The sequence below is a fragment of the Nesterenkonia sp. LB17 genome, from assembly GCF_022565915.1.
GTDB lineage: Bacteria > Actinomycetota > Actinomycetes > Actinomycetales > Micrococcaceae > Nesterenkonia.
Window position 1 is genome coordinate 1 of sequence record NZ_JAJOYX010000006.1, and the last position, 57,213, is coordinate 57,213.

General features: G+C 67.7%; 50 protein-coding genes and 1 tRNA gene (1 of these 51 only partly in view). 33 read left to right on the top strand and 18 right to left on the bottom strand.

The window, feature by feature from the left end; translation table 11 throughout:
- Nucleotides 1–281: 281 nt before the first annotated feature.
- Nucleotides 282–926, bottom strand: a complete 645-nt coding sequence (locus tag LTH96_RS11785) for a VOC family protein (RefSeq protein WP_241466057.1) — start codon at nt 924–926, stop codon at nt 282–284.
- Nucleotides 927–1,063: 137 nt separating this feature from the next.
- Between LTH96_RS11785 and LTH96_RS11790 the strand changes: the two genes are divergently transcribed.
- Entirely contained in the window at nt 1,064–1,909 is an 846-nt protein-coding gene (locus LTH96_RS11790) for an SURF1 family protein (RefSeq protein ID WP_241466059.1), read from the top strand.
- 6 nt (nt 1,910–1,915) lie between these two features.
- Nucleotides 1,916–2,437 carry a DUF3817 domain-containing protein gene (locus LTH96_RS11795; RefSeq protein WP_241466061.1) on the top strand — a complete coding sequence of 174 codons (522 nt, stop codon included), beginning with the start codon at nt 1,916–1,918 and terminating at the stop codon, nt 2,435–2,437.
- 45 nt (nt 2,438–2,482) lie between these two features.
- Here LTH96_RS11795 and LTH96_RS11800 read toward each other — a convergent pair whose 3' ends face one another.
- Nucleotides 2,483–3,796: an MFS transporter gene (locus LTH96_RS11800; protein ID WP_241466063.1), complete on the bottom strand. Its 1,314-nt coding sequence runs from the start codon at nt 3,794–3,796 to the stop codon at nt 2,483–2,485.
- Between the two features lie 274 nt (nt 3,797–4,070).
- Between LTH96_RS11800 and LTH96_RS11805 the strand changes: the two genes are divergently transcribed.
- From LTH96_RS11805 to LTH96_RS11820, 5 genes are all read left to right on the top strand, one after another.
- A complete protein-coding gene (locus LTH96_RS11805; protein WP_241466065.1) occupies nt 4,071–4,703 on the top strand; it encodes an AmiS/UreI family transporter in 633 nt (210 codons plus the stop codon).
- 52 nt (nt 4,704–4,755) lie between these two features.
- A complete protein-coding gene (locus LTH96_RS13365; protein ID WP_370644444.1) occupies nt 4,756–5,040 on the top strand; it encodes an FmdB family zinc ribbon protein in 285 nt (94 codons plus the stop codon).
- A 68-nt stretch (nt 5,041–5,108) separates the two neighbouring features.
- Entirely contained in the window at nt 5,109–6,368 is a 1,260-nt protein-coding gene (gene fmdA / locus LTH96_RS11810; protein WP_241466067.1) for a formamidase, read from the top strand.
- Nucleotides 6,369–6,724: 356 nt separating this feature from the next.
- Nucleotides 6,725–8,275: a glutamine-hydrolyzing GMP synthase gene (guaA, locus tag LTH96_RS11815; RefSeq protein ID WP_241466294.1), complete on the top strand. Its 1,551-nt coding sequence runs from the start codon at nt 6,725–6,727 to the stop codon at nt 8,273–8,275.
- Between the two features lie 12 nt (nt 8,276–8,287).
- On the top strand, nt 8,288–8,800 hold the full coding sequence (locus tag LTH96_RS11820) for a DUF456 domain-containing protein (protein ID WP_241466069.1): 513 nt from the start codon (nt 8,288–8,290) through the stop codon (nt 8,798–8,800).
- Between the two features lie 247 nt (nt 8,801–9,047).
- Here LTH96_RS11820 and LTH96_RS11825 read toward each other — a convergent pair whose 3' ends face one another.
- Nucleotides 9,048–9,359 carry a hypothetical protein gene (locus LTH96_RS11825; RefSeq protein ID WP_241466071.1) on the bottom strand — a complete coding sequence of 104 codons (312 nt, stop codon included), beginning with the start codon at nt 9,357–9,359 and terminating at the stop codon, nt 9,048–9,050.
- On the opposite strand from LTH96_RS11825, the gene LTH96_RS11830 reads away from it, so the two are divergent.
- From LTH96_RS11830 to cpaB, 3 genes are all read left to right on the top strand, one after another.
- Nucleotides 9,346–13,152, top strand: coding sequence for a DUF4011 domain-containing protein (locus LTH96_RS11830; protein WP_241466072.1), 3,807 nt, complete (start codon nt 9,346–9,348; stop codon nt 13,150–13,152). The two genes, LTH96_RS11825 and LTH96_RS11830, sit on opposite strands and share 14 nt — an antisense overlap.
- A 65-nt stretch (nt 13,153–13,217) precedes the next feature.
- Nucleotides 13,218–13,469: a hypothetical protein gene (locus LTH96_RS11835; protein WP_241466074.1), complete on the top strand. Its 252-nt coding sequence runs from the start codon at nt 13,218–13,220 to the stop codon at nt 13,467–13,469.
- A 369-nt stretch (nt 13,470–13,838) separates the two neighbouring features.
- Nucleotides 13,839–14,582: a Flp pilus assembly protein CpaB gene (gene cpaB, locus LTH96_RS11840; RefSeq protein ID WP_241466076.1), complete on the top strand. Its 744-nt coding sequence runs from the start codon at nt 13,839–13,841 to the stop codon at nt 14,580–14,582.
- Here the strand turns inward: cpaB and LTH96_RS11845 are convergent.
- The 4 genes from LTH96_RS11845 to LTH96_RS11860 all read right to left on the bottom strand — a co-directional run bounded on the left by LTH96_RS11845 (nt 14,562) and on the right by LTH96_RS11860 (nt 18,596).
- Nucleotides 14,562–14,912 carry an FmdB family zinc ribbon protein gene (locus tag LTH96_RS11845; RefSeq protein WP_241466078.1) on the bottom strand — a complete coding sequence of 117 codons (351 nt, stop codon included), beginning with the start codon at nt 14,910–14,912 and terminating at the stop codon, nt 14,562–14,564. The two genes, cpaB and LTH96_RS11845, sit on opposite strands and share 21 nt — an antisense overlap.
- Nucleotides 14,913–14,985: 73 nt before the next feature.
- Entirely contained in the window at nt 14,986–15,669 is a 684-nt protein-coding gene (locus tag LTH96_RS11850; RefSeq protein ID WP_241466080.1) for a 5-formyltetrahydrofolate cyclo-ligase, read from the bottom strand.
- 5 nt (nt 15,670–15,674) lie between these two features.
- Entirely contained in the window at nt 15,675–16,829 is a 1,155-nt protein-coding gene (locus LTH96_RS11855) for a hypothetical protein (protein ID WP_241466082.1), read from the bottom strand.
- Between the two features lie 93 nt (nt 16,830–16,922).
- Nucleotides 16,923–18,596 carry a phospholipid carrier-dependent glycosyltransferase gene (locus LTH96_RS11860; protein WP_241466083.1) on the bottom strand — a complete coding sequence of 558 codons (1,674 nt, stop codon included), beginning with the start codon at nt 18,594–18,596 and terminating at the stop codon, nt 16,923–16,925.
- A 52-nt stretch (nt 18,597–18,648) separates the two neighbouring features.
- Between LTH96_RS11860 and rsmI the strand changes: the two genes are divergently transcribed.
- The 5 genes from rsmI (at nt 18,649) to LTH96_RS11885 (ending at nt 24,586) form a co-directional block, all read left to right on the top strand.
- Complete coding sequence (rsmI, locus tag LTH96_RS11865; protein WP_241466085.1) at nt 18,649–19,572, top strand: 16S rRNA (cytidine(1402)-2'-O)-methyltransferase; 924 nt, start codon at nt 18,649–18,651, stop codon at nt 19,570–19,572.
- Between the two features lie 66 nt (nt 19,573–19,638).
- Nucleotides 19,639–21,513: a long-chain fatty acid--CoA ligase gene (locus tag LTH96_RS11870; RefSeq protein WP_241466087.1), complete on the top strand. Its 1,875-nt coding sequence runs from the start codon at nt 19,639–19,641 to the stop codon at nt 21,511–21,513.
- 131 nt (nt 21,514–21,644) lie between these two features.
- Nucleotides 21,645–22,637 carry a TatD family hydrolase gene (locus tag LTH96_RS11875; protein WP_241466089.1) on the top strand — a complete coding sequence of 331 codons (993 nt, stop codon included), beginning with the start codon at nt 21,645–21,647 and terminating at the stop codon, nt 22,635–22,637.
- Nucleotides 22,634–23,590, top strand: a complete 957-nt coding sequence (rsmA, locus tag LTH96_RS11880; RefSeq protein ID WP_241466091.1) for a 16S rRNA (adenine(1518)-N(6)/adenine(1519)-N(6))-dimethyltransferase RsmA — start codon at nt 22,634–22,636, stop codon at nt 23,588–23,590. The genes LTH96_RS11875 and rsmA overlap by 4 nt, the downstream gene beginning before the upstream one ends.
- A gap of 9 nt (nt 23,591–23,599) precedes the next feature.
- Complete coding sequence (locus LTH96_RS11885) at nt 23,600–24,586, top strand: 4-(cytidine 5'-diphospho)-2-C-methyl-D-erythritol kinase (protein ID WP_241466093.1); 987 nt, start codon at nt 23,600–23,602, stop codon at nt 24,584–24,586.
- Nucleotides 24,587–24,683: 97 nt separating this feature from the next.
- Here LTH96_RS11885 and LTH96_RS11890 read toward each other — a convergent pair whose 3' ends face one another.
- Nucleotides 24,684–26,564, bottom strand: coding sequence for an ABC-F family ATP-binding cassette domain-containing protein (locus LTH96_RS11890; protein WP_241466095.1), 1,881 nt, complete (start codon nt 26,562–26,564; stop codon nt 24,684–24,686).
- Nucleotides 26,565–26,692: 128 nt separating this feature from the next.
- Here LTH96_RS11890 and LTH96_RS11895 point away from each other — a divergent pair.
- From LTH96_RS11895 to LTH96_RS11905, 3 genes are all read left to right on the top strand, one after another.
- Nucleotides 26,693–26,764: transfer RNA gene (locus LTH96_RS11895), tRNA-Gln, on the top strand.
- A 69-nt stretch (nt 26,765–26,833) separates the two neighbouring features.
- The gene (gene glmU, locus LTH96_RS11900; RefSeq protein WP_241466097.1) at nt 26,834–28,297 is read left to right on the top strand and encodes a bifunctional UDP-N-acetylglucosamine diphosphorylase/glucosamine-1-phosphate N-acetyltransferase GlmU; all 1,464 of its coding nucleotides are present in this window, start codon (nt 26,834–26,836) and stop codon (nt 28,295–28,297) included.
- 54 nt (nt 28,298–28,351) lie between these two features.
- Nucleotides 28,352–29,332 (top strand): ribose-phosphate diphosphokinase, encoded by a 981-nt coding sequence (locus tag LTH96_RS11905; RefSeq protein ID WP_241466099.1) that lies wholly within the window; start codon nt 28,352–28,354, stop codon nt 29,330–29,332.
- Between the two features lie 120 nt (nt 29,333–29,452).
- Here the strand turns inward: LTH96_RS11905 and LTH96_RS11910 are convergent, their stop codons facing one another.
- Nucleotides 29,453–30,934, bottom strand: coding sequence for a sodium/glutamate symporter (locus LTH96_RS11910; RefSeq protein WP_241466101.1), 1,482 nt, complete (start codon nt 30,932–30,934; stop codon nt 29,453–29,455).
- Nucleotides 30,935–31,075: 141 nt separating this feature from the next.
- Here LTH96_RS11910 and LTH96_RS11915 point away from each other — a divergent pair, with 141 nt between their 5' ends.
- The 7 genes from LTH96_RS11915 (at nt 31,076) to pth (ending at nt 37,966) form a co-directional block, all read left to right on the top strand.
- Nucleotides 31,076–31,906, top strand: a complete 831-nt coding sequence (locus LTH96_RS11915; RefSeq protein ID WP_241466103.1) for an IclR family transcriptional regulator C-terminal domain-containing protein — start codon at nt 31,076–31,078, stop codon at nt 31,904–31,906.
- Nucleotides 31,907–32,027: 121 nt separating this feature from the next.
- Complete coding sequence (locus LTH96_RS11920; RefSeq protein ID WP_241466105.1) at nt 32,028–33,233, top strand: thiolase family protein; 1,206 nt, start codon at nt 32,028–32,030, stop codon at nt 33,231–33,233.
- Nucleotides 33,234–33,244: 11 nt separating this feature from the next.
- Complete coding sequence (locus tag LTH96_RS11925; RefSeq protein ID WP_241466107.1) at nt 33,245–34,006, top strand: 3-oxoacid CoA-transferase subunit A; 762 nt, start codon at nt 33,245–33,247, stop codon at nt 34,004–34,006.
- Between the two features lie 8 nt (nt 34,007–34,014).
- The gene (locus tag LTH96_RS11930) at nt 34,015–34,683 is read left to right on the top strand and encodes a 3-oxoacid CoA-transferase subunit B (protein ID WP_241466109.1); all 669 of its coding nucleotides are present in this window, start codon (nt 34,015–34,017) and stop codon (nt 34,681–34,683) included.
- A 292-nt stretch (nt 34,684–34,975) separates the two neighbouring features.
- On the top strand, nt 34,976–36,400 hold the full coding sequence (locus LTH96_RS11935) for an NAD(P)-binding domain-containing protein (RefSeq protein WP_241471194.1): 1,425 nt from the start codon (nt 34,976–34,978) through the stop codon (nt 36,398–36,400).
- A 313-nt stretch (nt 36,401–36,713) separates the two neighbouring features.
- The gene (locus LTH96_RS11940) at nt 36,714–37,352 is read left to right on the top strand and encodes a 50S ribosomal protein L25/general stress protein Ctc (RefSeq protein ID WP_241466112.1); all 639 of its coding nucleotides are present in this window, start codon (nt 36,714–36,716) and stop codon (nt 37,350–37,352) included.
- Between the two features lie 35 nt (nt 37,353–37,387).
- Entirely contained in the window at nt 37,388–37,966 is a 579-nt protein-coding gene (gene pth / locus LTH96_RS11945; RefSeq protein ID WP_241466114.1) for an aminoacyl-tRNA hydrolase, read from the top strand.
- A 109-nt stretch (nt 37,967–38,075) separates the two neighbouring features.
- Here pth and ppsA read toward each other — a convergent pair whose 3' ends face one another.
- From ppsA to LTH96_RS11960, 3 genes are all read right to left on the bottom strand, one after another.
- Entirely contained in the window at nt 38,076–40,457 is a 2,382-nt protein-coding gene (gene ppsA / locus LTH96_RS11950; protein ID WP_241466116.1) for a phosphoenolpyruvate synthase, read from the bottom strand.
- Nucleotides 40,458–40,467: 10 nt separating this feature from the next.
- Complete coding sequence (locus tag LTH96_RS11955; RefSeq protein WP_241466118.1) at nt 40,468–41,304, bottom strand: pyruvate, water dikinase regulatory protein; 837 nt, start codon at nt 41,302–41,304, stop codon at nt 40,468–40,470.
- A 67-nt stretch (nt 41,305–41,371) separates the two neighbouring features.
- A complete protein-coding gene (locus LTH96_RS11960) occupies nt 41,372–41,842 on the bottom strand; it encodes a pyridoxamine 5'-phosphate oxidase family protein (protein WP_241466120.1) in 471 nt (156 codons plus the stop codon).
- A gap of 188 nt (nt 41,843–42,030) precedes the next feature.
- Between LTH96_RS11960 and LTH96_RS11965 the strand changes: the two genes are divergently transcribed.
- The 5 genes from LTH96_RS11965 (at nt 42,031) to LTH96_RS11985 (ending at nt 45,954) form a co-directional block, all read left to right on the top strand.
- Entirely contained in the window at nt 42,031–43,725 is a 1,695-nt protein-coding gene (locus LTH96_RS11965) for a GAF domain-containing protein (protein WP_241466122.1), read from the top strand.
- The gene (locus LTH96_RS11970) at nt 43,722–44,369 is read left to right on the top strand and encodes a response regulator transcription factor (RefSeq protein ID WP_241466124.1); all 648 of its coding nucleotides are present in this window, start codon (nt 43,722–43,724) and stop codon (nt 44,367–44,369) included. The genes LTH96_RS11965 and LTH96_RS11970 overlap by 4 nt, the downstream gene beginning before the upstream one ends.
- A gap of 122 nt (nt 44,370–44,491) precedes the next feature.
- Nucleotides 44,492–45,163, top strand: coding sequence for a BON domain-containing protein (locus tag LTH96_RS11975; protein ID WP_241466126.1), 672 nt, complete (start codon nt 44,492–44,494; stop codon nt 45,161–45,163).
- Nucleotides 45,164–45,275: 112 nt separating this feature from the next.
- Entirely contained in the window at nt 45,276–45,695 is a 420-nt protein-coding gene (locus tag LTH96_RS11980; RefSeq protein ID WP_241466128.1) for an Hsp20/alpha crystallin family protein, read from the top strand.
- 40 nt (nt 45,696–45,735) lie between these two features.
- Complete coding sequence (locus LTH96_RS11985) at nt 45,736–45,954, top strand: hypothetical protein (RefSeq protein WP_241466130.1); 219 nt, start codon at nt 45,736–45,738, stop codon at nt 45,952–45,954.
- Between the two features lie 55 nt (nt 45,955–46,009).
- Here LTH96_RS11985 and LTH96_RS11990 read toward each other — a convergent pair whose 3' ends face one another.
- Nucleotides 46,010–46,513, bottom strand: coding sequence for a DUF2505 domain-containing protein (locus tag LTH96_RS11990; RefSeq protein WP_241466132.1), 504 nt, complete (start codon nt 46,511–46,513; stop codon nt 46,010–46,012).
- Nucleotides 46,514–46,602: 89 nt separating this feature from the next.
- Here LTH96_RS11990 and LTH96_RS11995 point away from each other — a divergent pair, with 89 nt between their 5' ends.
- Both LTH96_RS11995 and mfd read left to right on the top strand, forming a co-directional pair.
- The gene (locus LTH96_RS11995) at nt 46,603–47,748 is read left to right on the top strand and encodes a calcium/sodium antiporter (RefSeq protein WP_255728162.1); all 1,146 of its coding nucleotides are present in this window, start codon (nt 46,603–46,605) and stop codon (nt 47,746–47,748) included.
- 114 nt (nt 47,749–47,862) lie between these two features.
- The gene (gene mfd, locus LTH96_RS12000) at nt 47,863–51,492 is read left to right on the top strand and encodes a transcription-repair coupling factor (RefSeq protein WP_241466136.1); all 3,630 of its coding nucleotides are present in this window, start codon (nt 47,863–47,865) and stop codon (nt 51,490–51,492) included.
- Here the strand turns inward: mfd and LTH96_RS12005 are convergent.
- The 5 genes from LTH96_RS12005 to LTH96_RS12025 all read right to left on the bottom strand — a co-directional run bounded on the left by LTH96_RS12005 (nt 51,459) and on the right by LTH96_RS12025 (nt 56,518).
- Nucleotides 51,459–52,586, bottom strand: coding sequence for an acyltransferase family protein (locus LTH96_RS12005; protein WP_241466138.1), 1,128 nt, complete (start codon nt 52,584–52,586; stop codon nt 51,459–51,461). The two genes, mfd and LTH96_RS12005, sit on opposite strands and share 34 nt — an antisense overlap.
- Nucleotides 52,587–52,609: 23 nt before the next feature.
- The gene (locus LTH96_RS12010) at nt 52,610–52,930 is read right to left on the bottom strand and encodes a hypothetical protein (RefSeq protein WP_241466139.1); all 321 of its coding nucleotides are present in this window, start codon (nt 52,928–52,930) and stop codon (nt 52,610–52,612) included.
- Nucleotides 52,931–52,972: 42 nt separating this feature from the next.
- Nucleotides 52,973–53,677, bottom strand: a complete 705-nt coding sequence (deoC, locus tag LTH96_RS12015; protein ID WP_241466141.1) for a deoxyribose-phosphate aldolase — start codon at nt 53,675–53,677, stop codon at nt 52,973–52,975.
- A gap of 56 nt (nt 53,678–53,733) precedes the next feature.
- On the bottom strand, nt 53,734–55,590 hold the full coding sequence (locus LTH96_RS12020; protein WP_241466143.1) for a phospho-sugar mutase: 1,857 nt from the start codon (nt 55,588–55,590) through the stop codon (nt 53,734–53,736).
- A 100-nt stretch (nt 55,591–55,690) separates the two neighbouring features.
- The gene (locus LTH96_RS12025) at nt 55,691–56,518 is read right to left on the bottom strand and encodes a purine-nucleoside phosphorylase (protein WP_370644447.1); all 828 of its coding nucleotides are present in this window, start codon (nt 56,516–56,518) and stop codon (nt 55,691–55,693) included.
- A gap of 297 nt (nt 56,519–56,815) precedes the next feature.
- Here LTH96_RS12025 and LTH96_RS12030 point away from each other — a divergent pair, with 297 nt between their 5' ends.
- A protein-coding gene (locus LTH96_RS12030; RefSeq protein WP_241466296.1) for an NAD(P)H-quinone dehydrogenase crosses the window boundary here: on the top strand, nt 56,816–57,213 show its start. Its footprint extends 1,057 nt past the window's final position; only the first 398 of its 1,455 coding nucleotides appear in the window; it begins with the start codon at nt 56,816–56,818; its stop codon lies off the right edge, out of view.

Sequence of the window (57,213 nt, forward strand, 5' to 3'; positions counted from 1 at the left end):
GCCTGCGCAGGAATCTGTGCAGCGGGTTCGTGATTCCGCGGCGGAGAGCGCTCAGAACGTGAGGTCTGAGGGTCAGGAGCAGAAGAGCACCGTCACGGATTCGGCCACGTCCTCGGCAGACGAGGTCCGCGGCAGCTGAGACCGAGATCCCCGAGGGTCTCCGTATGGTCGAGCTGAAGACCGAATGATCGGACGCTCACATGCGAAGGCGGGGCTCCACCGATGGTGGGCCCCGCCTTCGCATGTGGTGAGAGGGAGTATACGGACCCGCCGGAGGCGGCTCAGATGGTGACGTCGCCCTTGGGGCTGCGGAAGGTCACCGACATGATGCCCGGCGTTCCGGAGGGTGCGATCCACTCCACGTCCACGTCCTCGAAGGGGTCTACGTTCGGGCAGGCCAGCCACTGGGTGACCCGGTCTGGGGAGCCTGCGATGCTCAGCTTCGTCAGCGCCGCCTCAGGCGGATAGGCCTGGGAGGGGTGCAGTCCGTAGGTGCCTTCGTTCCAGCGCAGCAGGTAGGGCACCTGAGGATCTGCGATGAGTCCCTTGATCCCGATCTGCTGCCACGTCAGCTCCTGACCGTCGGGGAACTTGCGGTTGCCCGGGACGGCCTTGCGTCCCAGCCGCTCCTCGAAGGGGGAGAGGTCATCGACGCTCACGCACCAGCCCATCCAGCCGCCGCCCACCAGGGAACGGTTGCGCACGGCCTGGCCGAAGGGGGCCTTGTCGGCGCTGGGGTGGTCCAGCACCTCGACGATCTCGAGGTACTGCCGGTTCTCCAGCGGAATGATCGCATTGCGAGTGCCGAAACGTGGGTGAATGCCGCCGCGGACGCGTTCCACGCCCAGCGCATCGGTGATTCGTTCCACCGTGGCTTTCATTCCATCGGGACCGACTGCATACGAGACGTGATCGAGGCGCATCATGTTGCCATCATGACACCACTGGGCGCAGAGATATAAATCGGGTTGAATATTCATACTTATCCGGCGTTTTTCTACTGATTGTAGAAACATCACGACGACGGCGCCCCCAGCCCCCGCATGGCGCGTATCCTTGATAAGTGCTCAAGACCGCTCTGCAGCCCAAATGGATCGGGACCCTCGCCCTGGCGCTGGTCCTGGCCACAGTCTTCGTGGTGCTGAGCGCCTGGCAGTTCAGCGAATCGAGCTCTGAACCGCCCCCGACCGAAGAGGTCACCGAGACCCCGGTCCCGCTCACCGAGGCCCACCAGCCGCAGCAGTCGATGACGGTGGCCGAAGCCGACCGGATCGTGGACGTCAGCGGTGAGTTCCTCGAAGACACCCAGGTGATCATCGATGAACGCCTGCAGAACGGAACATCCGGTTATTGGGTGGTCGCGGCCTTCCGACCCGACGATGCGCCGGATGACAACATCATCCCGGTGGTGCGCGGCTGGGTCACGGATCCGGCTGACGCCGATGAGCTTCCCTCCGGTGAGCCGCTCGAGATCCAAGGGCGGCTTCTTCCTCCCGAGGCTCCCGGACCGGGTCAGCGCGGGATGTCCGCCGATGGGACGCAGATCTTCCCCACCCTCTCCCCGGCAGAGCTCATCAACGTGTGGGACGAGCCGGGCTACTCCGGCTTCGTCGTAGCCTTCGAGAGCTCAGACGCCAGCGGCGCGGAGGTGGGTGCGGCGTCGTCGTCCTCCGGCATGGAACCGGTGCAGGTCGACCCGCAGCCCGAGACGTCGGACATCAACTGGCTGAACCTCTTCTACGGGGTGGAATGGACGGTCTTCGCCGGGTTCGCCTTCTATCTCTGGTGGCGGCTGGTCAAGGACGCCCACGAGAAGCAGCTGGAGGAAGAGCGGCTGGACCGCGAATGGCAGGAGCAGTGGCGCGCCGAGCAGCTCGCCCTGCGGCAGCAGACCCAAGCGAAAGACTAGAGACTCATGAGTGATTCCCGTACGGGCGATTCCCCCGTGACCGATCCCCAGATCGCCGATGACATCCCGCCGGCGCCGCCGCGGCCCAAGCAGCGCCGTTTCGGCGGCACCGCCGCGCAGATCCAGGGTTCGCTGACCTTCTACAAGGTCTTCGCCTTCATCACCGGCATCATGCTGCTGATCCTGGTCGCCAAGATGATCATGGACTACGGATTCGGCTACGAGCTCTACGCCGGCGGCACCACCGCCGAAGGGGCGGAGAACACGCTGGGCTTCCACCCGAAGGACTCGGTGATGGACGGCACCGGAATCTCCTACTGGATCGCAGTGATCCACGGTTGGATCTACGTCATCTACATCATCGCCGGATTCCGGCTCTGGTACCTGATGAACTGGCAGGTCGGCCGGCTGGTCACCATCGTGCTGGGCGGCGTCGTGCCGTTCCTGAGCTTCGTGGTGGAGCGCAAGATCGCCCGCGAGGTCAGGGTGGACATGGAGTCCAACCCGGAGGCCGTGCGCCGCTACTGAGCGCGGTCTCGGGCCGCTGGCACGAGGTGGCTCTCGGCACCGGATCTAGCGGTGAGCTGGTATCGGCCGGGCGCGCGTCCGGCGGGCCCAGAAGAGCACCGGGATAAGCAGCAGTGCGAGCAGGCCGCCGCCGAGCGAGAGATGCTCGAAGCTCGTCGCGGACATCACGATCCCCGACATCGCCCCGCCGCCGGCTCCGGCGAGGGCGATCAGCACATCTATGCCGCCCTGGGTGCGCGGGCGATTCTCCGGGATGGTCGCATCCACGACCAGCGCCGTGCCCGCGATCAGACCCACGTTCCAGCCCACCCCCAGCAGGATCAGCGCCAGAACCAGCAGCTCCAGCGAATCCCCGGGGGCGACCGCCCCCACCAGGCCTGCACTGAGCAGGATCACCGCCGCCACGACGCTCATCGGGATCCGACCGAAACGGTCCACCAGGATCCCGGTGACCAGCGAGGGCAGCCACATGGCGCCCACATGCAGCCCGATCACCAGCCCCACCGAGCTCAGACCGTGGCCATGGGCGAGCATATGGATCGGGGTCATGGTCATGATCGCGACCATCGCGACCTGGGTGAGCACCATCACCGTGGCGCCGATATACGCCCCGGTCTCAGGCTTTGGAGCAGGGGAGGGCCCTGTGGCGGCGGCAGGTTCTGCGGCGGCCTGCTCCGCGGACTGCTCTGCGGCGGCGTCGGCCGCTTCGATCTCCGCAAGTTCACGCGCCAGCAAGAACGGATCCGGCCGCAGAAAGATGAACAGGATCGCTCCGGCGGCGAGGTATGCCGCTGCGGCGAGGAGGAAGGGGCCCGCCAGTGGTGGGATTCCTAGGCTCCTCGCCAGATCCCCGAGTGGTTCCACCAGGTTCGGTCCGGCCACCGCACCGAGGGTTGTGGAGACCATCGCGATGCTGATCGCGGTGCCGCGGCGTGATTCAGGTGCGAGGTCTGTCCCGGCGTAGCGGGCCTGCAGGTTCGTCGCGGTCCCGGCGCCGTAGATGAACAGCGCGAAGAAGAGCAGCGGGACATGATCCTCCACCGCGGCAGCCACCACCCCGATCGCTCCGAGCCCGCCGGCGGTGAAGCCGATGCCCAGTCCGACCCTGCGGCCCCAGCGCTGACTGACCCGCCCCACGGAGAACGCCGCCAGCGCGGAGCCCAGCGTGAACAGGGCGATGGGCAGCCCGGCCAGGCTCGCAGAGTCGAGCATCTCCTGGGCCAGCAGGGCGCCCACGGTGACCCCGGCGGCCAGGCCGGCGCCGCCGAGGATCTGGCTGAAGACGACGACGGTGAGCGTGCGCCGCTGGACGTCGATTCGTCGCACCTCGCCCCGCTGCTGGTCGCCCCCTGAATACATGGTCGATAACCTACACCGGGCGCAGGGCAGGCAAGCCCTCGTAGTCGTCCTGGTCCCGTCCAGCCCCCGGACGTTGATCACCGACGCCCGGCAGGGCGGGGTCCGCTTGGTCCACACCGAGGCACCAGGTCGAGACGGCGGCAATCAGAGCCTGCGTCCGCACATCGCAGACCCTCGATTTCCGTCTGGGCCTGAAAAGTCCTGGACATTTGCTCGCTCAGGGGAGAGACTGATATTCTTCGCGACCTTTACTCGGCATCGCAAGGAGGCGGTCATGGGTAGTGTGGGTTTGCTCTATGTTGGTGCGGTTCTGATCATCAATGGCTTGATGTTGTTGGATGTTGTTCCCGGTAAAGCCGCAGCCGCCATGAACTTGTTCGTCGGAGCGATGCAGGTGGTTTTCCCGACCATTATTCTTGCACAGTCTGAAGGTGATCCCGAGATCATACTCGGTGCGTCAGGACTCTTTCTCTTCGGCTTCACTTACCTGTATGTCGCATGGAATGTCCTGACCGATGCGCCAGGTGAGGGTCTGGGCTGGTTTTCTCTCTTTGTCGCGGCCTGCGCCGTTGTCTACGGAACGCTGAATTTCACGCTGGTAGACGACCCATTGTTCGGTGTCATCTGGTTCTCCTGGGCAGTGCTCTGGTTCATGTTCTTCGTGCTGCTGGGACTCGGCAAGGTCAGCATCCAGCGGCGTACTGGCTGGTTCACGCTGTTCCTCGGGATCTTCACCGGAGCCGTCACCTCGTTCCTGCTGCTCACCCAGAACTACCCGACCGGAGATGGAGCAGCGCTGGTCGGGGCGGCGCTTGCAGTGGTGCTGTTTCTCCTGGCGTGGCTTCTCGGAGCTCCAAACAGGGCGAGCGTCTCTCGCGACAAAGACCCGGTGAATGCGTCGTCCTGAGAGTCAAAAGGTTCCGCTTGGGTGTCCGATATCAACAGGATGGTGAGGTCATATGCCGCTCTACAGCTTCCGGTGCGATCAAGGTTGCAGTTTCGATGCCTCCTACACAATGGATGAAGTGCCGCGAAAGCGGGCGTGCCAGCAATGCGATGCATCAGCGGTGCGGATTATCACCTCAGTGAACCTGTCTCGAGCAGGTACTGCGGCGTTCCGAGCCGTGGAGAGTTCCCTGCGAAGCGCTCACGAGCCCGACGTTGTCTCCAAGTTGCCGCACCAGACAGGGCGGTCGACTCCGATCACCACTAATCCTCTTCACGCGACTCTCCCGCGGACCTGAACGGAGGTTTTCCTGCCAGATATTTGACATGACCACAGGCGATGTTGAATTCATGAGGAGAAACCAAAATGCCGAAGACAATATTCAAGTTAGATTCCTCGAAAAAGTTCGGTGACCAGGAAAAGCTGGGACACAATCGCTGGCATCCTGAGATTCCATCCGTAGCGACCGTGAAGCCGGGAGAAAGTTTCCGCGTCGACTGCCGAGAATGGTTCGACGGGGCCATCGAGAACAATGATTCCGCAGAGGACATCCTCAACGCGCCGTTGCTCACGGTCCACGCGTTGAGCGGCCCGTTCCACGTGGAGGGGGTCAAACCCGGAGACCTGCTCATCGTGGACATTCTGGACGTCGGCCCTATTCCACAGGAAGACGACGGTCCGCTCGCCGGACAGGGCTGGGGATATACAGGTATCTTCTCGCGGAACAATGGTGGTGGTTTCCTCACCGAGCAGTTCCCCGACGCCTACAAGGCGGTGTGGGATTTCTCCGGGCAGACTGCCACCTCACGCCATGTACCTGGTGTCTCTTTCACCGGCATAGTCCATCCGGGCCTTATGGGTACCGCGCCCTCAGCGGAGCTGCTGGCGAAATGGAATGCCCGTGAGGGTGCACTGATCGCGACGGATCCAGACCGTGTGCCTCCGCTCGCGCTCCCTCCTGAGTCGGAGCATGCCGTGCTCGGGGGGCTTGATCAGGCGGAATGGAACAGAGTCGGATCCGAGGCGGCCCGCACTGCTCCGCCGCGCGAGAACGGGGGAAACCAGGACATCAAGAACTTCACCAAGGGGAGTCGTGTCTTCTATCCCGTGTTCGTCGACGGCGCCAACCTCTCTCTCGGCGACCTGCACTTCTCACAGGGAGACGGCGAGATCACGTTCTGCGGTGCCATTGAGATGGGCGGGTTCATCGATCTCCGGGTCGATGTCATCAAGGGTGGCATGGAGACCTACGGCGTCTCGGAGAACGCGATCTTCATGCCGGGCAACGTCGATCCGCAGTACAGCGAGTGGCTCGCGTTCTCAGGTACCTCGGTGACTCTCGATGGCGAGCAGCGATACCTTGACTCCCATCTGTCATATCAGCGGGCATGCCTGCATGCCATCGACTACCTCACGAAGTTCGGCTACAGCCCCGAACAGGCGTATCTGCTGCTCGGCGCAGCGCCGATCGAAGGGCGGTTGTCGGGCGTCGTAGACATTCCGAACTCGTGTTCCACGGTCTACCTGCCGACCGCGATCTTCGACTTCGACGTTCGCCCCTCCGCGTCGGGTCCCGTGCAGATCGATCCAGGGATCGGTGCGCCCCGCGCAGCAAATCAGAAATAGCCCGCGCGCAGCGTGAAGTGGTGAGCGCCCTCATCCAGGACAAGGAGCTCTTCGATGAGCAAGTGGGGGCGCTCACCCATTGCAGGCGCGCGGCAGACCTATCTGCTCATTGTCAGCGCAGACCTGGTGCGGCGCGCCAGAATCTTTGGCGGGGCTCCCATCGCTGGGGCACGAACGGGCGTCATGAGCGCCGGACGACTCGATATCCCGCCCGGCTGCGTCCCAGGGAGGTGGGTAGAGGGCCCGGGGACAGGCGACAACACCCGGACCGCTAGGATGGAGCGGTGACTTCTCAGCCCGATTCCGCAGACTCTGCTGTCCCCGCCGTGGAGCGTTCCAACTCCGCGGCCCAGACCGTGCTGGTGGTGGACTACGGCGCGCAGTACGCCCAGCTCATCGCCCGCCGCGTCCGCGAGGCCCGGGTCTACTCCGAGGTCGTCCCGCACACCCTCGCCGCTGCCGAGATCATCTCGCGCAACCCCTCCGCTGTGATCCTCTCGGGCGGACCCTCCTCGGTCTACGCCGAGGGTGCCCCAGAGGTGGAGACCGAGCTGTTCGAGGCCGGCATCCCGGTGATGGGCATCTGCTACGGCTTCCAGGCCATGGCGCACAGCCTCGGCGGCGAGGTGGCCCGCACCGGCGACCGCGAATACGGCAAGACCGCGGTGCGCAGCGTCAACGCCCCGCACTCGCTGCTCACCGGCACCGACGCGGTCCAGTCCACCTGGATGTCGCACAGCGACTCCGTGCAGAAGGCCCCCGAGGGCTTCGAAGTCCTCGCCTCCTCAGAAGGCGCCCCCGTCGCAGCCTTCGCCGATGAGCAGCGCAGGCTCTACGGCGTGCAGTGGCACCCCGAGGTGCGCCACTCGCCCCAGGGCCAGCAGGTCATCGAGAACTTCCTCTACATCGGGGCCGGCCTGACCCCGGAGTGGACCACCGGCAACATCGTCGAAGAACAGGTCACCGCGATCCGCGCCCAGGTCGGAGACTCCCGTGTGATCTGCGGACTCTCCGGCGGTGTGGACTCCGCTGTGGCCGCCGCCCTCGTGCAGAAGGCCATCGGAGACCAGCTGACCTGCGTGTTCGTCGACCACGGGCTGCTGCGCGAAGGTGAGGCCGAACAGGTGGAGCGCGATTTCGTCGCGGCCACCGGCGCCAGGCTCTATGTGGCCGACGAGCGCGAACGCTTCCTCGCCGCGCTCGAGGGCATCACCGACCCAGAGACCAAGCGCAAGATCATCGGCCGCGAGTTCATCCGGGCCTTCGAGGGCGCCGAGAAGGCCGTGCTCGCCGAGGCGGCCGCTGACGGTGCCAAGGTCGAGTTCCTGGTCCAGGGCACCCTCTACCCCGATGTGGTGGAATCCGGCGGCGGTGAGGGCGCGGCGAACATCAAGTCCCATCACAACGTCGGCGGCCTGCCCGAGGACATGGTCTTCAAGCTCGTCGAGCCGCTGCGCGCGCTGTTCAAGGACGAGGTCCGCGCCGTCGGGGCCGAGCTCGGCCTGCCCGCCGAGATCGTCCAGCGCCAGCCCTTCCCGGGCCCCGGCCTGGGCATCCGGATCATCGGCTCGGTCTCCGAGGACCGGCTGCGGATCCTGCGCAAGGCCGACGCCATCGCCCGCGAGGAGCTCACCGCCTCGGGGCTGGACCAGGAGGTCTGGCAGATGCCGGTCGTGCTGCTCGCCGACGTCCGCTCGGTCGGCGTTCAGGGCGACGGCCGCACCTACGGTCACCCGATCGTGCTGCGCCCGGTCTCCTCCGAGGACGCGATGACCGCCGACTGGTCCCGCCTGCCCTATGAGCTGCTCGCCAAGATCTCCAACCGGATCACCAACGAGGTCGAAGAGGTCAACCGGGTCACCCTGGACATCACCTCCAAACCGCCAGGCACCATCGAATGGGAGTGAGTCGGAAGACTCATGCTCGACTCCTCCGCCGCTGAGGCGATCACCACCGTCATCGCCGGGCTGCTGCTGGTCATCGGCGCGCTCGGCGTCGTGCTCCCGATCCTGCCCGGCTCGCTGCTGATCATCATCACCCTGATCGTCTGGGCGCTGCTGCTCGGCGGACCGGTCGTCTGGACCACGGCGATCATCGGCGTCGTTCTGGCCGTGATCGGCTGGGGAAGCTCCACGGTGCTCACCGGTCGATCGCTGCACCGGCAACAGATCCCGCGCGGACCGATCATGATCGCCGTCGTCACGGCGCTCGTCGGGCTGATCGTATTCCCGCCGCTGGGGCTCTTCATCGGTTTCGCCGCGGGGCTCTTCGGCGCGGAGTTCGTCCGTCGAGAGCGCGATTGGCTCGCCGCCGGGACAGCGAGCCTGCACGCGCTGCGCGCCGTCGGACTTGGGATCCTGCTCGAATTCCTGCTCGCCGGACTGGCGATCTCGGCGTTCCTGATCGGCTCGCTGATCAACTTCGTCTCCTGATCCGGGACGGGCCAGCGGCTTCAAGGTCAGGCTGAGACCGATTGCAGGTTGTGCCGCCGGGATCATTAGACTTCAATGCATGTAATTATCGGCGATCCTCGTCATTCCTGACGGAGACGGGGGTGCCGGAGTGGGCGTGAGCCCACCCCGGTGGGGATTGTGGAAGGTCGTCTGTGAGCAAAGAACCAGCCGCTGAGGAGTGGGACCTGTCGTCCGAGAATGGGCCGGCAGAACCTGTGACGGAGCATCAGCGCCGTGACACCTCCGACGACGCCGCCCGCGCCACCGCGAGCTCGGCGGCATCGGCGTCCACCGCGGAGTCTGCAGGTTCGGCAGGCTCCGCTGATTCGGCTGCCTCGGCAGGGTCTCCCGGCTCGCCGAGCTCCCCGAACTCGCCCCAGTCCCCAGACTCGCCCGCTTCGCCCGGGTCCCCGGCTTCGCCGCAGTCCCCAGCCTCACCCGACTCCCCAGCCTCCGCGGACTCCCCAGCCTCCGTCGGCTCCCGCCCCGATGGTCGAGACCCGGTGGCCGCCTGGCTGGAATCAATGGGGTCCGGCACCGAGAACGACACGATGCTTCGCTTCTCCCCGAACCAGCACAACGCCATCGACCTCACCGACGCCAACTCCTCGGGCATGATGCAGCTCATGGCGGGTCGCAAGACCCGGCTCTCCACGCTGCTCAACGATCAGAACGCGTTCACCATCGGCAAGCACGCCGCCCAGGGCATCCGGGCCAAGACCCGGGAGATGTCCGAGGAGCGCGGGATCGACGTCGGGTTCCTCGCCGCCGGGGTGGTCAGCTGGACCGAGGACGCTGGCCAGGCCTCCTCCGGCGAGCAGTTCACCGAAGACTTCACAGCTCCGATCATGCTGGTGCCGATCACCCTGCGCCCGCGTGAGGACGGCAGCGGTGACTTCGAGATCCAGTTCAGCGCAGCCGCCCGGCTCAACCCCGCGCTGATCCGTCACCTGGCCGCCCGGCACGGCACCCGACTGGACCCGGTGGAGTTCCACAACACCGGCTATGTGACAGCCCGCTTCGACCCTAACCGTCCCGCGGACACGCTCGCGCGCATCGCCGCCGGCGTGGACACCCTGCACTCGGTGCAGGTGTGGCGCCAGCTCCACGTCTCGACCTTTGCGGACCTGACCTTCCTGGGTGATCCCACGGGGCTGGAGCTCGATCACCCCGTCATCCACGCCATGGCCACCGGTGAGCCGCTGGGGCAGACCCGGGCCGATCGCACGCTGAAAGACCTGCCCTCGGTGGATGATCGGGAACCCCGCGACGAGCGCCTGGTCGCCGACGCCGATCCGCACCAGCAGGCCGCCCTGGACGCGGTGCTCGCCGGGCAGTCCGTCGTGGTCTCCGCGCCTGCCGGCACCGGTCAGACCCAGACCGCGATCAACGCCGCGGCCGGCCTCGCCTGGCAGGGCAGGCGGGTGCTGGTCCTCGCCGAGCGCACCGCCACCCTGGAACAGTTCAAGGACCGGCTCGCGCAGGTCCACCTGGGCACGCTGGCGGGCAACATCTCCGCCGCCGCGACCTCCGAAGACATCCGCGACCAGCTCATCCGCGCCATCCGGCGCAATGAGCGGGCCGAGCCGCCCCGACTGGGAACCGTGCATTCGAGGCTGAAGAAGTCGCGCCACCAGCTGGTGGACCACGTGAAGTCGCTTCACAATGTGCGCCGCCGCTGGGACTGCTCGCCCTACCAGGCCATGCAGGCCCTGGCCGCGCTGACCAGCCTGACGCCCGCGCCGTCGACCTCTGTCCGGCTCAAACGCTCGGTGCTGGACCACACCGTGGACCGAAGCCAGATCACCGTGAAGCTCAAGCGCGCCGCCGAGCTGGGCGCCTTCTCCGCCGAGACCCGCGACAGCCCCTGGTTCAACGCGCGCCTGTCCAACCGGCAGGAGACCCGGGACGCTATGGCCCTGGTCGTCCAGCTGCGTGAGGAGCTGCCGGAGCTGCAGCAGATGATGGTCTCGGCATGCCAGGCCGCCGGGATCACCGCGGGTGCGACCTTCAGCCAGTGGAACAGCCAGGTGCTGCTCTTCCAGCGGGTGCAGGAATCGCTGGGCAGGTTCAGCCACGACGTCTATGCCCGCGCGGTGGACGACCTCATCGCCGCCACGGCCCCGGGCTGGTGGCGCCGACAGAACAACGTGGAGATGACCTCCGTGACCCGCTCGCGGCTGCGCCGGGTCGCCAAGGAATACGTGCGCCCCGGCGTCGCCATCGGAGACCTGCACTCCTCGCTGATCGATGTGCAGTCCGAGCGGGAGGAGTGGAACCAGTGGTCCATCTCCGACTCCGCGCCGAAGGTCCCACCCCGGCTGGACACGCTCTGTGACAGCTTCGGGAAGGTCCAGGCCCGGCTGCAGCGTCTCGATGAGGTCCTGGAGACGGGATCACTGACCGAGATGCCCATTGAAGAGCTGCTGCAGACGGTGGAGACCCTGGCCGCGGATGAGAAGCCGCTGGAGACCCTGCCCGAGCGCACGCTGCTCGGCGAACAGCTGCGCGAGCAGGGCTTCCGGGACCTGATGGAGGACTTCTCCGAGCGTGGGATCAGCGCGAACGTCGTCGGCGAGGAGCTGGAGCTCGCCTGGTGGCAGTCCGCGCTGGAGGCGATGATCTCCGGTGACGACTACCTGGCGATGACCACCGGCGAGAACCTGCGCAGCATCGAGGAGACCTTCCGCGAATCCGACGCGGGGCACATCGAGTCCAGCGCCCAGCGACTGGGCCACGCCCTTGCGGTGCGCTGGAAGTCCGCCGTGGAGGCCCACCCGCAGGCCGCCGCGAACCTGCGCGCCCTGCTGCGCGACTCCACCCCCACCATCGAGGCCCTGGAGGCGATCAACTCCAAGGTGACCCAGCCGCTGGTCCCGATCTGGACCACCTCGCCGCTGGGGCTGGGAGAGCAGTTCCCGCCTGAATACCGCGCCGACGTCGTCATCCTGCTCGATGCCGAATCGCTCGCCGTGCCCACGGCGCTGAACGCGGTGACCCGTGCCTCCCAGGTGGTGGCCTTCGGTGACCCGGTGGCCGGTTCGCCCACCCCCTTCCACGTCTCCGCCGATCCGGTCGCGCGCGAGGCCGAGCAGCCCCGCCCCGCCTCGATCTACACCGAGCTGGCCGCCGTGCTCCCGCACTATGCGCTGCGACAGGTCCACCGCGGGGTCGATCAGGAGCTCACCGGGCTGCTCTCGTCCGCGCTCTACGACGGCGAGCTCACGCGACTCCCCGACGCCGCCCAGCTGACCGGACAGGATCGTCGCTTCACCGTGGAGCTGGTCGCGGGCATCCAGGCCGGATACCGCGACGCCGTGGAGTCACCCACCGGGGAGGTCAACCGGGTGGTGGACATGGTCTTCGAGCATGTGCGCTCACGACGCGGGCACTCGCTGGCCGTGATCACCGGCTCGGCATGGCACGCCCGCCGGCTGGCCGACGCGATCCGGCTGAACCTCGCCAACCATGGCTGGGCCAAAGAGTTCTTCACCGATGGCGCCCACGGCGAGGGCTTCGTGGTGACCCCGGTGGAGCGTGCCGCCGGCCTGGTTCGGGACGACGTGATCTTCAGCCTCGGATTCGGCCGCTCGGTGAAGGGAGATGCCGCGACCCGCTTCGGGGAGCTCTCCGAGGCGCGCGGCCGCGAACACTTCGCGATCGCGCTGACCCGAGCTCGTGACCACCTGCGCGTGGTCACCTCGCTCTCCAACGCCGACATGAACCCCGCCTCGCTGACCAACGGCGCTCGGGAGATCTACGACCTGATCAGGCTGGGTCTCGAAGGGTCGGACAACCCCACCGCGTCGGCGCAGCTGACCGATCCGCTGGTGCTGGACCTGGTGGACCGGATCCGGGCCCGCGGCGGGCGGGTGGAGGACGGGTTCCGCGGGACCCTGGACCTCGCCGCCTGCTCACGCAGGTTCACCCCGGACCAGCCGATGGTGCCGGTGGCGATGGTCTCCGACGGGACCAGGAGCTATGGCGCGATGTCTGTGCGCGAACGCTCGAGGCAGCGCCCCGCCGCGTTTGAGGCGCTGGGCTGGACCTACATGGCGCTCTGGACCATCGAGGTCTTCTCCAACCCGGTGCGCTGCACCGAAGTCGTCGCCGAACAGGTCGGGCTGGCCTCGGGACCGGAGTTCGCCGAGTCAGGCCGGATCACCGTGCACACTGCGGGGGCGGCCCCCCGCAGTCGCAAGGGCCGGGAGCAGGTTGCCCGCAGCGAGGGCATCCGCTTCGGCGGCGCGGCGGACCTCGAGGACGAGGATTCACACCGGAAGTCCAAGAAGTGGCTGCCGCCGCGGGAGCGCGGGGCATGGAAGCAGTAGGGCCTGGGCCCGGTGGCGCGGGGCCTGGTGGCGCCGGACGCGCCGGGCGGAGAGGACGACGGCGCGTGGTGGCCCCACCGACCTCGGGCCAGTCCCATGAGGTGGAGTCTGATTTCACCGACCCATTCAGCACCGAGCCCTTCGGCGCTGCAGACTCCGTCCCCGGCCGCGGGGCGGGGGCTGCCGCACAGAATCCCAGCGCCGCAGAAGAGGAGACCCCCGGCAGGACGCAGAAGACCGAGGGTTCCGCGCCCAGTGTGCCACTGACCGCCCATGAGCAGTGGATTCTGAGTCAGCGTCCCCCGCACTGGGGTTAGCCCGGGACCCCACGCTGGTCCGGGAGCATCTTCCCCAGGCCGCGGGGAGAGGGCCGTCAGTCGCCCGACTCCACAGCGCAAGGAGCTGCGGCACCTGCGCCGCGCTCCTCGTGGACGCTGGTGGCCATGCAGAGTATCAGTTCCGATCGACGCACCCGTCCAGGCACCCGCGGCGCTGACGAGGCCCGCCCCCGCGCCCGCCATGGTGAACCGGCCACCGAATCGACGGGTCCGTTCATTCCGCAGCGACCGCGTCGGCGCCGCTCTCAGCCGCCGGCGCCGACCCGGGAACGATCTCCGCGGAGACGCGCCCGGCGAATACCGGCTGCTCACCCATCGGCGCCGCGGATACCAACCGATCGGAGCAGCGTGGCCCGGGGGCAGAGGGTCAGGCCGCCGCGGATCAGCCGCCGACTGCGCGGTGCCGGGCTGCCCCGGCTGATCCAGCGGTTCCGCATCCCCCTCGCCCTGTTGCTGGGACTGGGCGCCGCCGGCGCAGCGGTGCTCACCGGAGTTCAAGGGCAGGTGGAGACCACGCCGGCGCTGCGGGCAAGCGCCGATATCGGCGCGGGGGAGCGGCTGAGCGCCGCCGTGATGGAAGAGGTCCAGGTGGATGTCGCGGCGGTTCCACGGGACTACGCCGTGGAGGCGGAGCAGGTGCTCGGACGACAGGTCGCCGTGCCGCTCCCGGCAGGGGCGCTGATCCACCCGGATCAGCTGGTGGGGCCCGGGCTGCTCGCCGGACAGGACCCCGGCACGGTGGCTGTGCCGGTGCGCCCGGCCGATCCGGCGATGGTCGCACTGCTCACGCCGGGGCAGCGAGTGGATGTGCTGGCCTCGAGCGACATCCCCGAGCGTGGCACGTCCGCACAGCTGGTGGCGACCGCCGCGCCGGTGCTGTGGTCCCCGCAGGATGATTCGGAGAACTGGCTGCCCAGCGGGACTGAGGCGGGCGGCGTCGTGATCCTTGCGGTGGATCCCGCCACTGCGGAGTCCATCGCCCAGGCCACCCAGGAGGGACGGCTGCATCTGAGTCTGCGCGGTACGGGGCCGCCGCCATCTTCGGACCAGCCGGGAACCTCCTCCGAGGGGTCAGTCGGAGGAGCTCGATGAACCCGATCCCGCGGACCCTGCGCTCGAGGACCCCGCGCCGGAGGCAGCCTTGGCCGGGCTCGAGGAGGAGTCGGAGGAGCCGTTCCCGCTGGCGCTCGAAGGTGCCCCGTCGGAACCGGAGCGCTTTGAGGCGTCGGTGCCTGAGCTGGCCGCAGCGCGGGAGTCCGTCCGGTAGAAGCCGGAGCCCTTGAAAGAGACTCCGACCGAGCCGAACTTCTTGCGCAGTGTGCCCTGACATTCGGGGCAGACGGTCAGCGAGTCATCGCTGAACTTCTGTGCGATGTCGAAGGCATGGCTGCAATCCTTGCAGGCATAGGCGTAAGTGGGCATCGGATTCCTCAGAGGTGAAGGGCGCTGGGAGGTCAGGTGCAACCGGCCAGCCTGCGGCAATACTGCCAATCAATTATACGGGCCTCAGCGTCGTGGCTTCGCGTTCGGTCACGATGATGTGGACCCGCAGGTCATGGGGCTCCACTGGGAAGGCGCCGGGGCTGAGGACCTCCGCGGCATGGACCACCGCGATGAAGCGCAGCGGCGCGAGGTCGGTCGGACTGTCGGCGGCGGACTCCACGGGCGTGGAGGCCTGGTGGTCGGCGTCGTTTCCGAAGGCGGTGTCGTAGAAGCCGCCGCCCTGACCCATGCGCGCTCCGTGCTGGTCCACGGCCAGGCCGGGCACCAGGACGGTGAGCCCCTCCGGGTGGCGTTCACGCAGCGCGACGGTGCCGAGGCGGTCTCCCAGCGGCTCGTCGACGGCCGCGAACGCGCTGCGCCGCAGCCCCGCCTCAGGCGCCCAGGACACCCACTCGAGGACCCGGTCCCGGGTGCTGGCGATCACGGGAACGTACACGGCACCCCCGCCGGCGGCGTGACCGCTGAGGAACGGCCGCACGTCCGGCTCGCCGGGCATCGGCACATACCCCGCCACCGCTGAGCCTGCGGGCACCACGGACGGCAGGACCCGGGCCAGGGCCTGGCCGCGGATCGCGATCTGGTCACCTGTCAGCTCCCGGCGCGCCGACCGGAGCCGGGATCGCGCGGCCGCCTTCGCTGCCGCGGCGGACGCGGGCTCGTCTGCGTGTGTCGGCATGCGGCTCAGCGCCAGGATTCGGACTGGATGAGGCTGGCGCGCAGGGCCTCTGCGGCGTCGGCCAGGCCGGGCGAGAAGGTGAACTGAGCGCTCAGGCGCAGCAGCGCGGCCCTCTCATAGGCCTCCAACGCGTCGCCGGCGACCCCGTTCCGGTAGGCGGCGTCGTTGATCAGTCCGAAGACCACTGCGCGACGCGGCGCGTCCCACAGGCCGCGCAGCTCGTTCCACTTGGCGCAGGCGAGCAGCCCGCCCAGGTCGAGCGCGGGGTGGGCCCACCCCGCGTTGGAGACCTTCACCAGCGCCGGTCCCAGCTCGGGGGAGTACAGCAGGTCTTCATCCCGGAGCTGCCGGTGGGCAGGCACCATCCGGCGCTCAGGGATCGAGGCCAACGCGTCACAGGCGGCCATGACGCTCGCGTGGAACAGCTCCGCCCCGACGAGATAGGGCCTGACCAGCGCTTCCCAGCGCTGCAGGCGCCGGATCTCCGTGGCGGCCCCGTGCACCGGGGCGCTCGCGGGCAGCTCCCCCGGATGCTGGATCGCGGTGGACCACGCATCCAGGGACTGGTCCCAGGCGGTCTCCCATGCCTGCGCGCCGATCCGCTGGGGCCTGTGCAGAGAGGCGCCGGTCAGCGCCTGGAACGTCGCGGTGGAGTCATCATGACTGATCAATCGAGGGAGCCTGAAGGGCCCGGAGAAGGCCTGTGCGCGTCTCATGCCGTCGAGAAGCTCGGTCGCGCGGCCTGCCGGCAGCACCACGGTGTAGGTCTCGTCCGAACCGTCTCGATGCCGCACCACTGCCCGCAGTCCTGGTTCATGGGCGATCACGAGGCCGCCCCGGGCGGCCTGCCGCAGGGCGGGCAGCTCGGGATCCGTATCGGGCGGGAACAGGTCGAGGTGCTCGCTGGGTCGGGCGGCACCGCGGTGGTGCTCGACGCGGAAGCAGCCTGCTCTTCGGGCGCGCCCCGACGCGGCGGCACGGGGCGCAGCGCCAGCGGCAGAGGAGGTCGACGTGCCGGCGTCCTCGGGAGCCTCGAAGGCGGTGACCTCCACCGCCAGCATCGTCGGCTTCCCCGGCACCGGCCAGGCGCGTTCCACTGACCAGCGGGTCTCTTCGGCGGAGAGGATGCGCGAAGGCAGCGATGCGGCGGGGTCAAGCATGTTCGAGACGTTCCTTTCGACCGGTTCGGCTCCCTCCAGCTTAGGCCCGGGACCCTGAGGTGATCGCGGGGTGCGCAGGGTGCGCGCGCAGTTTCAGAGCCAGGAATCGATCCAGATCCTCATCCGCCATTGCTCGTAGGGAATCATCTCCGCAGTCCAGAGCGGGAGGAAGAACACCGAGACGGCCACGCACAGCAGCACGAAGCACAGCACGATCACGGTGTTTCGCTGGCGCGCCGCCAGGATCGTCCCCTCCCCGCGGGCCGTCCCGTCGGGGCGGTGACCAGCGGTCCCGATGCGTAGCGCCAGGGCGGCGATCGCGGTGAGCGCCAGAATCAGGAAGGGGTGATAGCTGATCGTGTAGAAGAAGAAGGTGGTCCGGTCCGGGAAGAGCAGCCAGACCAGATGCCCGGCCACGAAGCCGGAGAGGATCGCGCCGCAGCGCCAGTCCCGGCGACCGGCCCAGAGCAGCCCCACCAGTACCAGGGCGATCATCCCGCTCCACCAGATCAGCGGATTCGCCAGGTCCAGGACCGCTGAGGAACAGCTCTCCGCGGCGCAGGTCTCACCGGTCTGTGCATAGATCTCGCCGGCGGAGACCGAGTCGTAGTGCATCGAGACCGGTCGGCCCATGAAAAGCCAGGTCCAGGGCGAGGACGCGTAGTCATGTCCGCTGCTGAGCCCCTGATGGAAGTCCGCGGCGGAGACATGATAGTTCCACAGCGAGCGGAGCGGATCCGGCACCAGCCGGGACAGCCCCTCGGCAGGATGCTCGAGGTGCCACTGCCGACCCCAGCCGGCCTGCGTGCTCAGCCAGCCGGTCCAGCTGGCCAGATAGGTGCTGGCGGCAACGGGCAGCACCGAGACCAGCGCCGGAAGCCCATCCTTCAACAGCCCGGACCGCGCCCATCGCTCGACGCCGGCCAGTCGCCTGGCCTGCAGGTCCCAGAGGATGACCATGATGCCGAAGACCGCGAGGAAGGCCAGCGCCGAGAGCTTGACCGCCACCGCCGCTCCGAGCAGCACCCCGGCGAGCAGCCGCCACGGGCGGACCCCCAGCCACGGTCCGCTGGCCTGCCGGTCACCAGACCTGCGGCGCACCGCCCAGGCGGCCAGCCGCCGTCGTCCGCTGTATCGATCAGCCAGCAGGGCGCCGAAGGCGGCGAGGACGAAGAACATCATGAAGATGTCCAGCAGGCCCACGCGGCTCATCACCAGGTGGTGGCCTTCGATGGCGGTGAGCATCCCGGCGAACGCCCCGAGGAAGACCGAGCGGAACATCCGTTGCGCGATGAGCGCGATCAGCAGCACGGCCAGGGTGCCTGCCAGCGCCGCCGAGATCCGCCAGCCGAAGGCGCTGTCCTGGCCGAAGCCCCGCAGCCCCAGCGCGATCAGCCACTTTCCCAGAGGCGGGTGCACCACGTAGGCGCCGTCGCCGGTGGGCTGTGCCTCACCAGCCAGCCAGGAGTCATCGGCATCCTCCGGCCAGACCAGCTCATAGCCGGTGAGCAGCAGCGCGTAGGCGTCCTTGACGTAGTAGGTCTCGTCGAACATCAACAGGTGCGGGGTGCCGAGATCTCTCACCCGCAGGATTCCGGCTAAGAGCGTGATCAGCCCGGGCAGAATCCATCCCCAGCGACCTGGACGGTACGGTTCTGCGTGGAGCCGGCGCTCCATCCGGGACAGCCTTGCGGCTTCCGGCTCGGCGACGCTCCCGGGCGCCCCGGCAGGGGCCGGAGTGCTGCGGGCGGGCTCGGCAGGGTTCACTATGGGTATGCTACTTGGCGCAAGCCGGTCACCGATCAGAAGCGGGCGTGTCATGGAGTCAGGCGAGGCAGAACAGGTCGAGAACCCCTTGGAGCCAGCTGATACCAGCCTCTGGGACACCCCGATCGTGCTCGCCGCGACCCCCATCGGCAATCTCGGTGACGCGACCGACCGGCTCAAGCGGCTCCTGGCCACCGCCGAGGTCATCGCCGCCGAGGACACCCGCACCGCGCGACACCTGGCCCGAGCGCTGCAGGTCACCTTCCATGCCCGCCTTCTCAGCCTGCACGAGCACAACGAGGCGTCCCGCTCCGAGGAGCTCGTGGAACAGGCCCGGAAGGGAACCCGGATCCTGGTGATCTCCGACGCCGGCATGCCCGCGGTCTCCGATCCGGGGTTCCGACTCGTCGAGACCGCCATCGCTGCCGGCGTCGGGGTCACCGTGGCGCCGGGCGCCTCGGCGGTCACCACCGCGCTGGCGCTCTCCGGGCTGCCCACCGACCGATTCACCTTCGCCGGGTTCGTCCCGCGCAAAGCGGGGGAGCGCAAGAAGCTGCTCGACCGGCTGGCCACCGAGGAGTGGACCACGGTGCTCTTCGAATCCCCGCACCGGGTCGCCGCCACGCTCCGCGAGTTCGCCGCGGCGCTGGGGGAGGACCGACCTGCGGCGCTGGCCCGGGAGTTGACGAAACGCTACGAAGAGGTGCTGCGCGGAGGCCTGGGCCAGCTCGCCGCCGTGGCTGCTGAACGTCACCTGCGCGGGGAGATGGTCCTGGTGCTCGGCGGGGGGTCACCCGCCGGAGCGGGGGGCGAGCCGATGAGCTTGGAGGAGCTGGCCGGCGTCGTGCTGACGCGGGTTGCTGAGGGGACCAAGCTCAAGACGGCGGCCAAGGAGATCGGGGCCGCACACTCTGTCCCGGCCAGCGAGATCTATGATGCCGCCCTGGCCCTGAGGCGCGCCGAAAAGTCCGGTTGAACAGTAGAATGGCGTCCAGAGCGGAGAGGCACTCCACCGCAGGGTAATCGATGAGCAGGCGGGGCCATGACCGAGGAGCATACGGGCAGCGAACACGTTGCCCAGACGAGCAGCAATCAGATCCGCGAAGCCGCCACCGCGCAGGTGGCGTGGCTGGAACCGCACACCAACGCCACTGACGGGGTCCTGGACCTCTGGGCCGCTCGCCCGCATCAGCCGGTCTACGCCGTGCCCAACGGGACCGGCGGGTGGGTGGACGTCTCCATCACCAGTTTCCTGGACCAGGTTCGTGGCGTCTCCAAGGGGCTGATCGCACTCGGCGTCGAGCCGGAGGACCGGGTCGCGGTGATGGCACCGACCAGCTACAGCTGGGCCGTGGTGGATCAGGCCATCTGGTTCGCCGGCGCGATCTCGGTGCCGATCTACGAGACCAGCTCCGTGCACCAGGTCAGCGCCGTGCTCGAGGATTCCGGGGCGACGCTTGCGCTCGCCGGAAGCGTCGAGCTCCAGGACTGCCTGCGCGCCGCCGTGGTGAAGTTCAACGGGAACCGCCCTGCGGTGCTGCCCATCGAAGAGGTGCGCCAGCTCGATGATCTGGCCGCCTCCGGGGAGCACATCTCGGATGAGCAGCTCGAGGCGGCCCGCTCACGGGCCGACCTGGACGACGTCGCCACGCTGGTCTACACCTCCGGCACCACCGGCCGCGCCAAGGGGGTGCGCATCACCCACCGCAACCTGGCCGAGGGTGCGGCGAACATTCTGCCCTTCGCCGATCAGATCCTCGGCGAGAACGAATCCCGCACGCTGATCTTCCTGCCGCTGGCCCACGTCCTGGCCCGCGCGGTGCAGCTGATGTGTCTGTACCGCGGGGTGCAGGTGGCCCATTCAGCCAGCTCCGCGAAGCTGCTCGAGGATCTCGCCAGCTTCCGTCCCACCTGGCTGCTTGCCGTGCCGCGGGTCTTCGAGAAGGTCTACCACGGTGCTTCCGCCAAGGCCCGCGCCGAGGGCAGGGGAAAGATCTTCGAGACCGCCAAAGATACCGCGATCCTGTACTCGAAGGCCCTGCAGGCCGAGGCGACGGGCGAGGGTCCCGGGCCCTCTGTGCGGCTGCGCGCACGCCGAGCGATGTTCGCCAAGCTGGTCTACTCCAAGCTCCACGCCCGCCTCGGTGGCAGCGTCCGCTACATGATCTCCGGCGCCTCCGCGCTGAACCCCGAGATCGCCCACTTCTTCACCGGCATCGGACTGCCGGTCCAGGAGGGCTACGGCCTCACCGAGTCCACCGCTCCGATCACGCTGAACATCCCCGGAGCCACCCGCATCGGGACGGTGGGCATCCCGGTGCCCGGCAACACCGTGAGGATCGCCGCCGATTCAGAGGTGCTGCTCAAGGGCCCGGTGATCTTCGACGGCTACCACGAGAAGCCCGAGGCCTCGGCAGAGGCCTTTGACGCGGAGGGCTTCTTCCGCACCGGTGACCTCGGCTCCCTGGACGAGGACGGCTTCCTCACGCTGACGGGGCGCAAGAAGGACCTCATCGTGACCGCCGGCGGCAAGAACGTCTACCCCATGCCGATGGAAGAGGTCATCCGCGCTCACCCGCTGGTGGCCGAGGTCATCGTGGTCGGAGACGACAGGCCCTACGTCGCGGCGCTGATCACGCTGGACGCCGACGCCGTGGCGGACTGGTGCCGGGCCAACGGGTACCGGTCGCTGTCGTTGATCGACGCCGCAAAGCATCCCAGGGTGCGCCAGGAGATCGGCCTCTCGGTGGAGGCTGCGAACCGAAGGGTCTCGCGCGCGGAGTCCATCCGGAAGTTCGAGCTGCTCGACGTCGAACTCTCCGAAGAGTCCGGGCACATGACCGCCTCGATGAAGCTGATGCGCCACCGGGTCCTGGTCGACTTCGAGGGCGTCATCGATTCGGTCTACGCGAACTGACGCCGCCGCCTTCACGTCCGCCTGCATCGCGGCTCGTCTCTGCAGCACTTCTCACGCCCAGTCTGCGCAGGAGCCGGCGGAGGGCGGGGTGTGGAAGGCCGCGCGGGGGGTGGGCGATAGAGTTGATCACCGTGAGCCAACAGCAGCGAATCCTTCCAGACGCCGAGTCGAGCCCCGCCGTGGTGCCGGGCGAGACCCCTGCCGCCTACCGTCCTGAACAGCCCGACGACGACGGCGCGGCCGCCGGTCCCGTGCGAGATCAGGCGGAGGAGCAGTCCGGGAAGAAGCGTCGCCTGCGATACCCCCCGGCACCCCAACCGCTGACGGTGCCGGTGATCGACAATCACGCGCACCTGGACTTCCGCGACGGTGCGATCTCCGTCTCGGTCCAGCAGGCCCTGGAGGTCGCCAAGGCCGTCGGCGTGGTCGGCGCGCTGTGCGTGGGCTATGACGTGGCCTCCTCGGAGTTCTCCGTGAAGGCCGCCGCAGAGCACCCCCAGCTCAAGGCCGCCGTCGCGCTGCACCCCAACGATGCGCCGGTGCTGGCAGCGAAGGGCGACTACGAGACTGCGTTCGCCAGGATCACCGAACTTGCCCGCCACGAACAGGTGGTGGCGATCGGGGAGACCGGTCTGGACTTCTACCGCACCGGCGAAGAAGGGGTCGCTGCGCAGAGACGCAGCTTCGAAGATCACATCGCGCTCGCCGTCGAGCGTGGACTCGCGATGCAGATCCACGACCGGGACGCCCACGTGGAGGTGGTCAGCGTGCTCAACGCCGCGCCCACCCTGCCCAGCGCCGTGGTCTTCCACTGCTTCTCCGGCGATGCGGACCTGGCCCGCCTCTGCAACGCCAACGGCTGGTACATGTCCTTCGCCGGCACGGTCACCTTCAAGAACGCCCACGCCCTGCGTGAGGCGCTGGCGGTCGCTGATCCGCAGCTGATCCTGGTGGAGACCGACACGCCTTTCCTGACCCCACATCCTTACCGGGGGCAGCCCAACGCGCCTTATCTGATCCCGCAGACCATGCGGCTGATGGCCCAGGTGCGCAACACCAACGTGGAAGCGATGTGTCAGCAGGTCATGTTCAACACCACCCAGGCCTACGGGAGCTGGACATGAGTGATGAGCACTCACCGCAGCGACGACCGCAGCAGAGCCCTCCGCAGCTGCTCTCCGCCGCGCATGTCAGGGCGCTGGCCGACCAGCTCGGGGTGCGCCCCACTAAACAGTGGGGACAGAACTTCGTCATCGACCCGAATACGATCCGCCGGATCGTCAGCCTCGCAGATCTCGACGGCAGCGAGCATGTGCTCGAGGTCGGCCCTGGGCTCGGGTCCCTGACCCTGGGCCTGTTAGATGAATCAGCGCTGGTCAGCGCCGTCGAGATCGATCCCAAGCTGGCCGGTCAGCTGGCCGAGACGGTGCAGAGGTTCCGTCCCGAGCGCGCGGCGAACCTGCGCGTGATGGAGCAGGACGCGCTGAAGCTCACCCCGGAGTCCTTCGCCGAGTTCGGAGACGGCGCGGGCCCGGAGGTGCTGGTCGCGAACCTGCCCTACAACGTGGCGGTCCCGGTGGTGCTGCACCTGCTCCAGATCCTGCCTTCGCTGCGCAAGGGCCTGGTCATGGTCCAGGACGAGGTCGCCGACCGGCTCTGCGCCGGGCCCGGCTCCAAGATCTACGGCGTCCCCAGTGTGAAGGCGGCCTGGGACACGAACATGCGCAAGGCCGGCGTGGTCGGCAAGCGAGTCTTCTGGCCCGAGCCGCGGATCTCCTCGGGGCTGGTTCGCTTCGACCGGCGCGCCGAGGCCTCGGCCGAGCTCAGCCGCGAAGAGGTCTTCGCGGTGATCGACGCCGCCTTCGCCACCCGACGCAAGACCCTGCGCGCCTGCCTGGCCGGGATCGCGGGATCCCCGACCCGTGCCGAGGCGGTGCTGCGGGCCGCCGGGGTGGATCCGTCCGCCCGCGGCGAGACCCTGGGCATCAGTGGGTTCACCGCGATCGCCGCCGCCCTGCGCGACGCGGCCAGCTCGGGTCCAGCCGGCGCGGTCCCGCATGTCAGTGACGAGAAGTAGGGTCGAAGCATGCGCGATAGTGAATTCTTCGGACATGTCACCGCCGTGGCTCCGGGCAAGATCAATGTGAGCCTGCGCGTCGGTCCGCTGCGCGAGGACGGCTATCACGAGGTCGCCACGCTCTACCTGGCGGTCTCCCTCTACGAAGAGGTCAGCGCGGCCCGGCGCGAGGACGGGGCGATCACCGTGAGCCTCTCCGAACGTTCTACCTTCACCGAGGTCCAGACCCGGGATCCGGAGACCCGAGAGATGGTGGCTGCGGCGATCCCGCTCGATGAGCGCAACCTGGTGCATCAGGCCGCCTCGAAGCTGCGCGACCGACTCGGCATCACCGACGGAGTGGACCTGACCATCACCAAGAACGTCCCGGTGGCCGGCGGGATGGGAGGAGGCTCTGCCGACGCCGCCGCCACACTGGTGGCCTGTTCGGCCCTCTGGGAAGCGGGGCTCTCCAAGGAACAGCTGGCGGAGATCGGCGCCGAGCTCGGGGCCGACGTGCCGTTCGCGATCCTCGGCGGAGCAGCCGTGGGTCAGGGTGTGGGCGATGAGCTCTCTCCGCTGCTGACCCGCGGGGAGCTGCATCTGGTCATCGTCCCGGCCAACACGGGCCTGTCCACGCCCAGCGTCTATGCCAAGCTCGACGAGATGCGCGCCGAAGCCGGAGTGGAGGCGGAGGCGCCGGGCCTGGATCCGGACCTGGTCCGGGCGGTCTGCACCGCCGACGCCGAGCTCGTGGCCTCGCTGATGGCCAATGACCTGCAGGCCCCCGCCGTGGCCAGCCTGCCCTCCCTGGAGGACATGATGGACATCGGCATGATCGAAGGAGCGCTGCAGGGAATGGTCTCCGGCTCAGGCCCCACCCTGGTGTTCCTCGCCCGGGATGCTGAGTCAGCCCATCAGCTCTGCACCAGCCTGGAGGAGCGGACCGAGGTCTGGGCCATCCCGGTCACCGGTCCGGCCGCCGGGGCACGACTGATCAACGGCCGCGAGAGCTGACCCGAGAGTCATCAGGGGCGCGATTCGCCCCAGCTGACGGGGCGCACCGCAGTCCTGCGCTGCCCGCAGAGCGCGGGCAGCGCAGGACTGCGGTACCTCAGCCCACCTTTTCGGAGAGCTCCAGCCAGCGTTCCTCGAGCTTCTCATTCTCGCCCTGCAGCCGGCTCACATCGGCGGTGAGCTTGCCCAGACCTTCGAAGTCGCTCGGATCGTGATCGGCCATCTGGCGCTGCTTCTTCTCCATCTGGGTGATCAACTTCTGCATCTTCCGCTCGAGCGCGCCGACCTCCTTGCGCACTTCGCGCTCCTCTGCGCTGCTCAGCGCCGGGGCACCTGCCGATGAGGCCGAGGAGGTCTTCATCGCCTCCCGACGGGCCGCAGCCGCGGCCTTCCCGGAACCGACCCCGGCGCCAGCAGCTCCACCGCCTGAACCAGACGTGCCAGATCCCGCCGACTCCGCAGAGGCGCCATTGGCCCTGGCGGCCTTGAGCCGCAGGTATTCCTCCACGCCTCCCGGCACGTGGCGCATCCGGCCGTCGAAGATCGCGTACTGCTGATCGGTCACCCGCTCGAGCAGGTACCGGTCGTGGGAGACCACGATCAGCGTGCCGGGCCAAGAGTCCAGCAGGTCCTCCATGGCGGCGAGCATGTCGATGTCGAGATCGTTGGTGGGCTCGTCGAGGATCATCACGTTGGGCTCAGACAGGAGCACGAGCAGCAGCTGCAGGCGTCGTCGTTGCCCGCCGGAGAGCTCGCCGACTCGTGCGGAGAGATGTGCGGTGGAGAAGCCGAGGCGTTCCAACAGCTGCGCCGGGGTGTGTTCCTTGCCGTCGATGACCACCTGGGTCTTCTCGCGGGCCAGCACCTCGCGGACCCGATCGCCCTCGATGTCGGCCAGCTGGGAGAACTGCTGATCCAGGGTGGCCAGGCGCACGGTCTTGCCGCGCTTGACCCGGCCCGTGTCGGGCTCGAGCTTGCCGGCGATCAGGTTGAGCAGCGTGGACTTGCCGGCGCCGTTGGCTCCGAGGATGCCGGTGCGCTCACCCGGACCGATCCGCCACGTGACCTCGTTGAGGATCGGCTTGTCGCCGAAGCCGATGGAGACGTCGAGGACGTCGACCACGTCCTTGCCCAGCCGGGCGGTGGCCATCTTCTTCAGCTCCAGCGGGTTGCGCGGGGGAGGCACGTCGGCGATGAGCTCGTTGGCCGCCTCGATGCGGAACTTCGGCTTGGTGCTGCGCGCCGGGGCGCCGCGGCGCAGCCAGGCGAGCTCCTTCTTCATCAAGTTCTGCCGCTTGGCCTCCACGGTGGCCGCCTGCCGGTCACGTTCCACGCGCTGGAGCACATACGCCGCGTAGCCGCCGTCGAACGGCTCGACCATGCCGTCGTGGACCTCCCAGGTGGTGGTGCTGATCTCGTCGAGGAACCAGCGATCGTGAGTGACCACCAGCAGCCCGCCCGAGCTGCGCGGCCAGCGCCGGTTCAAGTGGTTCGCCAGCCAGGAGATCCCCTCCACGTCGAGGTGGTTCGTGGGCTCATCCAGGGCGATGATGTCCCATTCGCCCACCAGCAGCTTCGCCAGCGCCACGCGGCGGCGCTGCCCGCCGGAGAGCTCGGAGATCTTCGACTCCCAGGGGATGTCGGTCACCAGCCCGGCGATCACGTCGCGGATCTTCGCATCCGAGGCCCACTCGTGGTCATCGGCGTCCCCGACGACCGAATAGCCCACGGTGTGCTCGTCATCGAGGTCGTCCGACTGATCCAGCACGCCGAACTGCACGCCCTTGCGCCGGGTGACCTGCCCCGAGTCGGGTTCAAGCCGACCGGTGAGCATGGCCAGCAGCGAAGACTTGCCGTCGCCGTTGCGACCGACGACGCCGACGCGGTCGCCCTCGTTGATGCCGATCGTCACCGAGTCGAACACGGTGCGAGTAGGGAATTCCAGGTGTAGGGCTTCGGCCCCGAGAAGATGTGCCACCTATCCAGGGTAATGCCACCGTCAGTCCGCGGTTTCATCTCGCGAGTCTGCGCATGCGAAGATGGACCAGCGCTTGGCCGGAGATGAGGGTGTTCGCAGCGCCGAGCACCGTCGGACCGCCGTCGCACTCCGCCTTGGTGTAATGGCAGCACGCCAGCCTTTGGAGCTGTGCAGTCTAGGTTCGAATCCTAGAGGCGGAACGGCAATCTAGATCGCCGGACCTCTCTACACTGAGGAGTCCCATCGAAACGCGCCGAGGAGCAGCCTTCGTGACCAACGCCCAGTCCACCCAGCCCACCGCAGTGATCGTGCTCGCGGCAGGAGCCGGGACCCGGATGAAGTCCAGCACCCCGAAGATCATGCACCCGATCGGCGGCGTCTCGATGATCGGTCACGCGCTGACCGCGGCGATGGGCCTGGCCCCGCACCAGCTGGTCGCTGTGGTGCGGCACCAGCGCGAGAAGGTGGCCGAGCACATCGCTCACCTCGAGCCGCGCGCCGTCATCGCCGACCAGGACGAGGTCCCCGGCACCGGACGCGCCGTGGCCTGCGGCCTGGACGCGCTCACCGCCGCAGGAGCGCCTGCCGAGACCGGCACCGTGGTGGTCACCTACGGCGATGTGCCGCTGCTGCAGACGCAGATGCTCGCCGAGCTCGTCGAGACCCATGAGCGCGACGGCAATGCCGTCACCGTGCTCTCTGCCGTGCTCGACGACGCCGCGGGCTACGGCCGGATCCTGCGCAGCCAGGAAGACCCGCAGGACGTGCTCGGGATCGTGGAGCACAAGGAGGCCACCGCAGAGCAGCGCAGCATCACCGAGATCAACTCCGGGATCTACGCCTTCGACGCCGCCGTGCTGACCCGCGCGCTGGCCCAGGTCACCACCGACAACGCCCAGGGTGAGATGTACCTCACCGACGTGCTCTCCATTGCCCGCGCCGAGGGCGGCAGAGTCTCCGCCGTGGTCACCCAGGACCGTTGGCAGGTAGAGGGCGCCAATGATCGGGTCCAGCTGCAGGCCCTCGGCGCCGAGATGAACCGGCGCATCGTGGAGCGCGCCATGCGCGCCGGGACCACGGTGGTCGACCCGGCCAGCACCTGGATCGACGCCACCGTCACCTTGGAGCAGGACACCACGATCCTCCCCGGCACCCAGCTCCACGGCGCCACGCACATCGGCCGCCACGCCGTCGTCGGCCCGGACACCACGCTCACCGATGTGATCGTCGGAGAGGCCGCGACGCTGACCCGAGTCCACGGCTCCGGAGCCCAGATCGGGGCCGGCGCCAGCGTCGGGCCGTTCACCTATCTGCGGCCGGGCACCGTGCTGGGCCAGGACGGCAAGATCGGCGCCTTCTACGAGACCAAGAACGTGAGCATCGGGCGCGGCAGCAAGCTGTCCCACCTGGGCTACGCCGGAGACGCCACCATCGGCGAGTTCACCAACATCGGCTGCGGCAACATCACCGCGAACTACGACGGCGAGAACAAGCACCGCACGCAGATCGGCTCCCACGTGCGCACCAGTTCCAACACCGTCTTCGTCGCCCCGGTCTCGGTGGGCGACGGCGCCTACACCGGCGCTGGCGCCGTGGTGCGCAAGGACGTCCCCGCCGGAGCGCTGGCGCTCTCCATCGCCCCGCAGCGCAACGCCGAGGGCTGGGTCCAGGCCAAGCGGCCCGGATCCGCGGCGGCCGACGCCGCCCAGGCCGTCCGGCCTGACGCCGTCTGACGACCACCTGAACCAACCACCCACCAGCAACGCCGGCGAGAGGCAACAACACTCATGGACGAAATCAGGCTGAACGGGGAGAAGACCCTTGTGCTGGCTTCCGGGCGCGCACATCCGGAGCTTGCCGAAGAGATCGCGAAGGAGCTCGGCACCGAGCTGCTGCCGATCAGCGCCTATGACTTCGCCAATGGAGAGATCTATGTCCGGTCCTCCGAGTCGGTGCGCGGCAAGGACATCTTCCTGCTGCAGTCCCACCCGGCTCCGATGAACAACTGGCTGATGGAACAGCTCATCATGGTCGACTCCATGAAGCGGGCTTCGGCCAAGCGGATCACCGTGGTCTCGCCCTTCTACCCCTATGCCCGTCAGGACAAGAAGGGGCGCGGCCGCGAGCCGATCTCGGCGCGCCTGGTCGCGGACCTCTATAAGGCCGCCGGCGCCGACCGGATCATGAGCGTGGACCTGCACACCGCCCAGATCCAGGGCTTCTTCAACGGCCCGGTGGACCACCTCTTCGCGGTCCCGCTGCTGGCCGAGCACATCCGTGGCCGGGTCGCCGACGACGACGTCACCGTGGTCTCCCCGGACACCGGCCGGGTCCGCGTTGCTGAGCAGTGGGCCGAGCGCCTCGGCGGAGCACCGCTGGCCTTCGTGCACAAGACCCGCGACGTCACCCAGCCGAACAAGGCAGTGTCGAAGCAGGTCGTGGGTCAGGTCGAGGGCCGCACCTGCGTGCTCATCGACGACATGATCGACACCGGCGGCACCATCTCCGGTGCCGTGCAGGTCCTCAAGGACGCCGGCGCCAAGGATGTCATCATCGCGGCGACCCACGCGGTGTTCTCGGATCCGGCCGCCGAGCGGCTGGCCAACTGCGGGGCCCGTGAGATCGTGGTGACCAACACCCTGCCGATCCCCGAGGACAAGCGCTTCGAGACGCTCACCGTGCTCTCCATCGCGCCGATCCTGGCCCGGGCGATCAAGGAGGTCTTCACCGACGGTTCGGTGACCTCGCTCTTCGACGGCCACGCATAAGCACCAGCTGCACCCCACCATCCCGTTGAGGGGCGGATTCTCCGACTGTCTGAGGCCCTGGAAGGGGTCAGATGCCCGGAGAATCCGCCCCTCAACGTGTGTGGGGGTGCGGGCGCAGGGTCACTCCTGCGCAGCCTTGGCCGCCTCCACGGAGGGGTCGCGCCACCGTCCGGAGCGCACTCCGCGGAAGTAGATGTGGCCCACCACGAGTGAGGCCACGAACAGCACTGCCATCGGGATCAGGACGATGTAGACGTTGCCGGTGGCGACCATGATCGGGATCGCCAATGCGGTGACCAGACCGCCGCCGAAGAAGGGCTCGAAGAACAGCTGCTTATAGCCGAAGGCCTCCAGGGCGGGGGACTCGTCGTACGGGTCGGCCACCCGCAGCAGCACCAGGCCTGTGGCCGTGACGCCCATCGACTGGCCGAAGTCTGCGATCCCGCGCTCCAGCCAGAACTCCGGGATGATCCGCGGGGTGAAGACCAGCAGGACCGTGGTGCAGAACAAGATTCCGGCGATCGAGAGGATCAGGAAGGTCTCCCAGAAGGCGGCGATGGCATCCAGCGAGATCGTCGCCAGTGCTGCGACGATCAGGATGTCCAGGGCGAGACCCTGGATGCGCTTCATCGTCTCGTGGTCCAGCAGGTTGGTGTTGTCGGTGCGATCCAAGATGACCTGGACGATCACTCCGCCGATCATCGCCAGTGGGAACAGCGGCACATACCCCAGCAGCGTGAGGCCCTCCTCGGAGAGCGGCGAACCCGGCTGACCCCACAGCTGATCCTCGACCCAGACGAGGCCTTCCAGGATGAGCCAGCCGATGATGATGGCGAGTCCGACGACGGCCACATGCAGCGTCAGCGGCTCGATCGAGCTGGGTCGCGATGTCATCCGCCCGGTGGAGACGTTCTCGTTGTCGCCGTAGAGCCCCCGCAGCTCGGCCTTCGACTGCTTGGAGACGTTCTTGATCACTCGTGTCCGGCCGGTGCGCACGCCCCAGTTGATGACGGAGATGCCGATGAGGATGCCGAAGACCAGGCCCACGGTGGCGATGGCCAGGGCGAGGTCGGTGGCCTCGGGAATGCCCATGTCTTCGAAGGCCGGCCGCATTCCGGCCGCCGTTCCGTGGCCTCCCTCGAAGGCGATCTCGAGCAGCGCACCGAAGACGGGATCGACCCCGAGCAGCGGAGAGAGCACCAGCAGTCCCAGCACGATGCCTATGACGTATTGGCCGGAGCCGTAGGCGACGCCGATGGAGAGCTGCGGGCCGACCAGCTTGGCCACTCTGACCGGGGACGGGATCCTTGATCCCAGGAAGAGGGTGGCGAAGACCACCGAGATCAACAGGCCAGGCAGTGTGGCCCAGACATCGTAGATTCCCGCGGTCAGAAGTCCGCCGTCCTCCAACCACGCCCAGCCGAGGGACTCGCCGAGCCGCCCGATGACCTGTGGGCCGATGATGAGTCCGATGAACCCGGCGATGATGGCGCTGGGCAGGAGCAGCTTCTGGATGAACGGCACTTTTACCCGGATGTACTTGCCTATCAGCATCACTGATGCCAACAGCACGATCGCGAACCCCACCACGTCTGGACTCATCGGATGCCCCTCTCCGAAATGGACCGCCGACGGCGGCCGCACATGTGAGGAGAAGCACATCACACTTCAGGCGCCGTTGCGAGAGCTGAGTGAGACGCGCCTCGACGAAGGCTGGGCTCGGCGGGTGGATAGGATCACTGCATGGATCAGGAGAGCCCATCTCAGCCCGCCGTCAATCGCAATGAGTTCGTCCGTTCGCTCTCCACCGGCCTGCGGGTCCTCGAGTCCTTCTCCGCCGTGGAGCCGAAGCTGACGCTCTCCGACGTTGCGCGGCGCGCCGATGTCAGCCGCGCGACCGCCCGCCGGATGCTGCTCACGCTGGTCCATGAGGGTTACGCCTATACCGACGGTCGGTTCTTCGAGCTGACCCCGAGGGTGCTCGGCCTTGGACAGGGCTACTGGTCAGGCCGCGGCTGGCATGAGCTGCTGCAGCCATCACTGCGTGAGCTCTCCGGGCAGCTGGCCGAATCCTGTTCGGCCGCACTGCTGGTCGGAGACGAGGTGATGTACGTCTGCCGTGTGCACACCCGCCGCATCATGCGGATCGACCTCGCGCTGGGCACCAAGCTGCCCGCCTTCGCCACGTCGATGGGGCGGGTGCTGCTCTCCGGCCTCGACGACGAGACGCTCGAGGAGCGTCTGCGCACCACTGAGCGGCGGGCCTTCACCGCACGCACCGTCACCGACCCCCACCGGCTGCGCGAGATCATCACTGCGGTCCGCACGGACGGTTACGCATTGGTGGACGAAGAGCTCGAAGAAGGGCTGCGCTCGGTGGCCGTCCCGGCCCGGGACGGCAGCGGAAGGATCGTGCTCTCGCTGAACACCTCGATCTCCGCCGGCAAGGAGTCCGCGCAGGAGTCCCTGGATCGCACACTGCCACATCTGCTGCACAGCGCGGCCGCGGTGGAGGATCTGATCCTCACCCTGGGTGAGGATGTCGGTCGGCTCACCGTGCCCCAGGGCCTGTAGAGAACTCTCGTCACCTCTGGCGAAACCCTGCCGGCCAGACTATGATCGTCACACATAGCGCACACTTGTTTGCATAGCGAACATTTGGTGGTGCTCACGCGATCACAGGCAGGGAGCTCATATGCAGGACGTCTTCGTCTACCAGGGTCTGCGCACCCCCTTCGGCAAGATCGGCGGCGCCCTCTCCGGTCAGCGACCCGATGACCTCGCCGAACTGGTCATCTCAGCCCTCGTGGAGCAGGCCCCCGGGCTGAACCCGGAGAATGCCGGTGAGATCGTCGGAGAGGTGATCTTCGGCAACGCCAACGGCGCTGGCGAGGAGAACCGCAATGTCGCCCGGATGGCCTGGCTGCTGGCGAAGCTGCCCGTCACCGTTCCCGCCACCACGATCAACCGGCTCTGCGGATCCTCGCTGGATGCCGCGATCTCCGGCGCGCGGCAGATCGCGCTGGGGGAGACCGATGTGATCCTCGCCGGCGGCGTGGAATCCATGTCGCGGGCTCCCTGGGTGCTTCCCAAGACCGAGCGTCCCTTCCCGATGGCCAACCTCGAACTGGCCAACTCCACGCTGGGCTGGCGACTGATCAACGAGCGCATGCCCGAGGAATGGACCGTCTCGCTCGGTGAGGCCACCGAGCAGCTTCGCGAGAAGCACGGCATCGGCCGCGAACGGCAGGACGAATTCGCCGCCCGCTCCCATGAGCTCGCCGCCCGCGCCTGGAACGAGGGGCGATTCGCCGACCTCATCGTCAGCGTTCCGGGAGTGGATCTTCAGACCGACGAGACTATCCGCGCAGGTGTCACCACGGAGAAGCTCGCCGGGCTGCGCACCGTCTTCCGCTCCGAGAACGGCACTGTCACTGCGGGCAACGCCTCTCCGATGAACGACGGCGCCTCCGCCGTCTGGCTCGGCTCCGCCGCGGGTGGGGAGCAGCTGGGTCTTGCCCCGCAGGTGAGGATCGCTGGCTGGGCCGCTGCGGCGAATGAGCCGCAGTACTTCGGCTACGCCCCGGTGGAAGCCAGCAACAAGGCGCTCAAGCGCGCCGGAATCGGCTGGGGCGACGTCGGTGCGGTGGAGCTCAATGAGGCCTTCGCCGCCCAGTCCCTGGCCTGCCTGGACGCCTGGGACATCGACCCGGAGATCCTCAACGCGTGGGGCGGGGCGATTGCGATCGGCCATCCGCTGGGCGCCTCCGGCACCCGGGTGTTGGCCACGCTGGCCAAGCGCATGGAGCTCAGCGGCGAACGCTGGGGCGTGGCCACGCTGTGCATCGGCGTCGGGCAGGGCATCGCCGTCGTCCTGGAAAACGCAACCACACAGAACTGAGAGAAGAACCGATGACTGAATTTGTAGACACCGCCGCGGAGGCGGTGGCCAGTGTGAGCAACGGCGCCACGGTGCTGCTGGGAGGCTTCGGCAATGCCGGCCAGCCCATGGAACTGATCGACGCGCTGATGGAGTCCGGTGCGACCGACCTGACCGTGGTCAACAACAACGCCGGACAGGCTGATGCCGGGTTGGCCCTGCTCATCAAGGAACGCCGGGTGGCCAAGATCATCTGCTCGTTCCCGCGCCAGTCCGACTCCTGGCATTTCGACGAGGCCTATCGCGCCGGGGAGATTGAGCTGGAACTGGTCCCACAGGGCAACCTCGCCGAGCGCCTGCGCGCCGGGGGTGCGGGCATCGGCGGGTTCTTCACCCCCACCGGCTACGGCACCGAACTGGCCGCAGGCAAGGAGACCCGGGAGATCGAGGGTCGGCACTACGTGCTGGAGGCGCCGATCCGCGGCGACTTCGCCCTGATCAAGGCGTACGCCGCCGATCCGTACGGCAACCTGGTGTATCGCAAGACCGCCCGGAACTTCGGCCCGGTCATGGCCACGGCGGCCACGCACACCATCGTGCAGGTCGACGAGGTCCTCGAAGAGGCCCTGGATCCGGAGGCGATCATCACTCCGAGCATCTACACGGACACCATCGTCGGGATCCCCACCGGCTCCGGCACGAAGCAGCGCGAGGAGCGCGAGGCTCTCGCCGCCGGACGTCGCAAGCCCTGCCTGGCCACCAAGACCGCGGCCGAGCTGGCCGCCGAGAAGTGAGGACGAGCATGAGCACCGAGACGTTCCGCACCACCGAGACCCCGCTGACCCAGGACGAGCTCGCCCACGCCATCGCCGAGGACATCGCCCCCGGGTCCTTCGTGAACCTGGGCATCGGCCAGCCGACGACGGTGTCCAACTACCTCTCCCCGGAGAAGCAGGTCACCCTGCACACCGAGAACGGCATGCTGGGCTTCGGCCCGAAGGCCCTCGGCGAGCAGGTCGATGAGGACCTCATCAACGCCGGCAAGATCCCGGTCACCGAGCTGCCCGGGGCGGCATACTTCCACCACGCCGATTCCTTCGCCATGATGCGCGGCGGCCACCTGGACGTCTGCGTGCTCGGCGCCTACCAGGTCTCCGCCTCCGGCGACCTGGCGAACTGGTCCACCGGCAAGCCGGGAGCCATCCCCGCCGTGGGCGGCGCGATGGACCTGGCCATCGGAGCCAAGGACACCTACGTGATGATGGACCTGTTCACCAAGAAGGGTGATCGGAAGCTGCTGCCCGAATGCACATTCCCGCTCACCGGGGTCGGCTGCGTCTCCCGCATCTACGCAGACATGGGCGTGTTCCTGCTGGACGGTTCGGGCATCGTCAAGGTCCGCGAGCTGCACGGCATCTCCCTCGAGGACGTGCGGGACAGGCACCCGGGCGTGGAGTTCGAGACGCTCTGACCCCGCCCCGTCGCGGAGAGGGCCCCGGAACCGTCAGGTTCCGGGGGCCCTTGCGTTCTCGGGTACGACGCCGGCCCGGGCCGGCGTCTGCGCTAGACTGAGGGTATATCAGGCGCCCCGCCGGGGTGCCGCACCCAGGGACACGCGCAGAACGATGGAGCGCGGGTTTTCTATCCCGGGTGGACGTGAACTTCCTGTGTTGAGGCCGTGGCGCTGAGCGCCTGACAGTCGCGCCTCCACGGAACCCGTCGACGACTGACCATGAGGCCGTAGCGGGCCGGATGAGGTAACTATGTCCAAACAGCGAATTGCAATCATCGGAGCGGGACCTAGCGGCATGGCCGCCCTTCGGGCCTTCGACACGGCACAGCGGTCCGGTGCCCAGATCCCCGAGGTGATCTGCTACGAGAAGCAGGACGACTGGGGCGGGCAGTGGAACTACAACTGGCGCAGCGGGATCGACAAGTACGGGGAGCCGGTCCATTCCTCGATGTATCGCAACCTGTGGTCGAACGCGCCCAAGGAGGCGCTCGAGTTCGCTGAATACACCTTCGACGAGCACTTCGGCCGACCGGTCTCCTCCTACCCGCCGCGGGCGGCTCTGTGGGACTACATCGACGGGCGGGCTCGCATGTCCGACGTCAAGGACAAGGTCCAGCTCTCCACCGCCGTTCGCTGGGTGGAATACCACCGCGAGGAGGACACCTTCACGGTCACCGTGGAGAACCTGAAGTCCGGCACCACCTCGTCCTCCGAATTCGACCGGGTCATCGTGTCCACCGGGCACTTCTCCTTCCCCAACGTCCCGGACTTCAAGGGGATCGAGACCTTCACCGGCACCCTGCACCACGCGCATGACTTCCGCGGGGCAGAGAAGCTGGCCGACAAGCGCGTGCTGCTCATCGGGGCCTCCTACTCCGCCGAGGACATCGGCGTGCAGGCCTTCAAGATGGGTGCCCGTTCGGTCACCATGAGCTACCGCACCCGGGCCATGGGCCATGACTGGCCCGAAGGCATGGAGGAACTTCCGCTCATCGACCGGTTCGAGGGGGAGACTGCCTACTTCTCCAACGGCGAGTCCCGCGAATTTGATGCCGTGATCCTGTGCACCGGCTACCTGCACAAGTACCCCTTCCTGTCCACCGAACTGGCCCTGCGGTCCCAGAACAACGTCTACCCGGGCGGGCTGTACCGCGGAGTCGTGTGGCAGCGGAACCCGAAGATGTACTACCTGGGCGCCCAGGACCAATGGTTCACCTTCAACATGTTCGACGCGCAGGCCTGGTATGTCCGCGACCTCATCATGGGCCGGACGAAGCTGCCCCCGGCGGAGGAGCGGGCCGCCCACCTGAAGCAGTGGCGCCACCGCTTCCAGTCCCTGGAGGGGGACGCCGACGAGGTGCAGTTCCAGGCCGACTACATCCGCGACCTCATCGGGGCCACCGACTACCCGATGTTCGCGCTGGACGAGGTGGTCCAGGTCTTCCTGGACTGGAAGACCGACAAGAAGGCCAACATCCTGACCTACCGGGACAAGAACTACCGCTCGGTGATGACCGGAACCAAGGGGTCACAGCACCACACCACATGGTTGCAGGAGCTCGACGACTCCCTGGAGCGCTACCTGTCCACCCCGGCGCCCACCGAGGTGCCGAGCCTGGTCATCGCGGAACGCGATGCTGACACGGGGGCGGCAGCGGCCGCTCCCGTCGCCTGAGCTCCGTCGGCTTGAGCTCCATGGTCTGAGAGCTGGTCCTGTCCGCTCAAGGCTGGGCTGGGTGCGCGGCGGCGGTCGGATGAGTCGCCGCGCGCCCGGGACCGTGAGACCGGTGGTGACAGCTGGTATAGTTCTCAGCTGTGCCCAGGCGAGGGGGCGACATCTCCGGATCCGATCCGTGAGACGTCAGCCCCGTGATCGACGAGGCGAACTTGCAGGAGAACATCACCGCCGCTCACAGCGCGGAGAGCCTGGAATTCACTTGTCGTTGGTGCCTGGATCAATTCGAATCCAACCAACGAAGGACAACACCATGGCTGACAAGATCGTCATTCCCGCTACCAAGCGCACCGAGTTCGGCAAGGGCGCAGCCCGCAAGGCCCGCCGCGACGACCAGATCCCGGCAGTGGTCTACGGCCACGGCGAAGACCCCATCCACGTGGTGCTTCCCGGTCACCAGACCCACCTGGCAGTGCGTAACCCCAACGCACTGATCACACTGGACATCGAAGGCACCGAGCAGCTGGTGATCCCCAAGGCCATCCAGCGCGACATCATCAAGCGCTCGATCGACCACATGGATCTGCTGACCGTGCGTCGCGGCGAGAAGGTCGTCGTCGACGTCTACGTCGAGGTCACCGGCGAGCCCGCCGTCGGCTTCGAATGGATCCTGGACCAGGCCACCGTGTCCATCGAGGCCGAGGCCACCCACCTCCCCGAGCACGTGACCATCGACATCACCGACCGCAACGAGAACGCCCTGCCGGAGCACATCCAGCTGCCCAAGGGCGTGACGCTGGCGCTCTCCGACATGGAGTCCCCGATCGTCTCCATCCACGAGCCCACCGAGCAGGACCTGGGCGACGAGGCAGAGACCACCGAGGGTGAAGCTGCCGAGGGCGAGACCGCCGAGGGTGAGTCCGAGGGGAACGCAGAGGGCGAAGAGAGCTGAACGCTCTGACGCTGCGACTCCACTAGGCTCGAGGCATGGCTTCAGAGACGTGGTTGATAGCGGGACTCGGCAACCCCGGGTCCCGCTATCGTCATACCCGGCACAACATCGGGCACATGGTGCTCGACGAGCTCCTCGACCGCATGGATGCGAAGTACACGCGCACCAAGGTCGGGGCCAAGGCCGTCGCGGCCCGGCTGGGCCCGGGAGGGCCGAAGGTGGTCTTCGCGATCTCGGAGGGCTACATGAACCTCTCCGGCAAGCCCGTGCGAGGGCTGATGGACTATTTCTCGGTCCCCGCCGAAAACCTGATCGTGGTCCACGATGAGCTCGACCTGGACTTCGGTCGTGCCAAGCTCAAGCGCGGGGGGTCCGAAGGCGGGCACAACGGGCTGAAATCCATCACCACCCACCTGGGCGGGAATCGTGACTATCTGCGTGTGCGCGCCGGCGTGGGCAGGCCCCCCGGCCGCATGGACAGCGCGGACTACGTGTTGCAGAAGTTCAGCGCCGCCGAGCAGAAGGAGCTGGGCATCTTCATCTCCCGGCTGGCCGATGCAGTGGAGCTGCTGATCTCCGACGGGCTGCCAGCTGCCCAGAATGCTGTGCACTGAACCCGGTGCACTGAACCCCGTGCACTGAACCCCGTGCACTGAAGGCTGTGCCCTGAACGCAGACACCGTCCGTCGCCGACGACGGCGGCCCGCCCGTGCTCGGGCAGCGCTACCGAGACTCTGCCGCACCCGCCAAGCTGAGCCAGGTCTGCACCACGGTGTCAGGTGTCAGAGAAATCGATTCGATGCCCTGATCAACCAGCCAGCGGGCGAGCTCTGGATGATCTGAGGGTCCCTGACCGCAGATCCCGATGTACTTGTTCTGCGTCCGGCACCTGTCGATGACCGTGGCCAGCATCGAGAGCACGGCGGGGTCTCGCTCGTCGAAGAGATGAGCCACCAGGTCCGAGTCCCGATCAACACCGAGCACCAGCTGGGTCAGATCATTGGACCCGATGGAGAACCCGTCGAAATGTTCCAGGAACGCATCGGCGAGAAGGACATTGCTGGGCAGTTCGCACATCATCATCACCTTCAGGCCTCGTGCCCCGCGGCGGAGCCCATGACTCGCCATGAGGTCGACGACGGTCTGGGCCTCCTCCACCGTCCTCACGAAGGGCACCATGATCGCCAGGTTCTCCAGACCCATCTCTTCGCGAACGAACCGCAGGGCCTCACACTCCATGGCGAAGCACTCCCGGAAGTCCGCGGAGATGTACCGCGAGGCACCTCGATAGCCCAGCATCGGATTCTCCTCCTGCGGCTCGAAGAGCTCCCCGCCCAGGAGGTTGGCGTATTCATTAGTCTTGAAATCGCTGAACCGCACAATGACCTGCTCCGGGGCGAAGCTGGCCGCGATGGTCGACACTCCCTCCGCCACCCGCCGCACGAAGTACTCCCTGGGCGACCCGTAGGCGCTGATCCGCTGGTCCACTGCGCTCCGCACTTCGTGCGGCAGGCTGTCACGCTCCAGGAGCGCACGCGGATGGATGCCGACCTGGTGGTTGATGATGAACTCCAGGCGGGCGAGCCCCACCCCGTGGTGCGGCAGCTGGGAGAACGAGAATGCCTGATCCGGGGAGGCCACATTCATCATGATCTTCACCGGGACGTCCGGCATCTCATCCAGATCGGTCACCTCCTCCTCGAACCTCAGCGTGCCGGCATAGACCATCCCGTTGTCGCCCTCGGCGCAGGAGATCGTCACCGCCTCGCCGTCGGCCAGGGCCTCTGTGGCGTCCCCCGTTCCCACCACGGCGGGCACACCCAGCTCCCTGGCGAGGATCGCCGCGTGACAGGTGCGACCCCCACGTTCGGTGACGATCGCCGAGGCACGCTTCATGATCGGCTCCCAGTCCGGGTCCGTGATCTCAGCCACCAGCACGTCGCCGGGCTGCAGCCGATCCATGTCCGCCGGCGAGCGAAGGACCCTCACCGGGCCGGTCCCGATCCGCTGCCCGATCGCTCTTCCCACAGTCAGCACGTCACCGCGCTCGCGGAGCACGAAGCGTCTCACCTGTCGCAGCTCCCGGTGGGACACCACCGTCTCCGGGCGGGCCTGCAGGATGTAGAGCCGTCCGTCGATTCCATCGAGCGCCCACTCGATGTCCATCGGTCGGCCGTAGTGGTCCTCGATCGCTACAGCACAGCGGCCCAGCTCGGTGACCTGCGCATCGGTGATCGAGAATCGTGCCCGCTCGGCAGGTGATACGTCCTCGAAGATGGTGCTGCTGTGAAGTCCGCGGCCCGCGGCGTACCGCATCGCGGTGGCCTTCTCGCCGAGCGCCCTGCTCAAGATGGCTTCATGTCCCTGCTGCAGCGCGGGCTTATGGACGTAGAACTCATCAGGGTTCACCGCCCCCTGGACCACGGCTTCACCCAGACCGTAGGCGCTCGTGATGAACACCGCCCGATCGAAGCCCGTCTCCGTGTCCACCGTGAACATCACGCCGGATGCTCCGATGTCGGAACGGACCATGCGCTGCACGCCCGCCGAGAGCGCGACCTTGTGGTGGGCGAAACCATGGTGCACGCGGTAGGCGATCGCCCGGTCGTTGTAGAGCGAGGCAAAGACGCTGTGCACTGCAGCGAGCACGTTCTCGACCCCGCCGATGTTCAGGAACGTCTCCTGCTGGCCTGCGAACGAGGCGTCCGGCAGGTCCTCGGCCGTTGCGCTGGAACGGATCGCCCACGACACCGCCTCAGGGTCTGGGTCCTCTGCGATCAGCCTCGCGTGCGCTTCGCGCAGGTCTCGTGTGAGCTCCTCGGCCAGGGGCTGATCCTGGATCCATGAACGGATCTGCGCGCCGACCCGGGAGAGCTCCACGACATCGTCGATGTCCAGTGGCTCGAGGGCCGCCCGGATCCTGTGGTCGAGTCCGTTCGCAGCGAGGAACACGCGGTAGGCATCCGCAGTCGTCGCGAAACCGCCCGGTACACGCACTCCTGCCTCGGAGAGGCGGGCCACCATCTCGCCCAGCGAGGCGTTCTTCCCGCCCACGGCTGCGATATCGGCAAGCGAGATGTCGTCGAACCACAAGATGTTGCTCATCAGTGTCTCCTCAGGGACTGCTTGGCGCTGCGGCGGGACGAAGATGCATCGTCTGCAGGATCGCTGCCGCAATCTCTTCCACGCTTCTGGCCGCCGTGTTCAGGCTCGGGATCGAGTGCCGTCGGTACAGGGATTCCGCCCAACGCAGCTCTTGGCGGCAGCGGAAGAGGCTTGCATAGGCCCCGCCTGGACGGCGTTCCTGGCGTATCTGGCTCAGCCGCTGCGCAGTGCTGGTCAGCCCGAAACACCGAACCCGATACGGCTCCACCGCACGGGGCAGCTCCAGTGCCGGGTAGTCCTCCTCCGTCAAGGGGTAGTTGGCGACCCGCAGACCGTGCTGGAGAGCCAGGTACAGCGCGGTGGGAGTCTTCCCGCAGCGAGATGGAGCGATGATGATGAGATCGGCGCCGACCAGAGAGCTCGCGCCCGCTGCATCGTCGTGCGTCAATGTGTACTCCACCGCGCGCATGCGGGAGCTGTACTGGTCCAGGTTCCCGATGCTGTGATGCGGGGCCACCTCAGCAGCGCCCTTGACGCCCAGGAGCTTCTCGAGCGCGGTGAGATGTCCCTTGATGAGATCCACCACGGCGAACGGGCCTGCGCTCAGTTCGGCGCTGACCTCCGCGGCGCGAACGGTCACGAGCAGCAGGGTGGCAGGTCCCGCGGTGCGCGCCGCACTCAGCACCTGTTGTGCGATCGGCGGGGAATCGACGAAGGGGAAGGTTCTGCGGAGGAATCGGATGCCGGGGAAGTGCGCCAGGAGCGCGTTGCCGAGGGTCTCGGCGGTGACGCCGGTGTTGTCAGAGATGAAGAACACCGGCACGGGTGCTCCGACGGCGCCGGTCATGGGTTGGCCGCCCTACCGTGCACCTGAGCGAACCGGTGCCTGGTGCACGATCGTCATAGCCGGTCCTTCAGTCGAGGCCTGATCGGGTGGCGTCGTTCAAGGAGATGTCCCAGGCCTGGGGGTGGGCGACGATGAAGCGTCGACCCGTGACGACCTCCGGCGTGATCCGGACGAAATGGTCTTTCTCGCCCGATTCCCAGGGGAACAGTCGGCGCGAAGAGCTGCTGAGAGAGTCGTCCGTCTGCTCGACCTCCGCCGCCGTGCCCTTGACGATCACACTCCAGGCGACATTGGTGCGCGGATCCACACCGTCCGTCTCGAAGGCCACGGGACTGGAGCCCAGCGCGGCCGTCCGTTTCGTGCCGGGCCCGGTGCGGAAGACTATGGTCCGCTGATCCACCAGGTAGGTGACCGGGAACAGCTCTGGATGATCACCGGTCCAGACGGCGAGTCTGCCGAGCGAGACGCTGCGCAGCAGCTCCCAGCACTCGCGGCTCTCGAGGACCTCTGTCCTGGGTGTCGAGGGTGTCTTCTGCATGGCGGCGAGCTTACTCCGGCTCCACCGCGGAAGCCAGAGTCTGAAGCGAAGGCGATGCCGCTCACGTCCGCCGCCTCGGCGACTGCTGGCCGCGCCGGTTCACCGTCGCAGCGCTGCGGAGCTGAACGGGGTTCTCTTTCCCGAGGAAAGACATAGAATGGAATTTAGTTCTTGATGTAAGGAGGGTTATGGATGCCGATGAACTTCGGGTGACCTACCTTCCGAAGCTTGAAGTCAATGGTGCGGTGGGGGATTCCATCGCGCGCACTATCCGGGTCCTCAGCTCCCAGCGCAGGCTGCAGACCCTGCTCGACGCCAGCAACGTCGTGGCCAGCGATCTGGACCTGGAACATGTTCTGCGGCGCATCGCCGAGGAGGCCAGGACCGTCGCGGACGCCGAGTACGCCGCACTGGGCGTCATCGCCGCTGATGGCTCCCTCGAGCGGTTCATCCACGTCGGGATGGCGCAGCACGTGGCCGAGAAGATCGGAGACCTGCCCGCCGGGCACGGGGTCCTGGGCGCGGTGAACCAGAGCAGCAACCCGATCCGACTCACCGACCTCACCACGGATCCCCGGGCGGTCGGCTTTCCCGCCCACCACCCGCCGATGAACAGCTTCCTCGGGGTCCCAATCAAGATCCGCGGCGAGACCTACGGCAACCTCTACCTCACCAACCGGGCCGATGGGCCCTTCACCGACGAGGACGAAGAACTCGTCACGGCGCTGGCCGCCACGGCTGCGACCGCGATCAACAACGCCCGACTCTACGAAGAGGCCCGCCGAGCGCAGCAGCTCAGCGCCGTCCTGGGCGATGTCACCTCAGCTCTGCTGGCCTCGGAGACCATCGATGTCTTCGGCGTCCTGGCTCACGGGGTCGCGACCCTCACCGAAGCGGACTTCGCCGCCATCGTGACCTCCGACGCGGTGGGCGAAGAGCTCTTCATCGACACCGCCCGCGGACAGGGCGCCTCGCTGATCGAGGGCGAGGTGCTGCCCTGGGTCGAAGGCGCGGTATCGCGGGCCATGGAGGGGACGGCGAGCATCTCGCCTCCCGAGGGAACAGATGTCCCACCGTTCTGTGAGCGGGTCCCGAGCTCCTCGGTGATCGCTGTTCCGCTGATCGTCTCCGGGGACCGCATCGGCGCGGTCTGCGCGACCCGGGCCGAGTCCCGGCCGGCCTTTAACCCCGGTGACCTGGAGCTGCTCTCGGACTTCGCGACCCAGGCGGGTCTGGCTGTGGCGTTGTCCTGGGCGCGAGCGGATCGGCAGCGGCTCGGCGTGATCGAAGACCGGGCGCGCACTGCTCGGGATCTCCATGACCATGTCATCCAGCGGCTCTTCGCCACGGGCCTGGGACTGCAGGCCTTCGCCTCGGCCCACCCCCGACATGCCGGGAGGATCGACAGGCATGTGGCGGAGATCGACGCGGCCATTGAAGACATCCGCAACGCGATATTCACTCTGCGCACCCGTAAGACCACCAGGACGATGCGTCATCGGCTGCTCGATGTCGTCACCGAGCTCTCGGCCGGGCTGGGCATGGCTCCGAAGGTGACCTTCACGGGTCAGATCGATGCGTTCATCAAGGGTGAGCTCGCAGATGATGTCGTCGCGGTCCTGCGTGAGACGGTCACCAACGTGACTCGCCATGCCAGGGCGACTGCGGTCTCGATCGAGGTCCAGGCAGACTCCGCCGGAGTCACGGTCACGGTCGGTGACGACGGGGTCGGCCTGGCTGCCGGTGACAAGATCGCGAGCGGCACGGCGAACCTGCGGGCCAGGGCGCGTGCTCGGGGTGGTGCCTTTGGGCTGACCCCGGGGGAGAACGGCGGGGTGCGGGCGCGCTGGCACGTCCCGGTCCATGGTCAGGACGTCCCATGATCAGGGTCTTCCTCGTCGATGATCATGAGATCGTCCGACGCGGCATTGCGCGGCTCGTCGACGTCGAACCAGAGTTGGAGGTCGTGGGGGAGTCGGCGACGGTGCGCGGGACGCTCGACCGGGTTCAGGTCACGCATCCTGATGTGGTCGTGCTGGATCTGCACCTGCCTGACGGGACCGGGATCGATCTGTGTCGCAGCATCCGTTCTGCGCACCCGGCGATCCGCTGCCTGATCCTGACCGCCGATGATGACGAGAGCGCCCGCGTCGCGGCGGTCATCGCCGGCGCCTCGGGACATGTGCTCAAGAGCATCCGCGGGGGGCGTCTGGTCGAGGCCATCCTGCGGATCGCCCGGGGTGAGAGTCTGATCCCCGAGAATCTGGCGGAGCGAGTGCACAGAGACCTCTCTGCCCAGGCGCTTCACGCCCGGCGGCCGCGCGTGAGCCTCACGCTGCGCGAGCAGCAGGTGCTGAAGCTGATCACCGAGGGACTGACGAACAGGCAGATCGGGCAGCGGCTGGGTCTCGCGGAGAAGACCGTGAAGAACTACGTCTCCGGGCTGCTGGCCAAGCTCGGCATGGAGCGCAGGACTCAGGTAGCCGCCTACGGTGCCGCCACCCAAGACAGTGCTATCCACAGCTGACACACCTGTCTGGCGCCCACCGATGCCTCTGGTAGGACCTATGGCCCTACATGAGCCCGACCCTGATGCGAGAGGCTGGACCCAGCTCGCAGGACTGCGGGCAGGGAGAAGGGAATCCACCTGTGATCATCGCGACAAGAACTCGATCAGACAACAAGATCCACTCTCTGGTTCTCGCCGAACTCGAGTGGACGCCGGAGATCGACGCCTCAGAGGTCGAGGTCGAGGTCGAAGCCGGAGTCGTCACCTTGTCGGGTGAAGTGGGGGACTACTTCGAATACCTCGCCGCCTCGCGTGCCATGCGACGCGTGCACGGCATCGCTGGGGTTCAGAATCGGCTGACCGTGCTTCCTCGCTCGGCGAGATGGGTCACCGACACGGACATCGGCCGCGTCGCTGAACGTGTCCTGACCTGGTCCGCGAACATCCCAGGGACGGTGCGGTCGCGGGTCGAGGGTGGGTGCGTGACGCTCACCGGGCAGGTCGACTGGCACTTTCAGCGGGAAGCGGCCGAGCGGGCGGTGGAGAACATCCGGGGAGTGCATACGGTGCGCAACGAGGTCACGCTGATCCCCCGCCCCGTCTCCGAGGAAGCCGCCGAACGGATCAGGAGTGCCCTGTTCCGCGATCCCCAGGTCGACGCCGGCCGCATCAGCGTCTCAGTCGTGGGCAACACTGCGGTCCTCACCGGATACGTGAAGTCGCTGATGGAGAAGACCCAGGCAGGTGAGGCTGCCTGGTCCTCACCTGACGTCACCACGATCGACAATCGCCTCGACGTGCGCCCCTACTGAGGCGCACGCACTGATCGCAGCACACTTCCGGGCCCGTGAGCGCTGGGCCCAGCTCGACGCCGCTTCGAAGTCCACCCGACCTGAATCACCCGTCCCACGAGAGGAAGGGACCATGACAGATCATCTTTCTCGCTTCGATTCGCTGGCAGGGTTGGTGAGTCTTCGCTGCAACTTGTTCGACGACGGGATGCGCGGAACGCCGAGCACCGACGTCTACACCAGGGATGAGAAGGAACTGGTCGTGGAGGCGCATCTGCCGAATTTCGCGGACACCGACATCACCGTCAGCGTCGACGATCGAACGCTCGTGATCCAGGCGGAGCGGCGCGAACGCGAGGAGGACAAGGGCAAGCGGTACCTGCTCCGCGAGAGCACCAGCAGCTTTCGCCGCAGCGTCGATCTCCCGGAGCAGGCGAAGGACCGGCAGATCAGGGCGGTCTTCGACCACGGGGTTCTGACGGTGTCCGTTCCGCTGGAGGAATCGACCACGCTCAAGTGGATACCGATCGACAACGGACACTCGAACAACTGACTCCGGCAAGACCGGAGTCTGCAAAGACTAAGGGGGCGTGATGTTCGACTGGCTCTATTTCTGGAACCTCATCTGGTCCTTCTTCACGCTGCTCTCGCTCGTCTTCGTTCCGGTCTTCATCGTGATGATCTACTTCGTCACGCGGACACCCAGGGCTCGGGCACCTGGAGCTCGTCCTGGGGCCTCGTCGAGGTTTGCCCGCTCGGACGGCGCGGTGCCCGGGCCCGTGGGTGAGAGTCACACGAAGAAGGCCGCGTGAGCTTCGGGTCGTCTCCCAGGGTCACCCGGCCCTCGCCGAATGGTGCGCACGGGTGTCATCCGCGGCTGGAGATCCAGGCGCTGACCTCGCGGGCCTGCAGATCCACAAACTTGCGCATATAGGGCTCGGCGGCCGCCTTGATCTTCTTGCCGATGATCGGAATGTTGACGTTGACGTCGCCCCGGACCGTGGAGAGCGTCTCGGTGGCCCCGCGCACGTGCAGATTCTGCGCGGACTGCGCCGAGACCGGAGCCGAGGCGATCTTCACCGCGGTGTCCGCGCGGCGTGATCCGGCCCCGTCGGGTGCGCCCCAGGAATGGGTGACGTGCACGGTGACCTCACCCTTGATGACCTTCTTGGCGATCTCCGGGAGCTTGTCCGCGGGCATGGACTGCTCGGTGACGATCTCGAAGGGACCGTCCAGCGGGCCGAGGACCTCGAAGCTCAGCAGCTTCGCGCCGACCTTCTTGGACAGGTGCTCATTGAAATCTCGGTCCGCGTAGGCCTCGATGATGTCCTGCGCGCTGTGCGGAATCATGAGCTCTGTTTCAAGTGCCACTGATGGTCTCCTCGTTGACGTCTTGGTGAAGGCATTCTGCGACGGCGGTCACGGAACCTACCCATTGTAAAGTTGTCCCAGTGACCATCATGACTCTTCTCCTGCTCCTCGGCGGTTTCGTCCTGCTCGTCGGCGGCGGCGAGGCCCTGGTCCGAGGCGCCGCCTCCCTGGGTCGCACGGTGGGCCTGTCCTCGCTGATCATCGGACTCACCGTGGTGTCCTTCGCGACCTCAGCCCCGGAGCTGGCCGTCAGCACCGGAGCCGCGCTGAGCGGCTCACCCGGCCTGGCGGTGGGCAATGTGGTGGGCAGCAACATCGCCAACATCCTCTTCGTCATGGGCCTCACCGCGATCTTCGGCGCGCTGTTCGTGAAGATCCAGCTGATCAAGGCGGACATCCCGATCATGATCGGACTCTCGGTGCTCGCCCTGCTGATGGCGCTTGACGGCGGCTACAGCCTCCTCGACGGCATCGTGCTGCTGGGTCTGCTGCTGGCCTACCTGGTGGTCACCCTCGTGATGGCCCGTCGGCAGACGCGCCGGGAAGCCCGTGAGGAGGCGGAACGGCTCGATGTGGACACGGTTCTCGCCGGCGGCTCGGTGCGACTGACCAAGGGTCTGCGCACCTCGAAGCTGCGAGCCGTGCTGATCGACGTGCTCCTGGTGCTCGGCGGGGTGGCGCTGCTGGTCGTCGGTGCTCAGATGCTGGTCACCGCGTCCACCACCATTGCGATGGTGCTCGGGGTCAGTGATCTGATCATCGGTCTGACCATCGTGGCCATCGGCACCTCGCTGCCGGAACTCGCCACCAGCATCATCGCCGCGCTGCGCGGCGAGCGGGACATGGCGGTGGGCAACCTGGTGGGCAGCAACATCTTCAACATCGGCGCGGTCCTCGGGATCACCGCGATCATCGCCCCGGACGGCGTCGAGGTCGCCTCGGCCGCCGTCAACTTCGACCTGCCGGTGATGATCGCGGTCGCCCTGGTCCTGCTCCCGCTGGCGTTCACCGCCCAAGCAATCGGACGCTGGGAGGGACTGGTGCTGGTGGCGCTCTACAGCGCCTATGTCGTCTATCTGGTGCTCTACGCGGCTGGGCATTCAGCGCTGCAGCCCTTCAGCTCGGCGATGCTATGGTTCGTGCTGCCGATCACCGCGCTCTGGATCGCGGCTCTGGTCGGATACGAGGTCGGGGTGCTGCGCACCCGCCGGGCGGCCCGGGCCGGGGCGTCATAGCCGGATCAGCGAGTATCCTGTGTGAGGCCCGAACTCCCGATTCTCCCACCGCGCCGAAACACCACCGCGGATCTCCGGCATCGATCTGTATGCGAAACGAGGCGTCACTCTCCCATGGCTCTGTCAGGTCTGCGCACAGCGCTCACGGCGAACCCCTCCTATCGGCGCGTCGCCTCGGCCGCCGCCCATCCCGCGGGGGAACGCACCGACGAGCTGCAGATCTCCTCGACCACCGGACTTCGACCTGCGCTGATCGCCGAGATCGCGACCCAGCTGCGCGGCACGAGCCCCACCGGCACGCTGCTGGCGGTGACCGCCACCGACCGCGAGGCCGACGAGCTGGCCACCTCGCTCGCCGCATACGCCCCGGAGGCCGCGGTGGCGCACTTCCCCTCCTGGGAGACCCTGCCGCATGAGCGGCTCTCTCCACGCTCGGACACTGTGGGACGTCGGCTCGGGGTGCTGCGCCGACTCGCCCACCCGGACGAGGCCGGAGGCGTGCTCGACGTCGTCGTCGCTCCGGTCCGGGCCGTGGTGCAGCCGCTGGTCGCCGGGCTGGGGGATCTCGCACCGGTGCGGCTGAAGGTCGGCGAGTTCGCCGACTTCGACCAGACCGTCGCACAGCTCGCCGATGCCGCCTATTCCCGGGTCGACATGGTCACTCGGCGCGGCGAGTTCGCCGTGCGCGGCGGCATCCTCGACATCTTCCCGCCCACCGAGCCGCACCCGGTGCGCATCGAGTTCTTCGGCGACGAGGTCGAGCAGATGCGCTGGTTCGCCGTGTCCGATCAGCGTTCGCTCGACACCGAGTCCACCGAACACCCGGAGGTGCTCGACGCCGCGCCCTGCCGCGAGCTGCTGATCACCGACGCCGTGATGGCCCGCGCCAAGGAGCTGATCATTCAGATGCCGCACGCGGTGGATCTGCTCACCAAGCTCGCCGAAGGCATCGCCGCCGAGGGCATGGAGTCCCTGGCCCCGGTCCTGGTGCCCGAGATGGTGCCCTTCGTGGACCAGCTGCCCGCCGGCTCGCTCACCGTGGTGATCGAGCCGGAGAAGACCCGTGGGCGCGCCCACGACCTGGCCGCCACCAACGAGGAGTTCCTCGCCGCCGCCTGGTCCGCCGCCCCAGACGGCGCGGCCGCACCGCTGGACATCAGCGGAGCGCAGATCGGCAGCGAACAGCAGGGCCTGTCCGCCGGCGGCTTCGCCAGCCTCGCCGAGACCCGCGAAGCCTCCATCGCCCACGGCGCCGGCTGGTGGTCGATGACCTCCCTGGGCCTCGATGAGGAGCTGGAGCAGGACGCCGACATCGTCTCGATCGCCTCCCGTGAGCCGATCGGCTACCGCGGCAGCGTCGAAGACGTGATGACCTTCCTCGCCGAGCGCGCCAAGGCGAACTGGTCCGTGGTGGTCACCACCGCCGCCTCCGGCTCCGCCCAGCGGGTCCATGAGCTGCTCACCGAACACGACGTTCCCTGCGTCCGGGTGGACACCCTCGAGGAGACCCCTGCCCCGGGCACGATCACGATCTCCACCGCCAACGTCTCTGAGGGCTTCGCAGTGGACCCGCTGCAGCTGGCGCTGCTGACCGAGTCCGAGATGCTCGGCCGCGCCATCCGGCAGGACTCCGGCTCCGCACGGAAGGTGCCGGCCCGGCGTCGTCGCCATGTGGTGGACCCGCTGGCGCTGAAGCCGGGGGACTATGTGGTCCACGAGCAGCACGGCATCGGCCAGTTCGTGGAGCTGATCCAGCGCAAGGTCGGCTCCCCGCAGGCCATCAAGGCCGGCACCGCGGGCATCCGGGAGTACCTGGTCCTGGAGTACGCCGCCTCCAAGCGCGGCGGCGCGAAGGACCGGCTGATGGTCCCCACCGACCAGCTGGATCAGGTCTCCCAGTACGTGGGCGGCGAGGCGCCGTCGCTGTCGAAGATGGGCGGCAGTGACTGGTCCCAGACCAAGCGCAAGGCCAAGAAGGCGGTCAAGGAGATCGCCGGGGAGCTGATCAGGCTCTATGCGGCACGCATGGCTTCGCGCGGGTTCTCCTTCGGCCCCGACACTCCGTGGCAGGGGGAGCTCGAGGACGCCTTCCCCTACGCCGAGACCCCGGACCAGCTCACCGCCACCGATGAGGTCAAGGCGGACATGCAGCGCGAGATTCCGATGGACCGGCTGATCTCCGGAGATGTCGGCTACGGCAAGACCGAGATCGCCATCCGCGCCGCCTTCAAGGCCGTGCAGGACGGCAAACAGGTCGCCGTGCTGGTGCCCACCACGCTGCTGGTCTCCCAGCACTATGAGACCTTCACCGAGCGCTACGCCGGGTTCCCGGTGCGGGTGGCGCCGCTCTCACGGTTCCAGACCGCCAAGGAGTCCAAGGAGACGATGGCCGGTCTGCGCGAGGGCAGTGTGGACATCGTCATCGGGACCCACCGGCTGCTGTCCAAGGAGGTCGACTTCCACGACCTGGGCCTGGTGATCATCGATGAGGAGCAGCGCTTCGGCGTCGAGCACAAGGAACAGCTCAAGAAGATGCGCACCAATGTGGACGTGCTCGCCATGTCCGCCACCCCTATCCCGCGCACCCTGGAGATGTCCATGGCCGGGATCCGGGAGACCTCCACGCTGGCCACACCGCCGGAGGAGCGGCACCCGGTGCTCACCTACGTGGGCCCCTACACCGATAAGCAGGTCTCCGCCGCGATCCGCCGCGAGCTGATGCGCGAGGGACAGGTGTTCTTCGTGCACAACCGGGTCTCCTCGATCGACGCGACCGCCGCCCGGATCCGGGAGCTGGTCCCTGAGGCGCGGGTGGAGGTCGCCCACGGGCAGATGAGCGAGACCCGGCTCGAGCAGATCATCCAGGACTTCTGGGAGAAGCGCTTCGACGTGCTGGTCTCCACCACGATCATCGAGACGGGGCTGGACATCTCCAACGCCAACACCCTGATCGTGGATCGGGCCTCGACCTACGGGCTCTCCCAGCTGCACCAGCTGCGCGGACGCGTGGGACGTTCCCGGGAGCGCGCCTACGCCTACTTCCTCTACCCGGCCGAGAAGCCGCTGGGCGAGGTCGCCCTGGAGCGGCTGCGCGCGGTGGCGGCGAACAACGAGCTCGGCGCCGGCCTGCAGCTGGCCATGAAGGATCTGGAGATCCGCGGCGCCGGCAACATGCTCGGCGGGGAGCAGTCCGGGCACATCGCAGGGGTCGGCTTCGACCTGTACCTGCGCCTGGTCGGCGAGGCTGTGGCCGATTACCGCGGGGACACCGAGGAGACCTTCACCGAGGTCAAGATCGAGCTGCCGATCAACGCCCACCTCCCGCATGACTACGTCCCGGGGGAGCGGCTGCGCCTGGAGGGCTACCGCAAGCTCGCCGCCGCGGACACCGAGGAGAAGATCGCCGAGGTCATCACCGAATGGCAGGACCGCTACGGGGACCTGCCCGACCCGGTGACCAACATCGTGGAGGTGGCCCGGTTCCGCAACCGCGCCCGGGCAGCGGGGATCCACGACGTCGGCACCCAGGGTCAGTTCATCAGGTTCGGCCCGGTGACCGAGCTGGCGGAGTCCAAGGCGATGCGCCTGGAACGGATGTACCCGGGCAGCCAGCACAAGGTCACCATGAAGCAGGTGCTGATCCCGAAGCCGAAGACCCGCGGCGTCACCGGGGTGGAGCTCACCGATTCAGAGCTGCTGGCCTGGCTCAATCAGGTGTTCGAGGCGATCTTCCCGCCGGTCTGATCCGCCGCCGGTCGGCGCAGCGCGGAACGGGGCAGCCCGTTCAGCGGCAGCGACAGCGGGCTGCGGTTCACGAGCATGCCCAGGCCCCAGCACAGCAGCAGGGCCGCCAGGGTGCGCAGCGGCGGGTTCTCCAGCGCGAAGAGGCGCAGCAACAGGTACAGGATGATCGCGTGGGCGAAGACCACGAAGGTCGCGGTCTGCACCAGTTCCGAGATGACGACGCCGAGGATCCGCCCGCGCCGCGGCTGGGTCAGCACGGTCGAATCGTCACCGTCCGCAGAGCTCGTGCTGGTCCGTTGCGGGCGCGGCCCGCCGAGCAGCGCGTTGACGGCGCTGGAGAAGACCAGCACCAGGCCGATGCTGATCAGCACCGAGACGGCCGGCGAGAGCAGGAACGTCCCGAAGCCTGAGTACTTGATGTTCATCGTCCGGACGCCAGCGGCCACGGCGCCGAAGCCGACACTCAAGCAGAGCAGCCCGAGCCACGGCCTGGCCGGCAGGCTCAGTCCGCGCGGGGAGCGCATGAAGCGGCCGAACCAGTGCCCGGCCAGCATGAACGCCATGCAGGCCGGTGCCAAACCGATCCCCAAGGGGGTATAGCCCATGACAGATCCTGGGATCTGCGCCACCGCGAGGCCGCCGACCGCCACCGCGACGCCGACCCACCAGGGCTGGCTGAGCACCGCGCGCAGCAGCAGCGCGGCGAAGAAGAGCACGGAGATGAACCAGAAGACCAGGAAGGGCATGTTCGTCATGGCGCCGCCGAAGAGCGCCTGGGGAACGGTCATCGGGTCGAACGGCCACGGGGTGGGGACCATCGCCAGCACCGCGACGCTGAGCAGCACGAACCAGACCAGATAGGGCAGGGCCAGGCTGCGGCTGCGGGCGAGGAACTCCTCACGCACGGTCCGCGAGGTGGAGAAGAAGAACCCGGCCAGGAAGAAGAACAGCGGCATCCGCCAGATCTGCAGGTACTCCGCCCCCGGCATCCCGGCCCAGGCGTGGCCGAGGACCACGGCGGCCACCGAGATGACCCGCAGCAGGTCGATGCCGAGATTCCGGGCGCGCACAGGTCGTGGCGCCGGAGCGGTCATGTCAGCTGAAGGTCGAAGCGAGGTCAGCGGACGTGTGGCTCCGCCGCCGACTCTCGCGAAGAGCTGGCGCGGGAGGCCATGGCGTCGAGCGGCTCACCGTGCTCACCGTGGAGGTCCTGCTGCTCCAGGGAGTCCGAGCGGCCGATGACCTCCTTGGCGACGAGGAACGAGCCGCAGTACAGGACGATGAAGATCATCCCGGGCAGCCAGACCTGATCCAGATCCCAGAAGTACAATGCGACGATCGAGCCGACGAGCATGAAGAAGACGAAGAGGAACGCGACGAAGTTCCCTACAAAATTGCCCTGGCCCGAATAGGCCTTGACCTTACCGTTGCTGATCATGTGCTCCCCTTAGGATGCGGTGCGGTCTGCTGGACGCCCATCTCAGTAGCTCCCGGCAGCACCCGATGTGCTGGAATCTCTAGGCTCCACGATATCAAGAGAGGAGCTCGCTCCGATGCGTGTGGCGCCGGCGGACACCATCGCGACGGCGTCGTCATAGCTGCGCACTCCGCCGGAGGCCTTGATGCCCAGCCGGCCACCGACCAGGGAGTGCATCAGGGTGATGTCAGCGAGGGTGGCTCCGCCGCCGGCGAACCCGGTGGAGGTCTTCACGAAGTCAGCCCCGGCCGCTTCCGCGGCCCGGCATACCAGCTCCTTCGCTGACTCGCCGAGCAGCACCGTCTCCAGGATCACCTTGAGGATCGCGCCGCCTGCGTGGGCGGCGTCGGCCAGCGCACGGATCTGCGCCTCGACGTAGCTGTGGTCACCGGCATTCGCGGCGGCGATGTCCACCACCATGTCCACCTCCTGGGCGCCGAGCTGAACCGCCTCCACGGTCTCCGCCAGCTTCGACGCGGTGGTCGAGGCTCCCAGCGGGAAGCCGACCACGGTGCAGGTCTTGACCTCGGTGCCGGTGAGCTCCGCGGCGACCAGCGGCACCCAGCGCGGGTTGATGCAGACCGCGGCGAAGGAATGGGTGCGCGCCTCGGTGACGATCCGCCGGATGGTGGCCTCATCGGTGTCAGGCTTCAGGGCGGTGTGATCGATCAGCGGTGCCATCTCGGCGGGGGTGGGGGTATGTGACATGGGCGTGCTCCTGGAGGGTCAGTGGGAGGGGCAGGTGGGGCTGGACGGCGGGCTGGTCAGCCCAGCAGGGACTCCATCGAGGTGCGCAGCTGTTCCAGGCGCTTGGCCGCCTGGGCGCGGGCCGCGCCGATGGCCTCGGGGTCGGCGTTGATTCCGGGGGTGTCCGCCACGGCTTCGAGGTAGCACTTGACCTTCGGCTCGGTGCCGGAGGGCCGGACGATCACCCGGTCCCCAGCCTCGGTGAGGTAGATCAGAGCATCGGTCTTGGTCGCCTCGCTCAGCTCCGTGCCGGGCAGCGGATCCCGGGTCAGGTCCAGGGACTCGACCACGGGGGAGCCGGCGATCTCCACTGGAGCCTGTGCGCGCAGCGCCGCGGTGACCTTGCCCAGCTCGGAGAGGTCGTTGACCCGGATGGTGACCTGGCCGGTGACGAAGACTCCGGCCTCGGCGGCGATCTCGTCCAGGGCGGCGATCAGGCTGGTGCCGCGGGCCTTCAGCGAAGCGGTCATCTCCGCGAAGATCAGCGCGGCAGAGACGCCGTCCTTGTCCTTGACGTGTTCGGGGTCCACGTTGAAGCCGATGGCCTCCTCGTAGCCGAAGCTCATGTGCTGGACCCGGGCCAGCCATTTGAACCCGGTCAGCGTCGCGGCATGTTCGACGCCGCGGACCTCGCACAGCCGCGCGAGCAGCCGGGAGGAGACGATCGAGTTCGCCAGCACCGGGGCGCTGCCGTCGGCCTGGGGGCGCAGCGGTCCGCGTTCGAGCAGGTGGCGGCCCAGCAGGGCCCCGATCTCATCACCGGAGAGCTGGCGCCAGGCGCCGGCCGACTCGTCATAGACCGCCGCGGAGAGCCGATCAGCGTCGGGGTCATTGGCCAGCACCAGGTCTGCCTGCTCGGCCTCGGCGGCCTTCAGTGCGAGGTCCAGGGCGCCGGGCTCCTCAGGATTGGGGAAGTCGGCCGTGGGGAAGTCGGGATCCGGTTCGAACTGCTCGGCCACCGGGGTCACGGTGAACCCGCCGGCACGCAGCAGCGAGGTGACCATCTCCCCGCCGACGCCGTGCATCGCGGTGTAGACCACGTGCAGGTCGCGCTGCGGGTAGGTCTCCGGATCCAGCAGCTCCAGGGCCTCGCGCTCGTAGCTGCCGCGGGCCTCATCGGTGACGGGGTGCGGCTCAGCGTCGCCGGCGGAGGCGCCGGCGCCGTCAGCGGCCCCAGCGCCGACCTCCGCGGCGGGTGCGGGTGTGTCCGCCAGTTCGGCGATCCTTGCCGCGATGTCCTGATCCACCGGTGGCACGATCTGCGCACCGACCCCATGGCCGTGGGGTTCCAGGAAGCGGGAGAGCTCCCCGCCGAGGTAGACCTTGTACCCGTTGTCTTGGGGCGGATTGTGGCTCGCGGTGACCATCACACCGATCTCGGCGTCGAGCACCAGCACCTGGCGGGCCAGCAGCGGGGTGGGTCCCGGGCGGGTGAAGAGGTGGACCTCCCAGCCGGCGGCGGAGAAGATCTCGGCGGTGTCGGCGGCGAACTCGTCGGACTGGTGGCGGGCGTCGTAGCCGATCACGATCTTGCGCGCCCCGCTGCGCATCAGGTCCTGCGGGTTGTCCGCCTGCTGCTGGGCCTTGGCCAGCTGCTCCTCGGCGTAGCTGAGCATCCCCGCCGCCGTCTGGCGGACCACCAGGCGGTTCATCCGCAGCGGTCCCGGACCCAGCTCCGCGCGCAGCCCGGCGGTGCCGAAGGCGAGCCGCCCGGCGAAGAGCCGTTGAAGCTCTGCGGTCGCCGAGGCGTCCGAGTCCTCGGCGCGCTGCAGCAGCTGCTGCAGCTTGGACCGGGTGTCGGCGTCCGGGTCCTGGTCGATCCAGCGGCGAACGGCAAAGATCAGCTTCTCGGTCATGGCGGTCTGCTCCCTCATCTCGGTCGGGGTATCGGGTCTGGGTCGGTCGGTCATCGGTGCAGGACAGAAGTGGAGAGCGACGGGCTCGGCGCGTGAGGCTCGTCAGAGCTCACGCTGATCAGGGCGCCAGGATGCGCCCGATGACCTCTGCCAGCAGGGCGGATATCCGCGGGGCGGCCTGGCGTCCGGCGTCGAGGACCTCGCTGTGGCTCAGCGGCTCCGGGGAGATGCCGGCGGCCTGGTTGGTGACCAGGGAGATGCCGAAGACCTCCATGCCGGCGGCGCGGGCGGCGATCGCCTCCAGCGCGGTGGACATCCCCACCAGATCGGCGCCCAGCGTTCCGGCCATCCTGACCTCGGCGGGAGTCTCGTAGTGCGGGCCGGGGAACTGCGCGTAGACACCCTCGGGCAGATCGGGATCGACTTCCCGAGCCGCTGCACGCAGCCGGCTGGAATAGAGGTCGGTCATGTCCACGAAGTGCGCGCCGCGCAGGGAGGAGATGCCGGTGAGGTTGAGGTGATCGGAGATCAGCACCGGGGTGCCGGGCTTCCACTGCGGGTTCAGCCCGCCGCACCCGTTGGTCAGCACCATGGTCGCCGCACCCGCAGCGGCGGCGGTGCGCACCCCATGGGCGACGGCGTCGACTCCGCGGCCCTCGTAGTAATGGGTGCGCGCGCCGATCACGAGCACATGCGCGCCCGAGGGGGTGCGCAGGACCTTCAGCGTGCCGCTGTGGCCGGAGACGCCCGAGGCATGGAAGCCGGGAACCTGTTCGGCGTCGACCTCCGCGATGAGCTCACCAAGCCTGGCGGCGGCCTCACCCCATCCGGAGCCCAGGGTGCAGGCCAGGTCGATCGAGTCGACGCCGGCCTGGTGCAGCAGCTCTCGCGCGGCCTCTTCGGCGCGCAGGTTCGCCGGGGCGGTCGGGTCATCGGTGGAGGTCAGCTCCGGAGGCGCGCCGAGTGGGTCGCCGAGTGGGTCGCCGAGCGGGGCGCTGGTGGGGGCACTGTGCTGGGTCTGGACTCTGTCGTGGCTCACATGGGTCAATCTACAGTCTGGGTGGGACACAGCGGCAGGCTGACGCGATGGATCTGGCTCCACGGCGCGCCGCAGCGGCTCTCGAATCGCCGCGAGCTGACGGACCGGTCAGGTCGAGTCTTCGAGCTTGCGATGTCACATCCCTGTGTGGCGTATGACATTGCTGTCTCAACTGGGCAGAATGGGGCGGTGACTCCAACTAATATGCAACGACGCTTCGCCCCTGACCGCATCGCCATCCTCGGTGGAGGCCCGGGAGGCTATGAAGCCGCTATGGTCGCCGCCGACGCCGGCGCGGAGGTCACCATCATCGAGGAGAAGGGCCTCGGCGGCTCCGCGGTGCTCACCGACGTGGTTCCGTCCAAGACGCTGATCGCCACCGCCGACGCGATGCGCCGGGTCAACATCTCCACCGCCTTCGGCGTGCGCTTCGGTGAACATGCCAGCGGCACCGAGGGTGCGGCCGGCGACGAGGCCAAAGAGGCAGAGGCCTGGGCCGACTTCTCCAAGGTCAACGAGCGCCTGCTCAAGCTCGCGCACAGCCAGTCCCGCGACATCCACGCCACTCTGGAGTCCTATGGGGTGAGGGTGATCATCGGGCG

What these genes read in the sequence shown, in the direction of transcription:
- LTH96_RS11785 (WP_241466057.1), bottom strand. Translation starts at nt 926, where the DNA reads ATGATGCGCCTCGATCACGTCTCGTATGCAGTCGGTCCCGATGGAATG.
- LTH96_RS11795 (WP_241466061.1), top strand. Translation starts at nt 1,916, where the DNA reads ATGAGTGATTCCCGTACGGGCGATTCCCCCGTGACCGATCCCCAGATC.
- LTH96_RS11800 (WP_241466063.1), bottom strand. Translation starts at nt 3,796, where the DNA reads ATGTATTCAGGGGGCGACCAGCAGCGGGGCGAGGTGCGACGAATCGAC.
- LTH96_RS11805 (WP_241466065.1), top strand. Translation starts at nt 4,071, where the DNA reads ATGGGTAGTGTGGGTTTGCTCTATGTTGGTGCGGTTCTGATCATCAAT.
- LTH96_RS13365 (WP_370644444.1), top strand. Translation starts at nt 4,756, where the DNA reads ATGCCGCTCTACAGCTTCCGGTGCGATCAAGGTTGCAGTTTCGATGCC.
- fmdA (WP_241466067.1), top strand. Translation starts at nt 5,109, where the DNA reads ATGCCGAAGACAATATTCAAGTTAGATTCCTCGAAAAAGTTCGGTGAC.
- LTH96_RS11820 (WP_241466069.1), top strand. Translation starts at nt 8,288, where the DNA reads ATGCTCGACTCCTCCGCCGCTGAGGCGATCACCACCGTCATCGCCGGG.
- LTH96_RS11830 (WP_241466072.1), top strand. Translation starts at nt 9,346, where the DNA reads ATGGGGTCCGGCACCGAGAACGACACGATGCTTCGCTTCTCCCCGAAC.
- LTH96_RS11845 (WP_241466078.1), bottom strand. Translation starts at nt 14,912, where the DNA reads ATGCCCACTTACGCCTATGCCTGCAAGGATTGCAGCCATGCCTTCGAC.
- LTH96_RS11850 (WP_241466080.1), bottom strand. Translation starts at nt 15,669, where the DNA reads ATGCCGACACACGCAGACGAGCCCGCGTCCGCCGCGGCAGCGAAGGCG.
- LTH96_RS11855 (WP_241466082.1), bottom strand. Translation starts at nt 16,829, where the DNA reads ATGCTTGACCCCGCCGCATCGCTGCCTTCGCGCATCCTCTCCGCCGAA.
- rsmI (WP_241466085.1), top strand. Translation starts at nt 18,649, where the DNA reads ATGGAGTCAGGCGAGGCAGAACAGGTCGAGAACCCCTTGGAGCCAGCT.
- LTH96_RS11870 (WP_241466087.1), top strand. Translation starts at nt 19,639, where the DNA reads ATGACCGAGGAGCATACGGGCAGCGAACACGTTGCCCAGACGAGCAGC.
- rsmA (WP_241466091.1), top strand. Translation starts at nt 22,634, where the DNA reads ATGAGTGATGAGCACTCACCGCAGCGACGACCGCAGCAGAGCCCTCCG.
- LTH96_RS11885 (WP_241466093.1), top strand. Translation starts at nt 23,600, where the DNA reads ATGCGCGATAGTGAATTCTTCGGACATGTCACCGCCGTGGCTCCGGGC.
- LTH96_RS11905 (WP_241466099.1), top strand. Translation starts at nt 28,352, where the DNA reads ATGGACGAAATCAGGCTGAACGGGGAGAAGACCCTTGTGCTGGCTTCC.
- LTH96_RS11910 (WP_241466101.1), bottom strand. Translation starts at nt 30,934, where the DNA reads ATGAGTCCAGACGTGGTGGGGTTCGCGATCGTGCTGTTGGCATCAGTG.
- LTH96_RS11915 (WP_241466103.1), top strand. Translation starts at nt 31,076, where the DNA reads ATGGATCAGGAGAGCCCATCTCAGCCCGCCGTCAATCGCAATGAGTTC.
- LTH96_RS11920 (WP_241466105.1), top strand. Translation starts at nt 32,028, where the DNA reads ATGCAGGACGTCTTCGTCTACCAGGGTCTGCGCACCCCCTTCGGCAAG.
- LTH96_RS11925 (WP_241466107.1), top strand. Translation starts at nt 33,245, where the DNA reads ATGACTGAATTTGTAGACACCGCCGCGGAGGCGGTGGCCAGTGTGAGC.
- LTH96_RS11930 (WP_241466109.1), top strand. Translation starts at nt 34,015, where the DNA reads ATGAGCACCGAGACGTTCCGCACCACCGAGACCCCGCTGACCCAGGAC.
- LTH96_RS11935 (WP_241471194.1), top strand. Translation starts at nt 34,976, where the DNA reads ATGTCCAAACAGCGAATTGCAATCATCGGAGCGGGACCTAGCGGCATG.
- LTH96_RS11940 (WP_241466112.1), top strand. Translation starts at nt 36,714, where the DNA reads ATGGCTGACAAGATCGTCATTCCCGCTACCAAGCGCACCGAGTTCGGC.
- pth (WP_241466114.1), top strand. Translation starts at nt 37,388, where the DNA reads ATGGCTTCAGAGACGTGGTTGATAGCGGGACTCGGCAACCCCGGGTCC.
- ppsA (WP_241466116.1), bottom strand. Translation starts at nt 40,457, where the DNA reads ATGAGCAACATCTTGTGGTTCGACGACATCTCGCTTGCCGATATCGCA.
- LTH96_RS11955 (WP_241466118.1), bottom strand. Translation starts at nt 41,304, where the DNA reads ATGACCGGCGCCGTCGGAGCACCCGTGCCGGTGTTCTTCATCTCTGAC.
- LTH96_RS11960 (WP_241466120.1), bottom strand. Translation starts at nt 41,842, where the DNA reads ATGCAGAAGACACCCTCGACACCCAGGACAGAGGTCCTCGAGAGCCGC.
- LTH96_RS11965 (WP_241466122.1), top strand. Translation starts at nt 42,031, where the DNA reads ATGGATGCCGATGAACTTCGGGTGACCTACCTTCCGAAGCTTGAAGTC.
- LTH96_RS11970 (WP_241466124.1), top strand. Translation starts at nt 43,722, where the DNA reads ATGATCAGGGTCTTCCTCGTCGATGATCATGAGATCGTCCGACGCGGC.
- LTH96_RS11980 (WP_241466128.1), top strand. Translation starts at nt 45,276, where the DNA reads ATGACAGATCATCTTTCTCGCTTCGATTCGCTGGCAGGGTTGGTGAGT.
- LTH96_RS11985 (WP_241466130.1), top strand. Translation starts at nt 45,736, where the DNA reads ATGTTCGACTGGCTCTATTTCTGGAACCTCATCTGGTCCTTCTTCACG.
- LTH96_RS11995 (WP_255728162.1), top strand. Translation starts at nt 46,603, where the DNA reads ATGACTCTTCTCCTGCTCCTCGGCGGTTTCGTCCTGCTCGTCGGCGGC.
- mfd (WP_241466136.1), top strand. Translation starts at nt 47,863, where the DNA reads ATGGCTCTGTCAGGTCTGCGCACAGCGCTCACGGCGAACCCCTCCTAT.
- LTH96_RS12005 (WP_241466138.1), bottom strand. Translation starts at nt 52,586, where the DNA reads ATGACCGCTCCGGCGCCACGACCTGTGCGCGCCCGGAATCTCGGCATC.
- LTH96_RS12010 (WP_241466139.1), bottom strand. Translation starts at nt 52,930, where the DNA reads ATGATCAGCAACGGTAAGGTCAAGGCCTATTCGGGCCAGGGCAATTTT.
- deoC (WP_241466141.1), bottom strand. Translation starts at nt 53,677, where the DNA reads ATGTCACATACCCCCACCCCCGCCGAGATGGCACCGCTGATCGATCAC.
- LTH96_RS12020 (WP_241466143.1), bottom strand. Translation starts at nt 55,590, where the DNA reads ATGAGGGAGCAGACCGCCATGACCGAGAAGCTGATCTTTGCCGTTCGC.